Raw genomic sequence first — 52,774 nt, 5'->3', positions numbered from 1 at the left:
GATTTCCCGCAGCGCGATCGGGGCGATTTCACGAACGATCGTGATTTGCTCTCTTACGGTGCGACGGCCCGTCCATGAACTTGATGCATGAGCAGCACTTGGCTCTGGTGTTTTTTGTTCAGTCTGAACGATGATATCCTGAAACAACTGGCGCCATTCGTCGTCTAGCAAGTCGAGGCTTTTTTTGCGGGCAGGGCTGTCTCGGTATTCCAAGAATGCACGTAGGAGCTTGGCTTGATCGGCTCCGGCCAGAGAATGCAAGATACGCCGCAAGCGTTTGGCCTTAGAACTCCCGTCGACTGAATATCTTGGCGCGGTCGCATCAACGCCCACTTCTCTGGCTATAAACTCGTCAAATTCTTGATTGTTGAGGTCCAACACATAGCCGCTTCCCATCATCAATACTCTCTCGACCACCTTCATATCGGCAGCGTTTATGAGGGGCTGTTGCTCAGGTGGTGTTGGCATCCGGTAAAGTGGCTCCTTCTTCCAATTGATTTGGCCAAGCTTGATTTAAGCGGGATCCCGGGTCAAGCCCGGGGTGACGTCGTTGAATGACCATCTTCTCTCGTCACCCCGGGCTTGACCCGGGGTCCCGCTATTTATCCGGCCAAGCTGTCGAACAAGTCCTGCCAATCCGGATTGCTGCGCTCGATCAGCTCGAACTTCCATTGGCGATGCCAGCGTTTGACGCGCTTTTCGTGGGCGATGCAGGCGGCGATGTCGTCGCTGCGTTCGGCCCACACGAGGCGGGTGAGACTGTATCTGGCACAGAAGTCCGAGCCGTCGCCGGTGCGGTGCTGGTGGATGCGGGCGGGGAGGTCAGCGGTGACGCCGACGTATAGGGTGCCGCGATAGCGGTCGGCCATGATGTAGACCCAGCCGCCTTTTGTTTCTCGGTCCATGGGGTGGAGCTTCGATTGAGCGGGACCCCGGGTCAAGCCCGGGGTGACGAGCACAGGAGCGTTGGCGCGGACGATGCTATGGCGGCTTGGTCGCTCGCCGATTTGACCCCGCCGCCGCTTTCCAAATAAATTGGGATGGACCTGTTCGCGGGGCTATGGTGAGCAACAGCCTATGTCTGCCACCGACCCTATCCCCGGCTTGTCCGCCTGCCTGACCGACCGGGAACTGGAGATCCTGCGCCTGCTCGCCGCCGGGCATACGGTGAAGACGATCGCCGCGCGTCTGGAGAATTCGGAAACCGCGATCAACGAGCGGTTGCGCAGCGCTCGCCGCAAGACGGGGGTCGGCAGCAGCCGCGAACTGGCGCGCCTGCTGGATGCCCCAGAAAATTGTGACAAAAATATCGATCTTTCGAACGCGCGCTCGGTCGGGAAGGACCGGGAGCACACCGCGGCCATAGGGGCGCGCGGTTCGAAAGGAATGATCGTCATGCTCATCACGATACCTCTGGCCGCCGCCGGCCTGATGCTCGCCGCCGCTCCGTCGGCGGAACAGGCCGCCGCGCCGACCGCCGTTGCCAGCGCCGCGTCGGCGCCGCTGCCGCTCGCGGGGAGCTGGTCGCTCGACACCTCGCAGATGCCCGCGAACGAGCGGCCGCAGCGGGTGACCATCGCTTTCGATGCCGCGCCGGACGGCAAATGGAAAACGCGCGTCGAAATCGTCGCGCCCGACGGATCGCGCCGCTATTCGGAATCGACCGCGGCGCTCGACGGCGTCGCGGTGCCGATCACGGGCAATATGGATTTCATCGACAGCGTGGCGCTGCGCCAGCCGGCGCCGGACACGTTGGTGATGACCTTGGGCAAGGCCGGCGCGCGGGTGTCGACGCGGGTCTACACCGTTGCCAAGGATCGCCAGTCGATGACCGAAACGATCGTCTGGTCGGGCAACAGTCGCGAGAAGCTGGAAACGACGCATTTCAATCGCATGGATTGATCGCGCGTTGGCGTCGGTTGCAGCGGTGGGCCGCGGTGGCTTATTCCCCGGTTTTCAGGGTTTCGAGCCACCGCAGAACCTCCGCCTGCAACCGTATCCGCGCGTCCGACCAGCTATGGTCGGTCGCGACGTGGAGCGTCTTCACCTTCGTCCCGCCGCCATCCTGGATCGCCTTGGCTAGTGCATCAGTGCCCGGAGCGAGGCCATCGTCGGAGGAGAGGATGAAGAGGTTGGTGGTGGCGAGCGCGGGAGCGGCCTTGAGCCAGTCGAAGGCGTCGCCCTTGGCGATCAGCTCGTCGGCCATGATTTCGGGCGAGGTGCCGGCGAGGGCCTCCTGGCCGTTTTCCTTCATGCCCGCGGCGAGCTGGTCGCGTGGGGCCTTGCCGAAGGCGCCGAGGTTGGCGGCAGAGATCATCGCGGCGCCGATGAGTTGCTTGTCCTTCGCGGCGGTGAGCGCGGTGACCCAGCCGCCCATGCTGTGGCCGATGACGACGAGGCGTTTGGGGTCGATGCGCAGCTTGGCGGCGTTGGCGGGGTCGCGCGCGAAGGCGAGGACGGCGTTCGCATCCTCGAGGTTCTGCGCGAAGCGATACTCGCCGGGGCTGCCCCACGAGCCGCGATAGTTGAAGGCGATCACGGTCCAGCCGGCGCGGCGCATCGCCTGTGCGAGGTCGAGGCTCTTTTCGTTGCCGGGCAGGCCGTGGCAGAGGATGACCGTCGGGTGCGGGCCGGGGCCGGCGGCGACATAGACGATGCCGTTGATCTCGACCCCGCCGCTGGAGATGTGGACGACCTCCATCGCGGCGGGAAACGCCTTGTCGGCGGGCGGGTCGGTGTAGATCGCGGCGGGGATGCTGGCGGGCTGCGCGAGGGCGGGGAGGGGTAGGGCGAGCAGCGCGGCGGCGATGGCGAGTTTCAGCGTCATGTCATTCTCCCTTGAAAGCCGCGAAGCTGCCGCTGCGGCCTTCGCCTTCGGTGAAACGTCTGGCGCCCGCGGCCGCGCCTTCGCGCAGCGGGGCGACGCCGGCGTGGGCCTCGTGGGCAAGCGCGGCTTCGATGTCATGGTCCCATTGGCGATAGGCGCTCAGGCGGTCGCTGGTCATGCAAAGCTGCGGGAAGGCGGCGATCTGCTTCGCGAGCGCGATCGTTGCGTCGAGCGCGGTGCCGTCGGGGACGATCCGGTCGGCGAGGCCGATGCGATGCGCTTCCTCGGCGCCCACCGGGCGGCCGGTGAGGATCATGTCGAGCGCGCGGCCCTGGCCGACGATGCGCGGCAGGCGGACGGTGCCGCCGTCGATCAGCGGCACACCCCAGCGGCGGCAATAGACGCCGAACACCGCGCTCTCCGCCGCGACGCGCAGGTCGCACCACAAAGCGAGTTCGAGCCCGCCGGCGACGGCATGGCCCTCGACTGCGGCGATCACCGGCTTTTCGAGCAGCATCCTTGTCGGACCCATCGGGCCGGGGCCGTCGGGGGCGTAGCGGGTCTGGCCGACCGCCGTGAGGTCGAAGCCCGCGCAGAAATGGCCGCCGCTGCCGGTGAGGATCGCGACGCTTGCCGTGTCGTCGTCGGAGAAGTCGGCGAACGCGTCGCGAAGCGCGGCGGCGGTCGCGGGATCGACGGCGCCCCGCTTCGCCGGGCGGTCGATGGTGACGATGAAAACCGGACCGTCGCGGTCGACAAGGACGGACATGAAAAGACTCCCCCGGCGCCGGGACGAGGCCGGCTTGCGCCAGCATGACGCGGTGGCCCCTTGAAAGCCAGCCCCCGCGTCTCTAGATGGGAGTCGTGCGGGCCGGGCCCCTCTGGCGTCGGCGGGATATTTCCCGCCACGTGATGTCGGACCGCATCGGGTGACACCGATGCTTGCGGCCCATCTCCCCCCTGACAAGGGTTCGGGCGTCGGCGTCACCTGTCTTTTGAGTTCGCTCAATCAGGAGGCCTGTATGACGTCATATTCGCGATTTTATAAACTGACCGCGCTGTACCGCCGGCTCGACGACGCCGTGCGCAGCGAGGGACGGCGCCGCGGCGCCGATGCGTTCCGCCTGCTGCGGCTGAAAGCGGCGAAGCTCGCGGTCAAGCGCCGGCTCGCCGCGCAGATGCAGCCCGCGCTGGCGCGCTGATCCAACAACAAGAATGACGGGCGCGCGGCTTTCCCCTCCCTGAGGGGCGGGCGGCGCGTTCGACCTGTACCAGGGACAATATAATGGAATTTCTGACCGCGGACTGGCTGGGCACCCCGGCCTGGTTCTGGCTGGCCTTTATCGGGCTGGTCGTGCTGCTCACCGCCTTCGACCTTGGCTTCCTGAACAAGGAGAACAAGGAAATGGGGATCGGCGAGAGCCTTAAGCTCTCGGCCTTTTACATCAGCATAGCCTTGGCGTTCGGCGCCTGGATCTGGGCCGCGAAGGGCGGCGAGGCGGGGCTGCAATATTATACCGGCTTCTTCATCGAGAAGGCATTGTCGATCGACAATATCTTCGTGATCTCGCTGATCTTCGCGACCTTCGCGATCCCGCCGCGCTTTCAGTATCGTGCGCTGCTCTGGGGCATTGTCGCGGTAATCGTGCTGCGGGGCATCATGATCGCGGGCGGCGCGGCGCTGGTCACCGAATATGGCTGGGTGCTGTATATCTTTGCCGCTTTCCTGATCTTCACCGGGGTGAAGATGTTGTTCGCGACCGACACGCCGATGGACGTCAAGGGCAATCCGGTGGTGAAGTGGCTGTCGCGCCACATCCCGATCACCGACGATCTGCACGGCGAGAAATTCTTCGTGAAGGTGGCGGACAGCAAGACCGGCAAGCTCGCACTGGCGGCGACGCCGTTGTTCCTCGCGCTGGTGGTGATCAACCTCGCCGACCTGGTGTTCGCGGTCGACAGCGTGCCGGCGATCTTCGCGATCACGACCGACACCTTCATCGTCTATACGTCGAACATCATGGCGATCCTCGGCCTGCGCGCGCTGTACTTCGCGCTGTCGGCGATGGTCCACCGCTTCCACTATCTGAAATATGCGCTGGCGCTGGTGCTGGTGTTCATCGGGTCGAAGATCTTCGTCGCCGATTTCATCCTCGGCGGCGACAAATTCCCCCCTTTGGTCAGCCTGGGCGTCACCGTCGCGCTGATCGCGGGCGGGGTGATCTGGTCGCTGGTCAAGACGCGCGACGAGCCGCTGGTGGTGGAGAGGTAAAGGGAAGGGGGCGGGCGGCGATGCCCGCCCTTTTTCGTTCGCGATCGGGCTTTTGCAAACGCGCGATGGATTTCGGTTTGGGGTAGCTAGCGGACATAAAGCCCTCTCCCCTTCAGGGGAGAGGGTTGGGAGAGGGGGAAACGTCCAAGCCCCTCTCAACTCCGGCTAGCCAGCAAGCTGGCAAGCCTGTGTATCTCTCCCCTGAAGGGGAGAGAGCAATTCGACGCCACGTCCGCTACCGTCTCAGACCGCGAGCAGCAGCGTGTCGTCCTCATGCGGCGCGGCGGCCTCGAACGAGGGCAAAGGTTCGAATTCCTCGTCCTGCAATTCGGTCACGGCGAGGCCGTCGAGCTTGAAATGGCCGAGCTTCCAGTCGTCGGGCGAGCGCCAGTTCTTGCTGAGGTTGAGCGCGCTGACGAACAGGTCGCCGCGGCGTTCGAACATCTGGTGCGGGGCGAGGATCATCTGGTTGCCGTTATAGTGCGCGGTGACGCGGCGCCGGCGCGCGATGGCTTCCATCAGTTTCAGGCGGGTATCGTTCATCGCTCGATCGATCGCAGGGAGAAGGGATTCTGATTGTGCATTGCACCATAATGCACGTCGTTTGTTAAGGTTCAAGGTCGGAATCGACAAAAAAGTTGATGAATAGCTTTGGGACGACGGGCTGTCGGGCGCGGTGAATTGAAAGAACGTCAGTTTTTCGCGCGATTTTCGTTAGCCAAGGCCAGCCAATATCGCCGCCGCCGCCAGCCGCCCGGTCTGCGCCCCGCCGTTCATATAGCCGGGGAAGGCGTCGGACAGATGCTCGCCGGCAAAGACGATCGGTCCGGCGACCGCCTGCCGCGTCGCCTTGCCATCCTCTTCGACCCAGAAATGCGGGGCGAAGCGGGTGAGTTGGCCGGGTTTGAAGGTCGAGTAAGCGCCGCGCGCGAACGGGTCCTTGCCCCAGGCCGTGCGGCGCATCGTGCGGGCCTTGAGGCCCGGAACGGCCGGCGCGATCGCCGCTTCGGCGCGGCGCAGGGTCGTTTCGGGTTTGGCGGCCGTCAGCGCATCGACCTGATCGCCGCCGAAGAACCAGGTGAGCACCCCGGCTTCGCCCGGTTGGCCCGAACTCGCGTCCCAGAATTCGGAGAAGATGCCGGGTCCGCCGGTGTCGACCGCCCAGGCGGACCCCGCGGGGCCGGTCGCCGGCTCCCAGACGCGCGATGCATAGCCGGCGTTGATCTTTTCATTGCGGCCGCAGTCGATCTCGCTGACCAGCTCCGCCCAGGCTTTGGGAAGCAGGCCACCATAGTCGATCGTGCGCATCAGCGGCGCGGGCACGGTGACGATCACGCGGTCGACGCGGTCGCGCTTTCCATTGGCGAAGCGCAGGTCGAGCCCGTCCTTGCCCGGGGCGATCGACCGCAGCGCATGGCCGGTCGAGATGCGCGACATCAACGGTTCGGACAAGGCCCTGACGACGCTCGACGAGCCGCCGGTCAGGATGAAGCGCTCGTCGCTGAGCGAGATCAGTTCGGCCTGTTCGCCGTCGACCACGGGCAGGTTGAACAGCAGTTCCAACGCCGAGGCCTGATCGGGTTCGGCGCCGAATTCGGTGCGGATCGTCGCCTCGATCAGCGCGCGGACGTGCGGCTTCATCAACCCGGCATTCGCGTCGAGATAGGTGGCGACCGAAATCGAGTCGAGCCCGAGCGCGGCAACCTGGTAATCGGCGTCGAGGATCTCCGCATCCCGGCCGATATGCGCGGCGATCGGGCGCAGGTCCTCGATCAGTTCGGCGTCGCCGAGCAGGCGCCCGTCGGCGACATAGCGGGTGTGCGCGACCATCGGCTGGCGGTCGATCAGCGCGATGCCGAAGCGTTTCGCCAGCGCGAGCATGTCGTCATGGTCGGTGTTGATGAGGTTGCCGCCATCCTCGATGTTCAGCCCCGGTTCGGGCGCATTGTTTGCGGTGAGCACGCGCCCGCCGAGCCGGCCGCGCGCTTCGTAAAGATGCGCCTCGACCCCGGCGGCATTCAGCGCATCGAGCGCGGTCAGTCCCGCGAGGCCGCCGCCGATGATGGCGACACGCAGGCCGGAGGCGGCGCGCGACGGGGTGGGCCAGCCGACCAAGGGAAGCGCCGAGGCGGCGCCCAGCGCCGCGAGCATCCGGCGGCGGGTGATCCCCTGCGCAGCGGCGATCGGCGGCGGCGCGCCCTGTTCGGCCAGATTGGCACGGCGGGCCTGATTGAGCAGCCCCCACAACGGCCCGGAACCCCGCATCGGTTTTCTCCCCTGATGGTGCGCCCGAGGGACGTGTAGCATGGTTGGGGGTTGGGCGCGACTATGCGGCGGCAGTTGTGGGTATCGTCAGACGAACGCGGGCGGGCCGACCCCGGTCGGGACAGGGCCGATCAGCGGCTGACTCAACGCGGTCGTGCTGAACTGCGCGGCCGTCTTCGTGACGCGCTCAAAGCGGATTGCGGGTTTGCGCCGATCTATCTCGAGCTGCTTCACGCTATCGGGCTTTCAAGCCACGGTTTTGATATCGATCTTCAGTTGGCTACGCCCAACACTTCGGTCTTGAGCCCATCACCGACCAAAAGCTCCTTCAAGATTGATCGCCACGCAGCATGCGTGCGGTGAGGCGGAATATGGCGTCGGGCGACACGCGCGTTTCTTCATAGAGCATCTCGTCGGCGGCGAAGCCCAGTTCGACCGTCAGGCGCAGTTCCTGCCACAGCTCGTCGCGGTCGGCGTCGGGCAGATTGCGGGCATAGGCTTCGACCAGCCGGTCGGTGACATAGCGGTGCGATTCGAGGCGGATATGCGCAAGTTGGGGCGTTGCGTGGAGCGCGCGCAGAATCCACACGGCGCCGGGTTCGGGGCGCGTCACCGCCGCCGTTTCGCGCATCAGCTCCTCGATATTGTCGCGCAGCGCATCGACGCCCTGATCGACATGACGCGCGATCCACGCTTCCAGAACGTCGTTCTGCTTGGTCATCAGGCGCTGCCCCAGCGCCTCGAGCACGGCATATTTATCCTTGAAATAACGATAGAGCGCTGGCGGCGTCAAACCGGCGCGCGCGCAGATCATGTTGGTCGAGATGCGTTCGATGCCGACTTCGCCCAAAAGTTCGCCGGCGACGTCGAGCAGCAAGTCGTAAGTCGCCTGCGCGCGCTCCTGCTTGGGCGGCGAGCGGGGATTGATTTTGGCGCGGGCGTTCACATCGACCTTTCCATGATCATGGGCGGGTTGAATCCGGTACCCCACGCGTTTGATGACCTGATGGCTACCATATCGGCCCAGCGCCTGCGCGTCATCTTCGATGTCGCGAATGACGCGTCATCGAATGGCTTTGGTGCCGTCCGCGGCGTCGTTTGCGGCCGACAGATACTCACCGCGCCGCACGATTCTTTTGGATCAGTGCGCGATACCAATGGAAGGAATCCTTGGGTGTGCGCTGCAATGTTTCATAGTCGACATGGATCAATCCAAAGCGCTGATCGTAACCTGCCGCCCATTCGAAATTGTCCATCAGCGACCATGCGAAATAGCCGCGCACATCGATTCCCCGCCCCATCGCGGCCTGTAGCGCGGCAAGATGAGAGCGAACATATTCGACGCGCCGGGCATCGCGAACACGGCCGTCGGCGCCCGGCCCGTCGCTGTACGAACAGCCGTTCTCGGTGATGTAGATCGGCGGCAACTTCGCGCCGTAGCGCGCCCGCAATTGCGCTAGAATTTCTTCCAGCCCGGCGGGAATGACCGGCCATCCGAAGTCGGTTTGGGGATAGCCCGCGATGTCCTGAATCGAAAAGAGCGGTTGCGCCGCTATGGCTGCACCATCGATAATCGCGGCGCGTCCGTCGGGAGCGCCGACGCGGGTCGGATTGTAATAATTTACGCCGTACCAGTCGAGCGGCGCCGCGATGATCTTCAGATCGTCCGCTTGCACCGGCATCAGTTCCGCCACGCCTGCCGGATAGGTGCCGGCCAACAGGGGATCGGCGAAGGTCCAGTTGACCAGATCGTCGTATATTTTCGCCGCGTCTACGTCTGCGGATGCGGCGCTGGCAGGCCATGTGGGAGCGTGGACGTTGGCGATTCCGATCGCGCTCGCCCCGGCAGCGCGCAGCGCGCCGACGCCCAGGCCATGGGCCAGTAGCTGATGGTGCGCCGCCGCCAGCGCGGCCATGCCCAGCTGCTTGCCGGGGGCGTGGAGGCCCAGCATATATCCCATCGACGTCAGCGATAGCGGTTCGTTGAGCGGCATCCACATCGCCACGCGGTCGGCGTATCGTTCTCCAACCAGCGCGGCATACTCGGCAAAGCGGAGCGCGGTATCGCGGACCATCCAGCCCCCCGCATCCTCGAGCGGCGCCGGGGTGTCCCAATGGAACAAGGTCGCGACCGGCTTGATTCCCGCGGCGAGCAAGGCATCGATCAGCCGGTCGTAGAAATCGAACCCTTTGGGATTGGAGGCACCCGACCCCGCCGGTACGATCCGCGGCCAGGCGATCGAAAAGCGGTAGTGGGTCAGCCCGAGCGCTTTCATCAACGCCACATCGTCACCGAAACGATGATAATGGTCGTCGGCGACCGCACCGCTGGCGCCACCTTTCACGCGCCCTGGTTCGGCGCAGAAACGATCCCACGACGATGCGCCGCGGCCATCCTCATCGACCGCCCCTTCGATCTGATAGGCCGAGGTCGCGGCGCCGAAGGCGAAATTCGCGGGGAAGGGCGCCAACACATTGTCCAGCTGAGCCAGTTTGCGCGCGGTCGCACTGGATCCCAGTCCAGCCGATGCAATGCCGGCGGCGATCAAATGACGACGTGAAAGCATGTCTCGACCTTTCAAACAGTCCGTGTCGGCAAGGAAAATCGCGAAAAAGTCATATCCAGCGATCCGCCATCATGCTGGCCGCGGGGCGGCCGCCGATCGGCCCACCCGCGCACCGACCAATGCGATGGTACCTGCCGCGGCGCAGGCCGCACCGAACCAGAGCACGGGTCCGACGTCGCGGTCGCTGACGAGAAACGCTGCGATGAACGGCCCGAGGCTCGACCCGATCAATTGTGCACCGCCGATCAGCATCGCGGCGCGGCGGCTGGGGTCGGCCGCGATCAGGATCGGGACCTGAAACGGCATCGCGAACAGCCAGAGAAAGCCGAACAACGCGGTGGCGATCACAAAGGCGGAAGCCGACGGCGGGGCGGCCATGACCGCCAGCAGGACGAGGTTGGCCATCGCAATGGCGGTGACGACCGCGCGCGCGGGCAGGCGCCCGGCCAGCATCGCCGCCACAGCGGCGCCCGCCACCTGCATCGCCAGCGACAGCGGCGCGACCAGCCGGACGGTGGCGGCATCGATGCCACGTTGCAGCCCGAGCGGCTCGATATAGACCCACACCGAGACGATGAACGCGAGATAGAGCGTCACCCCGGCGAGCGCGATGATGCCGCGCGCGGGCAGGGCGGATCCCGCCGCATCGCCATGATCGAGATCGGCATAGGCACGGGGAAGCAATGGCAGCGCGGCAAGGCCGAGCGCCGTTACCAGCGCAAGCAGGGTGAAGCCCCCGGCCGATCCGAACCGCGGGATGACCGCCAGACCCATCGCCGTCGCGAGCGCGAGCTGCGCGACCGTCTGCAGTGCCAGATAGATGCCCGACCAGCGCTCGGGTCGGCGCGCGCGGACGATCAGGCCGATGGCGATCCAAATCAGCACGCCTTCGGCAAGGCCTGCCGCGATGCGAGCAGCGAACAATCCACCGCCCGACACAAAAGGCGTGCAAAGGTCGAGGGCGGCTGTCGCCATCAGGGCCGCCGCGGCAATCAGGCGCAGCCGACCGACCGAGAGCAGTAATCCGGCGGTTCCCGCGGCGATCCCCATCGCGAGCAATTCCGCCGTCGCCAGCAGGCCGAGCGCATTCGTCGATAGCTTGGCTTCGGCGAGCAGCGCACCCAGCAATTGCGGCTGTAGTCCCGGGATCAGCACCCCGATGACGCCGACGACCATCACCGCGGCGGTCTGGCGGGCGGTGAAGGCGGCCGGCGCGGTCAACGCGCGCGGCCGCGTGCGCTTACCGGCCAGATCGCGACGAGCGTGTCGCCTTGCACGACATGATAATGATCATAGAGGTTCACCGTCGGGTCGCAGTGCGGCACCGTCAGGCTCACAGGGTCGCCGGGCCGAAGGCGCGACCCGATGTCGGGGCCGATCAGCGCGGCATGTTCGTCGCCCATGAAAACGAACATCGTCTCGGCCGGCGCGCCGCGTGTCACCACCGCAACCCCACCGTCGGTCGACAGCGATTTGAACCCGGCGTCGATCGTCACCAGCGCGTCGTGATTGGCGCTGACGACGCGGGCATCGACCCCGAGCGACGGCGCGAAGGGGATTGTCGCATCGCCGGTCAGATCGCAGTCGAGATATTGCTTGTCCATCAGCGCATAGGAACCGGTCTGCAATTCCGTGAAGACCCCGAGATCGAGGTCGATGCGGTGCGTACCGGTGCCCGATCCGCTAACGATTTCGGGCGCATGGCCCGCCTCGGTCAGTGCGGCGATCACGCTTTGGAGGTAATCGGTGCGCTCGACGATCGCGGCGCGGCGTTCGGCATAATCCTCGACATGCTGCTGCATCCCGCAATAATATTGCACCCCGCGCAGGCGGAGATTCCCGGCGGCGGCAATCGCCTCAGCCAGCTCGACCGCGGCTTCGGGCGAGGCGACGCCGGTGCGGCGAATGCCAGGATCGATGTCGATCATCACGTCGAGCGATGCGTCCGCGTCGGTCAGCGCCCGCGCGATCCGCGCGACGACGGCGGGGTTGTCGACGGTCGCGATGAGGCCGGCGCTCCTTTTCGCGAGCGATGCCAGCCGCACGATCGCGGCGGGGGCGCTGACCGGCGACGTGATCAGCAGTCCCGTGATCTCGCCGTCGGCGAGCACCTCGGCCTCGCCGATTTTGGCGCAGCACAGTCCGACCGCGCCCGCCGCGAGCTGGCGCTTGGCGATGTCGACGCTCTTGTGTGTCTTGGCGTGCGGGCGCAGCGTCACGCCATGCGCTTTCGCCAGTGCCGCCATCGCGGCGATGTTGCGGTCGAGAATATCGAGATCGAGGACCAGCACCGGCGTGTTGAGTGCGGCGCGCGAGCCCTGCTGGCCGATCAGGGCACCATGAAGTTCGATATCGTCCATCAGCTGAACAGCTCCGCCATATGGGCATTTAGGAATTTGCCGCCGGGATCGACGGCGCGGCGCACCTCGCGATAGCGTTCGGCCATCGGATAGAGTGTATCGACATCGCCGCGCGACAGCGTGTGGCGCTTTGCCCAGTGCGGTCGCCCGCCATGGTCGCGGAAAATTGCCTCGGCATCGGCGAACAGGCTGCGCCAAGGCATAAGCGCATATTGGTGCATCGAGATTGCGGCGACGGGTCCCCGGTTCATCGGGCTCATCCAGATATCGTCGCCGGCGACGGTGCGATATTCGAACGGGAAGGACACCGGCAGGCGTTTCTTGCGGATCCAGTCGACGACCGCGGACAAGGCTTCGAGGCCGACCGCGTGCGGCATCTCATATTCCATCTCTTCGAAGCGGATCGTCCGATCGGACGGAAAAATCGCATGCGCGGGACCGCGCCGGCCACCCTCGAAGCCCGTCTTCATCATCATCCGCTGCAGGCTGGGAATCAGAAAAGGCAGCTTCGCGCCGATCCCCAGCACGCGGCGAAAGGGCGCCTCGTCGATGTCGCTCGTGCTTGGTGGCGCCTCGCAGGGGTCGATCAGCGACAGGGTCTTCAGGATGACGTGATCGGCGTGGGGAAAGAACCAGAATTCGACATGGCGATGTTCACCGGTCAGCGTATCGAAGCGTTCGCGCGCTTCATCCCAGCGCATCTTCCGGACCCGCTCGGCAAGATAATAGGCCGGAACGATATCGCATTCGATTTCGGTCGCGATCCCGAACAGTCCCAGCGACAGGCGCTGCGCCTCGAACAGTTCGCGATTGGTCTGCGCGTCGCACCATCGGGCCTTGCCGTCGGCGCCGACCAGCCGAAAACCACGCGCGAAGGTTGCGAGATTGCCGAGATCGAGACCGGTCCCGTGCGTTCCCGTCGCCATCGCGCCGGCAAGGCTCTGCGGGTTCACGTCGCCCTGATTGGCGAGCGCGAGCCCTTCGTCGGCCAGTGCGGCCGTCAGCCGCTTGATGCTCCATCCCGCCGGAATGCGCGCGGTCTTGCGGTCGGGCGCGATCGTCATCACCCCCGCCATATCCTCGAGGCAGACGATCAGCCCGTCGGACGCGCACAGCGGCATGAAGCTGTGCCCCGCACCCGTCGCGCGCACCGCGCGGGCATCGCGAACCCCGGCACCGAGTTCGACCTCGGTGCGCGGACGCAGCACCGAACCCGCCGCGCTGACGCTGCCCGACCAGTTTGACCAGCTCATCTATTCTGTCCCGCCCGTTGATCGTCAGAATTTGAAGCCAAGCTCGACCCCATAGAAAGCGGGTCGGTCGCGGCGCACATAAGGCGTCTGGAACACATCGGCCGAAATCGTGTTGAGCGTCCGCAGATATTTCTTGTTGAGCAGGTTTTCCGCATAGGCCGCGATCGAGAAGCGACGGTCTTCGCCAAAGCGATAACCGATCTTGGCGTTCACGATATTGCGCGCCGAACGGAGCCGGCCAAGCTGCGAAAAATCGACGAAGGGGGCGATCGCGGCATCTGTGAAGCGCACCGCGTCGTTGATCCGCTGACGCGTGGTGTAGCTGTAGCTGACATCGGCGAACAGCGCGCCGCTGCCCGTGTCGTGCAGATAATGGGCGCCCAATATGCCGCGGAAGCTCGGTTCGCCCGTCGGCTGACCCGAAATGTCGATGCCCTGTTCGACCCGCGACGACCATTTACTGTCGATATAGCCTGCCGTCGCCGAGATCGAGAAATCGTCCGACACGACGAACTGGGCATCGAGATCGATGCCATAGGCGCGCGAGTCCCCCGAGCGGGTGAGATATTGGGGCAGGCACACGGTGCCTGCCGGTGGGGGTGATATCTGACAGGCGGGATTGGTGCTGGGTTCGAGGCTGATCGACTGGCGATTGCGGTATTTGAAATAATAGGCCGAGGCGTTGAAGCGCACGCGGCGATCGAACAACTCCGATTTGAAGCCGCCTTCAAAATTCCAGACATTTTCGGGCGAGAAGAAGGAGTTGATCTGGACCGAATTGAATCCGCCTGCCTTGTACCCGCGCGAGGCCGACGCATAGAGATGGACATTGTCGGTCGCGTCATATTGGACGACAAAGCGCGGGCTGACGTCGCTGAATTTCGCGCGTCGGGTGAAAGGCACGCCTTCGAGCGTGCCCTCATCGAAAATCAACCCGTTGGGGCCAACCGTCGCGCGATAGAAATCGGCAACGCTGATCTGGGCATCGTCGGGAAAGGCAGGGACGCCAAGGATCGCGTTGTACAGCGCGCCCGGAGCGGTCGTCGTCTCGAGGCCATGGCCGTCGAATCCGCCGTTGAGCCAGGTGAAGTCCTTTTTATCGTGGGTGTAGCGAATGCCCGCAGTCAGCTTCAGGCGCGGGGTCACTTCGAACGTCGCGTCGGCAAAGGCGGCGAAGCTGTTGTTCGCGACGCGGTTGTTCATGTCCTCGCGCATCTGCTCGCCGAATACCGGAAGCCCGACGCTGTCGAGGATGGTGAAGATCGGGAAGCCTGCAAGCTCGCCGAGCAGCCGGTCCGCCGAATCGCTGAGCAGCGTCACCGCGCTCGTCTGACGCCCACGCTCGTGAAAATAGCTGACCCCCGCGATCGCGTTCAGCGGGCCGTCGTCGTATCCAAGCCGCAGTTCCTGATAGAAGCTCTTGTTCTTCTCGATATTCTCCGTGTCGAGATAGCGCGTCGGGTCGCCGGTGCCATCCTCGTCCTCGCGATTGTGCGTCTCGAACTTCTTGAACGAACTGATGCTGGTGACGGTCAGCGGCCCGGCATTATGCGTCGCGGTCAACGATACCGCGTTCAGTATCCGCGTTTCCCTGTCGTCGATGACGTCGTTGGTGAACGGGCCGAAGGGACTGCGGCTCAGCGCGAAATTGCTGATCCCGACCGACGCCGGGCCGTCCTTGTCGGTATCATCATGATCGTAGGTCAGGATGAAGTCGGTGTCGGCATTCGGCGCCCAGCGCAGCGCCGCACGCGCCGACACATTGTTCTCGCGCTCGCGGTCCTCGCCGGTCACCGCGTCCTTCAAATAGCCGTTGCGATGATTGACGACTCCGTTGGCGCGAAAATAGAGCGTGTCGGTCAGTGGGATATTGACGGTGGCGTCGGCGCGGACGGTGTCGAAATTGCCATATTGCAGCCTGGCCGAACCCCCGAATTCATCGACGGGCTTCTTGGTGATGATCGAGATCGCGCCGGCCGAGGTGTTACGTCCGAACAAGGTGCCCTGCGGCCCTTTCAGGATTTCGACGCGGTCGATGTCGTTGAAAAAGATCAGCGATGCGCCCGAACGGCCCGAATAGATGCCGTCGATGAAGATGCCAACCGACGGATCGGTGCCGATCCCAAAATCGTCGGTCGCGACGCCGCGGATCGTATAGCTCGGCTGCGTCACCGACGTGTCGTTGATCGTCAGTCCGGGGGTGAAGGTGTCGAGATCGCCGATCGACTGGGCATTGAGCGCCTCCAGGCCGGCGGTGTTAAAGGCTGTGACGCTGATCGGCACTTCCTGCAACGACTGTTCGCGCCGCTGCGCGGTGACGACGATCTCCGATACCCGTCCGGCGTCGCTGCCTGAATCGGTCGCCGGCGAAGCGCTGCTGTCCTGTGCCATCGTCACCGTTGGCGCCACGCCGATCGCCACGGTCGCTGCGAGCCATGCAAGCCTGCTTGTCGTCATCATGTCGGCCTCCCATTTTCAACAATGGGTATCTATCGCTATCTAATAGTCAAGACTATATTATGGTCACGCGCCGCCCTGTCGCTCGCAGTCAGACGTGATCCGCCGTGGCCGGACTCGGGTATCCGCCGCCATTGCGCCGCGCATTGGTCCGTCAGAAAATTTGGCAACGCACGCATTGAAGGAGGGAGTCTGTCCTCCCCCCAAAAAATGCCCGCCGGAAGCCCGGAGGCTTCCGACGGACAGGCTTTCCTCCCCAGGAAAGCTCGGTGAGCGCGGGCCGGGGAACGCCCCGCGCCGAACTGGTGACGCGATTTACGCGGCGAACTGGTTCATGGTATTGTCCTTGCCCGCGGCCTTGAGCGCCGCTTCGCCGGCGAAATATTCCTTATGGTCGTCGCCGATGTCGCTACCGCTCATATTCTGGTGCTTGACGCAGGCGATGCCCTGGCGGATTTCGGCGCGCTGGACGCCCTTCACGTAACCCAGCATCGCTTCGTCGCCGAAATATTCCTTGGCGAGATTGTCCGTGGACAAAGCGGCCGTGTGATAGGTCGGCAGGGTGATCAGGTGGTGGAAGATGCCCGCGCGCTTCGCCGAATCGCGCTGGAAGGTGCGGATCTGGTTGTCGGCTTCGTCGCCGAGTTCCGTGCCGTCATAATCGACGCTCATCAGCCGGGCGCGGTCATAGGCGCCGACGTCCTTGCCGTCCTTCTCCCACGCGTCGAACACCTGCTGGCGGAAGTTCAGCGTCCAGTTGAAGCTGGGCGAATTATTGTACGCGAGCTTCGCATTGGGGACGACTTCGCGGATGCGGTCGACCATGGAGGCGATCTGCTCGATATGCGGCTTTTCGGTCTCGATCCACAGCAGGTCGGCACCGTTCTGAAGGCTGGCTATGCAGTCCATCACGCAGCGGTCCTCGCCGGTTCCGGGACGGAACTGGTAAAGGTTCGAGGGCAGGCGCTTCGGGCGCATCAGCTTGCCGTCGCGGTTGATCAGCACGTCGCCGGGATTGCCCGCGCCGTCGACCTCTTCGCAATCGAGGAAGCTGTTATATTGGTCGCCGAGGTCGCCGGCTTCCTTCGAGAAGGCGATCTGCTTGGTGAGGCCCGCGCCGAGGCTGTCGGTGCGGGTGACGATGATGCCGTCCTCGACGCCCAGTTCCATGAAGGCATAGCGGCAGGCGCGGATCTTCGCGATGAAATCCTCGTGCGGAACGGTGACCTTGCCGTCCTGGTGGCCGCACTGCTTTTCGTCCGAGACCTGGTTTTCGATCTGGAGCGCGCAGGCGCCGGCCTCGATCATCTTCTTGGCGAGCAGATAGGTCGCCTCGGCGTTGCCGAAGCCCGCATCGATGTCGGCGATGATCGGGACGACGTGCGTTTCGTGATTGTCGATCGCGGCCTGAACCTGCTTCGCCTTGAGCTCGTCGCCCTCGGCGCGCGCGGCGTCGAGGTCGCGGAACAAGCCGCCGAGTTCGCGGGCGTCGGCCTGACGCAGGAAGGTGTAGATTTCCTCGATCAGCGCCGGGACGCTGGTCTTTTCGTGCATCGACTGGTCGGGCAGCGGACCGAACTCGCTGCGCAGCGCCGCGATCATCCAACCCGAGAGATAGATGTAACGGCCCTTGACGGTCCCGAAATGCTTCTTGATCGAGATCATCTTCTGCTGCGCGATGAAGCCGTGCCAGCAGCCGAGCGACTGGGTGTAGTTCGCGGGATCGGCGTCATAGGCGGCCATGTCGGCGCGCATGATGCGCGCGGTGTAGCGGGCGACGTCGAGGCCGGTCTTGAACTTGTTCTGGGCGCGCATGCGGGCGATGCTCTCGCCGCTGATGCCGTCCCAGGTGCCGTCATAATCGCGGATGAGGCGGCCTGCCTGCGCCATGTCTTCCTGATAGCCCATGATATCGTCCTTTCGGTGCGGCCAGTCGGGGAGAGCGGCCGGGTGATGGGCAAGATGTGCCGCCACGGGCGCCAAAAGTGAAAAGCTTTGTCAATAGGTTTTGTGAAATATGGCGGTTTGGTGGTAGTGTGCGTGTAAATCAGTAAAGAAAGTTACATTCATGGCCGAGCGGCGGGTGTTTGCAGGGGCGGCGGTGCGGCGGGCGCGGCGCGACGCGGGGATGACGCAGGCGGCGATGGCCGAGGCGCTCGACATTTCGCCGAGCTATCTCAACCTGATCGAGCATGGCCAGCGGCCGCTGAGCGCGACCGTGATCGTGCGGCTGGCCGAGCGTTTCGATTTCGACGCGGCGAAGCTGGGCGGCGAGGAGGTGCCCGGCGGGCTGGCGGGGCTGCGGCGGCGGCTGTCCGATCCGCGGTTCGCCGACCTGGGGATTGCGGCGCAGGAGGTCGAGGAATGGTTGCAGGCGGCGCCCGCGACGGCGGCGGCCTTTGCGCGGCTGTTCGATGCGGCGCCCGAGCCGCGCGGCGAGGCGCAAGAGGAGGCGCCCGAGGTCGCGGCGGTGCGGCGCGCGATCGAGAAATGGCGCAACCATTTCGCCGACCTCGATGCGAAGGCCGAGGAACTGGCCGACGAGCTGCGGCTGGCGGGCGGCGACCTCTATGGCACGATATCGGAACGGCTGCGCACGCGACACCAGCTTGGCATCCGCATCCTGCCGAGCGACGTGATGCCCGACCGGCTGCGCTGGCTCGACTGGCACGCGCGGCAATTGATGCTGAGCGAGCTGCTGCGCCCGGCGTCTCGGACCTTTCAGGCGGCGGCGACGCTGGCGCAGGTCGAGGCGAAGGGCGAGATCGCTGGGCTGGTCGCGGGAGCGGAGTTCGCCGAGCCCGCGGCGGCGCGACTGTTCGAGCGGCATCTGGTGCATTATTTCGCGGCGGCGCTGATGATGCCGTACAGCCGGTTTTTACGCGCGTGCGATGCGACGGGATACGACCTGCTGCTGCTCCAGCGGCGTTTCGGGGCGGGCTATGAGCAGGTCGCGCACCGGCTCACGACCTTGCAGCGCGTCGGCGCGCGCGGGCTGCCCTTCTTCATGCTGCGCGTCGACCGCGCGGGGCAGGGGAGCAAGCGCTATGCCGGGGCGAGCCAGTCGCCGCTGGTCGACGGCGACGCGCGCTGCCCCTTGTGGGGCGTGCACGAGGCGTTTGCGCGGCCGGGCGAAGTGATCGCCGATCTGGTCGAACTGGAGGATGGGTCGCGCTGGTTCACGCAATCGCGATCGGTGGCGGCGCCGGGGGCGAGCGGGAGCGGGACGCCGGCGCGCTTCGCGGTGTGCGTCGGGGTCGATGCGAAGGTCGCCGCGCCGTTGATCGCGGCGCGCGGCATCGACCTGATGCGCGGGCGGGCGACGCCGATCGGTCTCGGGTGCCGCCGCTGCATCCGCACCGGCTGCGTGCAACGCTCGATGCCGCCGCTGGGGCGGCCGCTGCGGTTCAGGGATGGCGAACGCGGGGTGTCGGCGTTCGATTTTGCGGGGGATTAGAGGGAGGCTAGGCGCGAGGAAAGCGACGTACCAGGCCGGTCAGAGTGACGATGCTAAGCGAGGATATGACCCACCCGGAAAACATGATCGCGCTGTCGAAGAAGGCCCCGAGCTGAGAATAGGGCGCTTCCGCCTTGATCGCGAAGCCGCATTCGCGGTGCAAGTCGATGAGCGGAACGAAAGAATCGAACGCATAGAGGAACAGGCCCGAGGCGTTGTCGCCTGAATAGCGGCATCCTTCGGCTATGGCGGACTCGAGTAAATTACGGTCTAGCGGTACCAGAATTCCCGCCCAAGCGTTGACCGCTGTAATGATCCAGCAGGCTGCCAGACCCATGACGAGCGTCGCAAGTGCGCGTCTTGATGAATGACCGTAGCCGAAACGGTTTCCATAGAAATCGCCGATCCACTGTACCAGCTTGCCCTCGATCCGGCGGAAGGTGCGGGCGATCCACCCCGACTCGTCGGGCGTATTGCGTGGCGCGGCGCGCCTCCGCCATTCGATCGTCTGCGAAATCTTGAGGATACGGCTGGCGGCGCGACGGTCGCCGTTGATGAAATAGGCGTGGGCGAAAGTTTCGAGCGGCTGCGGGGAAAAGCTGGGGTGCATTTCGGCATGGCGGAGCAAGGGGACAAGCGCGCCGAGCGGAAATGTCTTCGCCTTTTCCATCCGGTCCTTATCCAGGCCCGAATAGGTGTCGGTGACGTGCCGCGCGAAGGGACGAGCATGTGCACCGATGTCGCAGAAGGAGAGCAGCATTGCCGTGCGCCGCTGCAATTCGAGTACCCGCTCGGCGGTGGTCGACCCATGGCCCGGTTCCGATGTGCCGAGGATTTCGAAATCGATCCCGTCGAGTAGCAGCCGCCATTGATGTTGCGGACCCAGCCCCTTGTCGGTCGTATTCCATGCACTGCCCGCCATGTCATCAAAGGCGCGGCACTTGAGTCCGCGGAAATCGATGTGGCTGGGGCGGAACTCGCGCGGGATCCCGTCCGCCGGGCGGAAGTAGCGAGTGAAAGCCACGTCGATAGCCGATTGCTCGCTCTCCGCTACCGTAACAATTTTGGTTTCCTCGTTACCGACGGGTCCTATGCGCAGAGGGCCGAGATAATATGGTGCGTTGGGGTATGGATTCTCCATTGGGATTGTCGCGTCGCCGAACGGGATCACGCGCGGCGGGCTTTGTGACACGTCGATGATGATGTCGCTGCGGTAGCAGGCATTGCCGGAGCACATGGTCGCTTCGGTGAAGCGCCAATATTTTTTATTGACGCGAGACACCGCGCCAAAATCGACAATCGCAGCGGTCCCCTGTTGCCCGCGGACATGCTCGGAATAAAGTCTCAGGAAATCGCAGGCACTGTGCGGACCGTCGGGTGTCGGGCGGCTTGCGGCCAGCGGAAGGAAGCTTTGCAGACTGCCGTCGATGATGTGGACCGACCCGTTAGCGAACAACGCGTCGAACTCCCAAATTTCCATCCTTTGGGGATGAGATATCCGGTAGGTAACGAGATCTCCGCCGCGTTCGATCTTGCGATGCACATGCTGGCCGAGACGTGTGCGCGGCAGGTCCCGCATCCATTGTTGAGGTCCGCGGCGCCATTCGATGCGGATCTTTTCCAGATGGACGCCGCCCGACACTACGAGTTCGCCGAAATCGAGCAGCGTGGCATGACCCGAGTCGCGGTCGCGGACACGATCGCCGAGCGACAGGACGCCCGCTGCGATTGTCAGGTCGCGGAGATGGACTCCGCCTTCGACACGCGAGCGGCGCAACGAGATCACACCTCCGATCCGCCCGTCGAGGCGAACCAATCCCTGAATTCGCGCGTCGGTGAGGTCGAGTCCCTCCGGATAACGCTGGATTGTCGCGCCCGACAGGTCGAATTCTATGGACCCCGCAAAAGCAAAGCCGTTGCCGATGATGCTGTTGCCGAAAAACAGCGGACCGAAGAAACGGCAATCGGGGGCAATGCGCACACCGTTGCCGACATCGATTTTCCACGCGTCGACCGACGGGCCAAACAGCCGGCGGTCGACGTTGTCGTACTGTTTGCGTTTCGGAACATCGCCGCGCCGCATGATATGGCAGCCGTCGAGAAATTCGAGCTGGCCGCCGACGCGTGCGAGGCGAAGGTCGATCCATCCCATGATGTGATTGACCGGGCCTCCTTCGTCGCGCAGGGATACGGCGCCGACGTCGGCCCATCGGCACCCAGCAAAAACCAGGTCTCCGGCGATGCGCGCTCGCTTCAGGATGACGGAGCCGGCGACGTGCCAGTCCGACGGCCTCTTCCCGTTGCCGCGCTCGAACGGGCGCCAGAGCAGGGTCCCCTCCACCCGCAGCTCTTCGGCGTCGATTGCGGGTACGTGCGGGTTTACGCTTTCGAACTGGGCCTCTTTGATCAGGATCGATCCCGCAACGACCGCTTGATACAGGCTGACACCCCCAACCGCGCTGAAGCCCTTGTCGAAGATCAGACGGCCGCCAATCTGTGCCGAGGAGAGTGAGAGCGCATAGCGGTTCGCCCAATTACCCGATGGCCTGTCTTCGGCGATATCCGGCCAGTCGGGCAGCGGCTGCGCCGACGTGGTCAGTGCCGACGCTATGAGGCGCGATCCCCGCAGATCGACAGGACCAGCGACCCGCGCACCCACAAGCCGGATTTGGGCCCGCGCGCCCGGCGCTGTCGACGCGGCGCGCAGATATTTGAGCTGGAAACTGTTGTCGACGACAACATGGTCCGCGTCGATCTGTTCGATCAGGCAGTTGTCGATCGTGAGACGGGCAAAGTGGCTGCCGCGCAGCACCAGCGGCGCCTTGATCCAGCAGCCTATCAGTGAGAGCGCCGGCAGCGGGTTGGCGTCGGCACTGGCAAGGTCGCCGAGATCGATCACGTCGGTGCCTGCGTCGGGAACGATTGACACGCGGGGACGGGAGGAGCCTGCGATCGTACCGACAATATGAATACCGGCATAGGTCAACGCGCCGCGGCCTGCGGCCTTTTGCAGCAGCATATTGCGAAGCACGCCGGCGGGAACTTCAAGATCGTCGGTCAGAGAAGCCGCAAGAAAGGGCCGGCCCGCAGCGACCGCCTCTTTGAACCGTTTGAGACCCCCGTCCGCTCTCATCGCCACAGAGATTGCCGCGATTGCCCGAAAGTCAAATGACGAAGTCTCGGAGACACCAATATTGTTTCGATATGATACGCTTTTTGCGCTGCTCATGGCAATTCGGTGCCGGGGGCGGCGGGGGCCATGGATGTTTAATGAATCGGTCGGAATGGACGTAAAGCAGGGAAGTCGCTCGCATCAAGGACCAGGGACCGCATGTTGTTTCGCGTCAATCCGGGGGAAGTCCAGATCGGGATGTTCGTCCACGCCTTTGAAGGGCGGTGGATCGATCACCCGTTCTGGCGCAGCCGGTTTCTGGTCGAGACCGCCGAACAGCTCGAGCGGATCCGGGCGTCGGGGGTCGATGCGCTGGTGATCGATCGCAGCCGGAGCCGCATGGCGGCGGACGGCACGCCCGATGCCGCGCTTCCCGAGCGGCGCGTGCGTGACATTCCGCTGCTCGGTCCCGAGCGGCGCAGCGTCTGGCCGGCGGCGCGGGCGATCGCGGCGGCATCGCAGCACATCCGCCAGACGCGCCCCGCCAGCTATGCGCAGGAACGGCGCCGCGCCGAGCGGGTGATCGGCAAGTCGAAGCAGGCGGTCGTCGACATGTTCGAGAGCGCGCGGCTGGGGCGCGCGGTCGAGGTCGCGAAGCTGGCGCCGCTGGCGCGATCGATCGGCGATTCGATCGAGCGCCATTCGCGCGCGCTGCTCGGCCTCGTGCGGCTGAAGCAGAAGGACGAATATACCTATCTCCACTCGGTCGCGGTGTGCGCGCTGATGATCAATTTCGCGCGCCACCTGAAACTCGACGAGGAGGAGGTGCAGCAGCTGGGGGTCGCGGGGCTGCTCCACGATGTCGGCAAGGTCGCGGTTTCGGACGCGGTGCTGCTCAAGCCCGGCTCACTCGACGCCCGCGAGCGCGCGATGGTCGAGCATCATCCGGTCGCCGGACACGCGCTATTGGCGCAGTCGGCGGATATCCCGGCGGCGGCGCTGGAGGTCGCGCTGCACCATCATGAGAAGATCGACGGCACCGGCTATCCCGACCGGCTGGGCGGCGACGCGCTGTCGCTCCACGCGCGGATGGGGGCGATCTGCGACGTTTACGACGCGGTGACGTCGGACCGGCCGTACAAGGCGGCGTGGACGCCGTGCGAGGCGCTGACCGCGATGCGGTCGTGGCCGGGGCATTTCGACGCCGAGCTGCTCGACCGCTTCGCCGACAGCCTGGGCATCTGGCCGGTCGGCACGCTGGTGCGGGTGTCCGACGGGCACCTCGGCATCGTCATGGGCAGCGGCGGCGCGAGCGGCGAGGCGATGATCGTTCGCATCTTCTTCGATTGCGACACGCTGACCGAGGTCGAACCCGCCGATCGCAGCTTTGCCCCATCGGCGCGCGAGCCGCATGTCGTCGGGCGCGACAGCCCCGGGTTCTGGCGCTTCGACGATTGGGATGCCGTGCGCCACCGCGTCGTCGGCGCGATCCTGTCCTAAGGCGCGGCTAAAACCCCGATTTGTCGAAGACATGCCCCTCGGGGTCGAGATCGCGCAGGTCGGCACCGCGCGTCTCGCGGCCGAAGCGCCAGACCAGCAGGAACGACAGCGCCATCGGCACCGCGATCATCAGCGCGCTGGCGGCGAGGGTGGGCACGATCGCGAGGATCGCGAGCGCCTGTGCCAGCACGCCGCCCGCCTTGCTGCACGCCGCGACCCAGCCCGTGGTGCGGCCGCGGATACGCAGCGGGAAGCTTTCGGCGGCATAGGGCAGCAGCATCGCGATGATGCCGTTGCTGCCGATGATCAGCAGTGCGACGGGAAGCACGGGCGAGGCATGGTCGCTGAGCGCCAGCCACAGCACCCCGGCGAGGCCGAGCAGCGAGACGGCGATCGCGGCGAGCAGCGATTTCTTCGCGCTCCACGCGCTGTAGATCCACGCGACGAGGAAGACGGTCGGCAGCGCGATCAGCGCCGAGGCGGCGAGCAGCCGGCTCGACACCTCCATGCTGTAGCCGCGCGCGATCAGTTCGACGGGGAGCCAGAGCAGCAGTCCGAAATTGACGAGGCCCCAGCCGATCGCGGTGAGGCTTAATGCCGCGAGCTTGCCGACGAAGGCGCGGCCGATCGGTGCCGAGGTCGGCCCGCGCGGCGCGGCGGGCTCGTCGGGGGCGATACGGTGCATCGTCGACCCGAATTGCTTCATCACCTTTTGCGCTTCGGCGCGGCGGCCGCGCGCCATCAGGAATTTCGCCGATTCGGGGATGAAGGTGCCGAGAAGCACAAGCATCAACCCGCTCGGCAGGTTGGCGAGCCACAGTATGCGCCAGCTGTAGATCGGTTCGAGCCAGGCGGCGATCAGGCTGGCCGCGGCATAGCCGCCGACCGCGCCCAATCCGCCGACGAGGACCAGGCTCCAGCCGCGGTGGCGGCTCGGCATCATTTCGGCGAGCAGCGCATAGGTGACGGGCAGCATGCCGCCCGCCGCGGCGCCCATCATGAAGCACATGCCGATATTCCACGCGAGCGAGGGCATCGCGCCGCAGATCGAGGTGCCGACGAACATCACTGCCGACAGCAAGATCGACGCCTTGCGGCCATAGATGTCGGCGACCCAGCCCCAGACGAACGAGCCGAGCACGGTGCCGACCAGCGCGACGAACGGCACCAGCGACACCGTCGCGCGCGGCACGCCATATTCGTCGATCATGCCGGGAATGGTGAAGCCGAGGCTGGCGGGTTTCATGATGTCGATGACGAGCGCGATGACGAGCACCCCCATCAACCGCCAATGCGCCCACGACAGCGGCGCGTCCTCGGGCGCCGAGACCGCAATCCGGCTCGACGCCGCGATCTGTTGCGACAGGTTTCGCGGCAGCAGGCCATAGGCGGCGACGGCGATCCCGGCGACGATCAGATACATGCCCGCGATCATGTCGCTGTCCATCGGCATGCCGACCATGCGGAATCCCATGTCGCGGCCCATCCAGAACATCGGCAGGTGGAGAAGGACGCCGATGGTGACGGCGACGACGCCGAGGACAAAGGCCCAGAGGCGCCGGTCGCCGCCGGTCGTGCTGATGGTTTCGCTCAATGAAGGGCTCCCTCTCCCGAAGGGACTTCATTTCACACGAGCGCGAGTCCGGCAATCGGCTTTCGCCGCGTCGACAATCGGCCTTCGCCGCCGCGGCGAACGGGTCAGAAGCGCGCGTTGACGCTGATCCAATAGCTGCGCGCCTTGTCCTTGTTGTTGTAATGATCGATGTAGGTTGGAGTGTAGGCGCCGCCGACCGGATCGCCGAAATCGACGTCATAGGCGCGGAAGTCGCGGTCGAGCAGGTTGTTGACCCGGCCGCTGATCGTCAGATGATCGTTCAGGCGATATTGCGCGCCGAAGTTCAGCACGGTGTAGCTGCTGTAATAGAGATGATCGCCGTTGGTCGCGACGCCGCGATAGCGGCGCGAGCGATGCTCGGTCGACAGCTGCGCCGACAGGCCGTCGAGCGGCTGCCAGTCCAGTGTCGCATTGACCATATGCTTCGCCGACTGGGTCAGCGGCTGGCCCGCCGATGCGCCGGTCTGCTGCTTGCTGTCGGTGTAGGTGTAATTGGCGCGGATCGACAGGCCGGTGAAGACTTCGTAGCGGCCCGCGACCTCGGCCCCCTTGATCCGCGCCTTGTCGACGTTGAACGGAATGCTGATCGTGCGGCCAAGCCCGAGCACCTCCCAATAATCGCCGAGATTGGCGCAGGGGCGCACGAAATTGGTGAGCGCGCACGGTTCGACGATCGTCGTGTCGATCTTGTCCTTGAACTTGTTGTGGAACAGCGTGACGTTGATGCCGCTGCTCGCCGACGGGTTCCAGTAGAGCGCGATCTCGCTGTTGACGCTGGTTTCGGGCTTGAGGTCGGGGTTGCCGATGAAGGGGCTGGTGCCCTGGCCGCCAAAACCGCGGATGCCGTCGTAAAGGTCGGTGGTCTTGGGGGTCTTGTAGCCGGTGCTCACCCCGCCCTTGACCGTCAGCGTCGGGCTGATCGTGTAATTGGCGTAGAGGCGCGGGCTGAAGCGGCCGCCGAACAGATTGTGATTGTCATAGCGGACGCCGCCGGTGATGCTGAAGCCTTCGAACGGGGTCCAGTTGTCCTCGGCGAACAGCGACCAGATGCGGTGGTCCTGCACCGCCTCGACCCCGCCGACCGCGGCCTCGAGGCCGAAGACGCCGTCGTCGAGCGTGCCGTCGATATATTGGCCGCCGACCACGAAATTATGCCGCCCGGCGAGATTTTCGACCGGGATGTCGATGCGGCCGTCGACGGTATATTGCGCGCTTTCCAGGGTGCGGATCGGGCGCGGCAGGAAGGTGCGTTCGGCGAGCGCGCGGCGTTCGGCGGTGGGCATGCCCGCATAGGGACCGGTGCCGCTGAACATCTGTTGCAACAGCAGCCGTTCGGCGACCGAGAAGGGCATGGTGCGGCCCTTGTTGTTCGTCTCGATATAGGCGAACGACAGGAAGGCACGCGCGAAGCCGAAGTCGCCATTATAGGTGCCGGCCCATGACAGGCGGTCGAACACCTGTTCCTGGGTATAGCCGACGCGCGGCTGGACGACGCCGCCGGTGGCGCGCCAGATGCTCTCGATGCCGTCGAGGGTGCCGAGCGGATAGGTGATCACCCCGGTGTCGGGATCGACGATCGGCGTGTTGTCATAGACCTGTTTCGAATAGTCGATGTCGAAGATGAAGCTGTGGTCGGGCGAGGGGGTGAAGGTGAGCGAGCCGCCATAGGCGCGGTTGGTGTTCGCCACCGTCTTGCCGCCGCCACCGAAGCCGAGGCCGCGGACGTGCGAGACGCCGGCGGGATCGACGACGGGCGCGAAATCGGGCTCCGACGGGTAGCGCTTGTAATAGGAACCGCGCAATTTCATCCCGATGATGCCGGGAACGATCGGGCCGCTGAGCGCGGCGTCGAAGGTCATGTCGTCGCCGAAGTCGGTGTCTTCCTGGATGCTGCGGCCAAAGGTCGCCGAGCCGGTCCAGCGGTCGAGCACCTTCTTGGTGATGATGTTGATGACGCCGCCGAGCGCGTCGGCGCCGTAGAGCGTCGAGGCGGGGCCGCGGATGACCTCGATCCGCTCGATCGTGTCGAGCGGTGGGATGTGGTTGAACTGGTTGCCGCCGAAGCTGTTGGGATAGATGTCGCCATGGTTGTTCTGGCGGCGGCCGTCGATCAGGATCAGCGTATAGTCCGACCCCATGCCCCGGATGCTGATCGTGCGCTGGCCGGTCTTGTCGGAGGTTTCGCCGACGTCGACGCCCTCGATATCGCGGACCGCGTCGATCAGGGTGATATAGGGGCGCTGGCGCAGTTCGTCCGCGGTCACCACGGTGATGCTGGCCGGCGCGTCGGTGATCTTCTGCTCATAGCCCGCGGCGGTGACGACGATGTCGCCGCCCGGTGCTTCGCCCTCTTCGGCGAACGCCGCGGCGGGCATGGCGAGAAGCGCGGCGATCGCGACGAGGCTGGCGCTGGACGAAGGAGAGACGAAAGGCGTGTTCATGGTTACCCCCGATAATGCGAATTATTATCATTGACATTCGGAGGGCGAACTGGTGCGGACGGCGTCCTGGGTCAATCGCGAAGACGCCCGCCGGGCGCAGGAGCAACACTTTGTCACAATCGGCCATCATCGACCGGTCTGGGACCCTGCAGGCACCGCAGGCGCCGGCGATACCGCAGCATATCGTCGTCGTCGACGACGATGCCGGGGTGCGGACGCTGTTGTCGCGGATCTTGCGCGAATGCGGTTATGACGTCACCGGCGCCGCCGACGGGGCCGAACTGGAAACCGCGCTCGCCGAGCGGCAGGTCGACCTGGTGCTGCTCGACATCATGCTGCCGGGGGTGAGCGGGCTCGATCTGTGCCGGACGATCCGCGCGCGCAGCGGGGTGCCGATCATCATGATCAGCGCGCGCGGTCAGGAAAGCGACCGGGTGACCGGGCTCGACCTCGGCGCCGACGATTATATCGCCAAGCCGTTCGGGCGGCCCGAGGTGCTGGCGCGGGTGCGCGCGGTGTTGCGGCGCGCGGCGGACACGCATGTCCCGCTCGACATTCCGGCGCCCGAGCGTTTCGATTTCGCCGGCTGGTCCTATCATGGGCGCCGTCGCGAACTGATCGCGCCGTCGGGGGCCGAGGTCGACCTGACCGCCGCCGAGCATGAACTGCTGCTCGCGCTGCTGCGCTATCCGCAGCGGATGATCGGGCGCGAGCGGTTGCTCGAACTGGCGCGCAGCCGGATCGCGACCCCGACCGACCGCAGCATCGACGTGCTGATCAGCCGGCTGCGCCGCAAGCTGGGCGACGGGCGCAAGACGCGCCCGCTGATCCGCACGATCCGCGGCGTCGGTTACATGTTCGCCGCCGACGTCAGCGTCGCTTGACCATGGGCCGCCGTCCGCTGGGCATGGTCGCGCGCATCGCGCTGGTGCTCATCTGCGCGGTCGTTCTCGAGCTCGTCGGCAATGTCGCGCTGCATCGCTGGCAGGAACGCGAACTGCTTCCGGTCGAACAGGTCGAGCGGATCGCGGCGCAGCTGGTCGAGGCCGAACGAACGGCGCTGGCGAATCCGGTGGACCGGCGCGAGCGTGCGATGCACCGTCTCGCCACCAGGGGCCTGTCGCTGAACTGGGTGCCGCGCAGCGTCATCACCGATTACAGCGCGTCCTTCGAGCAGCTCGGCACGATGCGCGCGCGGCTCGTCCGCGCGGCGCCGGTCCTCGCGGGGCGCGAGCTCAGGCTGACGCTGATCCCGTCGGAAGCGGCGGGCGAGCGCGACCTGATCGGGGCGCTGCAACTCGCCGACCAGAGTTATATCACCTTTCGCATCAGCCCCTATCTGGGGGCGCCGCCGTCGCCGGGGGCGGTGATCGCGATGCACCTGTTGCTGATCGCGACGGTGCTCGGTCTGGCGCTGATCATGGTGCATGCGCTGGTGCGCCCCTTGCGCAACCTTGCCGAAGCCGCCGACGCGACGGGGCAGGGCCAAGTCGGCGTGCTGGCGGTCGAGGGGCCGCCCGAGGTGCGACGCGTCGCCACCGCCTTTGCCGCGATGCAGCGCCGGCTGCTCGATGCGATGGAGGACCATACGCATGCGCTGGTCGCGGTGTCGCACGATTTGCGCACCCCGATCCAGCGGCTTCGGTTGCGCGCCTCGCTGCTCGATGACGACGAGGCACGCGACGCGATCGCCGCCGATCTCGTCGAGATGGAGCATTTCATCGAATCGACGCTCGCCTATGTCCGCAGCGGCGAGGACGAGGCGGTGCGGTTGATCGACGTCGCGGCGCTGGTGTCGACCGCCGCCGACAGCGCCGCCGACATGGGGGCCGCGATCGCCTATCGCGGCCCCGACGAACTGCTCGTCACCGGACGGCCGCTGGCGATCAAGCGGATCATCGCGAACCTGATCGACAATGCACGTCGCCATGGCGAGCGGATCGAGCTGATCCTCGCCGAGGCGGCTTCCGACCGGTTCGTCGTCGCGGTCGAGGACGACGGACCGGGCATCGCGCCAGACCAGCGCGCCGAAGCGCTGTTGCCGTTCCGGCGCCTCGACGATGCGCGGGCGCGCGACGCCGGGGGCGCCGGGCTGGGGCTGGCGTCGGCGGCTAAGGCGGCGCAGGCGATGGGCGGCGCGCTCGAACTGGGCGAGAGCGGGCTGGGCGGGCTGGCGGCGCGACTGGTGTTGCCGAAAAACCCGCCCGTGATCACTGCCTGAGGCGGAACTCCGGGCCGGCATAGGTCCGCACCGGATTGCCGCGTTCGAGACCCTGATTGCGGTCCCATGCGTCGCGCCGGGCATCGCCCGCGGCGGCTTCGCGCCGTTCGGCGAGCAGCAACACGAGCTTCAGCCGCGCGACCTTGCGGTTGGCGTGCTGCGACCTTTGCTCCTGAGATACGGCGACCAAGCCGGTCGGGCGGTGGGTCGCGCGCACCGCGCTGTCGGTCTTGTTGACATGCTGGCCGCCCGGACCGCTCGCGCGCATTGCCTGATAGTCGATGTCGGCATCGCGGATTTCGTCGGTCTCTTCGGCCAGCCCGACGGGCGCGACGCCGACGAACCAGTTCTTGCGTTTGTGCGTTGGCCGGAAGGGGCTTTGCCCGGTCCACAGGATCGTCCCCGTCCGTTGCTGCGCAAAGGATTCGGCGCCGGACCCCGACACGCGCAGCAGCAGCGAGGCCGGATCGTCGTCGGGCACCTCCAGCAGTTCGCATTCGACATCGCAGCCCCGCGCCTCGCGGATAAAGGCGCGGGCGAGGCGGACGACGACCCAGCGGCATTCGGCGGGGCGGCTTCCCGACGACAGGTGGAGGATGATCTCGGTCATGCGCGCCTCACCTTGTAGCTGATGAGCGGGCGGAGCCGCGCGACGACGCGGACGAGGCCCGCCTGTTCGAGGTCGGCGATCACGCGCGCGATATCCTTATAAGCCTGCGGCGCTTCCTCGAAGATCAATTGCCGGTCCTCGCAGATCACCCGGCTGCCGAGCGCGGTGCGTTCGAGTTCGGCGACCTTGAAGCGATCCGACAGCCGCGCGCGGGCATCGCTCCGGCTCCATTTGCGGCCCGCGCCATGCGCGATCGAGTGCAGCGCTTCGTTCGCGCGCGTGGCGAGCGGCTCAACGAGATAGCTGAAGTCGCCGCGCGAGCCGGGGATCGCGACCAGCCCGCGATCGGCGGGAGCCGCCCCCTTGCGGTGGAGCCAGCCGCCGCTCAGCGGCGTGACGCTGTTGTGGCAGATGTCGAGCCGCCGCCGCCCGCCGAGACCGAGCGCCGCGAGAAAGCGCGCGGCGATCACGTCGCGGTTGACAACCGCCCAACCCATCGCGCGATCATGTTCGGCCAGATAGGCGCGGCCATCGTCGCTGTCAGCGGCGAGGCCTGCCGTGGCCCCGCGCGCGGTCCAGGTGTCGAGGACCGCCTGACCCAGCCCGCGCGAGCCGCTGTGCACCATCATCCAGACGCGGTCGGGATGAAGGGCGAGCGCCGCCAAGCGTTCGGCATCGACCACCTCCTCGACCCGCTGCAACTCGACGAAATGATTGCCGCCGCCGATCGTGCCGAGCGAGGCGTCGGCGAGGTTGGCGGGAAGGCCCGCAGCCGCAAGCATCGCCGCCGCATCGCCATCCCACGGACCGTCGAGGCCGTGGAGCTTGCGCTCGGCGGCATCGAAGCGGAATTTGCGCAAGGTTCCGTCGGTTTGCCACAAGGCCATGCCGCAGCCGATGTCGCCGCCGACGAGGTGCGGATAGAGATGCGTCGGTGACCAATAGGCCGCGCCAACCGCAATGCCGCGTCCGGCGTGGAGGTCGGGAAGCCCGACAACCCGCGCGATGCCGGGCAGCGCGGCGGTGCGTTCGAGCTGGTCGAGCGCGACCGGGTCGAACAGGCGCGGGTCGGCGCCGACGAGGTGGATCGGGGTATCGCTCATCGTCCACCGCCTTTCGCCGCGCGGTTGCCGGGCGGCAGGCGGCGTTCCAGTTCGGCGGCGTCGCGCAGGATGCCGTCGGTCGGATCGACGAAGAAGTGCCAGTGGCGCCAGGCCCAGGTTGTCTTGCGGCCCAGGACCTGCCCGTCCGTCATCCATTCGCCGTCGCGTCCGATCGAGATGCGCGAGGCGACAAAATCGTCGAGATGTGCGCGGACGTGCATCTTCACCGTGCTGCCGGTGTCGAGCCCGGCGCAGATTTCGCTGAACACATCGTCCCAGCGGCGACCGCGCCGGCTCCGCAGGAAGCGGATCAGCGGGGCGAGATTTTCGTTGAGGTCCTTGTAGTAACGGGCCTCGGTTTTGACCTGGCGCTTGTGGCCGATGAAATGGATGCCCGGATCGCTCCTCTTGAGTTTTACGGACGGCGCATAGCGTGACGCCCGGCGCGGGCGTTCGACGATGACCTTGAACATATCAGCGCGCATGACGAAGCTCCCCCGCGAGGGAGGCAGCCGATGCGGCGCCTTCGGTAATGAAATAGTGGCTCGTGCCGGTACGGCGCGAAAGGGTCAGGCGAGCGGTGCCGCCTGCAAGCAAAGTGCCCATGTCACAGAATCCTGATGACGGTGGAAAGTTAGGATGCGGTGTGTGTGAACAGCGGTTCGCATGAGCTCTCCTTTCCGTTTCAGACTGTGGCCGGGATTTGGCTGGCGCGGCCTTTAGCTGCGCCGACGCGATTTTGCAAGGCGGCGCGAGGTCAGGCGCTACCCCTTCTGCGCCGCGGTCCAGCGCTCGATCAGTCCCGCGAGCACCTCGATCGGCATCGCCCCCGCCGACAGCGCGGTGTCGTGGAAGGCGCGAAGGTCGAATTTGGCGCCGAGCGCGGCCTTCGCCTTTTCGCGGATCGCCACCCAGCGGGTCTGGCCGACCATGTAGCTCGTCGCCTGACCGGGCCAGACGCAATAGCGCTCGATCTCGGTGATGTTCGACGGTTCGGGGGTGCCGAGCGTCTCGTTATAATATTGAATGCCCTTCTCGCGGGTCCAGCGATAATGGTGGAGCCCGGTGTCGACGACGAGCCGCGCGGCGCGGAACATGTAACTTTGCAGATATCCGAGCCGGCCCCATGGGTCGTTTTCATAGACCCCCATTTCGTCGGCGAGCTGTTCGGCATAGAGGCCCCAGCCTTCGGTATAGACCGAGTAAGCGGGCAGGCGGCGGAGGCGGGGGATGCCGGTCGCTTCCTGCGCCAGCGCGATCTGGTGGTGATGGCCCGGCGAGGCCTCGTGATAGGTCAGCGTGGGCAGCGTCCAGCTCGGGTTTTCGGCGGTATCGCGCAGGTTGATATAATAGGCCCCGGGGCGCGAGCCGTCGAGCGCGGGGACCTGATAATAGCCGCCGGTCGCGCCATCCTCGATATCGGCGGGGACGCGGCGGATCTCGGCCTTCGCCTTGGGCAGGCGGCCGAAAGCTTCGGGCAGGCGGGCCTGCATCGCCTGCATCTGGTTGTTGAGCTCGGCGATCAGCTTCGCCTTGCCTTCGTCGGTGTTGGGATAGAGGAAGCGCGGGTCCTTGCCGAGCGCGCGCATCCGTTCGGCGACGCTGCCCTTGGTCATGCCCTGCGCCTTGAAGATCGCGTCGGCCTGCGCCGACAGATCGGCGACGCGGTCGAGCCCGAGCTTGTGCACCTCCTCGGCCGACATGCCCGTCGTCGTCGCGAAACGCAGCGCATAGGCGTAATAATCCTCGCCCTGCGGCAGGCGCCAGACGCCGGCATCGTGCGTCGCCTTGGGCCGCACCGCGCGAAGTTCGGCGGCCTGACGCTGCATCGCTGGGTATATCTTGTCCTCGATCAGCGCCGCGCAGCGCGCCGCCCAGTCGCCGGGGATGTCCTTGGTCTTTGCCGCGATATTGGTGGTCAGGCCGTTGGCGTCGGGCGCGGGGGCCCAGATGCGGTCGAACTGGCCGAGGGTGCGGTCGATGACGAAGTCGGGCGGGATGATGCCATTGGCATGATCGATCTTGATCCGCCCGGTTTCGTTGTCGAGCTGGACCGCGAAGTCGGCGCAGCGCGACAAATAGGCTTCGGCGTCCGCCGCACCCGCGATGGCGTGCTGGTTGATCAGGAAGTCGGGGACGGCGCGATAGCTGCCCGAAAGCTGGGTCACCGGATGCGGTTCGGGCCAGCTGTGGAGGCCGTAGGAGAATGTGTCATAGGCCTTCACATAGCCCTCCCACGGGCCGCGGAAGGTTTCGTAATTGACGAGGTCCATGCCCGAAAGCTTTGATGCGTCGATCTTTTTGAGGTCGGCGAGGCCGTCGCGATAGAGCTGATGGTTCTTCTTGATCCCCGCAGGCGAACGGTCGTCGAGTTTGGCCTTGAGCGCCGCGCGGTCGCCCTTGTCGAGCCCGAGCGCGGCGGCGAATTCGGGACTTTCGTCGATCAGCCGGTCGTAAATGCGTTCGTAGAGCGCGGTCAGCCGGTCGCCTTCGCTGGCGGGTTCGGCGAGCATCGCGTGCGCGCGGGTCCCGGCGAGCGCCGAGGTCGCGGCGAGGGCGGCAAGGAGCGTGCGGCGGTCGAGCATGGGGAGGTCTCCGGACTAGGTGTGTTGCCCCAATCCTACACGATCGGATCAGGCGGGTCTTGTAGCCAATTGACCTCGCCGCCAGAAACCCGGGGTGGCGCCGGTGAGCCGCGCGACGGCGTGGGTCATATGCGCCTGGTCGGTGAAGTGGAGCCGATAGGCGATCGCGGTCAGCGCGTCGGGGGTGGTGCGGATCGCCGCGAGCGCGGCGCGGGCGCGGACGTCGGCGCGATACGCCTTGGGGGTGCAGCCATAGGCGGCGCGGAAGCCGCGGCTGAGGGTTTCGGCGCGCACGCCTTTGCTCTCGGCCCAGGCGGACAGGGCGAAGGGGTCGAGGCGGCGGAGGTCGCCGGCGAGCAGGTCGGGCCAGTCGAGCGCCGACGGCGGCGCGGCGACGAAATCCTCGCCGAGCGCGGCGGTGGCGGCGTCGCGGTCGCGCGCGGCGAGGCGGACGAGGCGGTCGGGGTCGCGGACATGGCCGCGGACATGCGCGGTGGCGGCAAGCGCGGGCGGCAGGTCGAGCACGAGGACGCGGGCACCGCGCGCCGCGATGCGGCCCAGATGCGATTCAAAGGCGTGATGGATCAGGACGTCGCCGGGGCCGACGTCGAAGCGGCCTTCGTCCCCCGCCTCCTGATAGCCGCCCTCGAGCACCACCGCGACGAAGGCGCGGTTGTGGCAATGGCGCATCCGCAGTTCGTGCGGGCGATGGTCGAGCAGCCCGAGCGGCGCATCGGCAAAGCGGTGCGACCCGGTCATGCGGCTATTCGCGCGCCTTCGCGGCGGCGCGGACGTCCTGGCAGCGTGTGAGCGGCATGACCAGGATGTCGTCGCCGTCGACGATCACCGCGACCCCCTCCATGCCGACGACCGAGACGCGCTTGCCGCCGGCGCGGATCAGGTTGCCGAGGCTGTCGTGGAGAAAGACGTCGCCGACGGTCGCATTGTCGGCCTCGTCGCACGCGGCGAGGGCATGGACCGCCTGCCAGCTGCCGAGGTCGGACCAGCCCATCGCGACAGGGACGACGGCGACGCGGTCGTCCTTTTCCATCACCGCATAGTCGATCGAATCCGACGGGGCGCTTTCGAACAGCAGCGCGTCGGCGTAGAGCGCGTCGCCATCGCGCATCCCGGCGGCCGCGGCCTTGTCGGCGGCCTCGAAGATCGCGCGGCAATGGGTGAGCATCGCATCGCGCATCCGCCCGGCGCGGAACAGGAAGATACCCGCGTTCCAGCTGTAGCCGCCTTCGGCGAGCATCGCCTCGGCGGTTGCGAGCGGCGGCTTCTCGACGAAGCGGTCGACCGCGAAACCATCCTCGCCGATCGGGGCGCCGCTGGCGATATAGCCGAAGCCGGTGTCGGGGCGCTCGGGGGTGATGCCGAAGGTGACGAGCCAGTCCGCCTGCGCGAGCCGTGCCGCCTTGGCGATCGCGGCGTGGAAGGCGGGGACGTCGGCGATGACATGGTCGCTGGGCATCACCAGCAGCAAGGTGTCGGCATCGGCCTGCGCGACGGCGAGGGCGATCGCGGCGGCGGTGTTGCGCGGCATCGGTTCGACGAGCAGCCTGGCCTCATGCGCCCCCATCTGGTCGCGCACCGTCGCGACATGGCCGTCGCCGCACAGGATGACCGGCGGCAGGAAATGCTCGCCGGCGGGCGTACGCGCGACGGTTTGCTGAAACAGGCTGTCGGCGCCGGTGAGCGGCAGGAACTGCTTGGCGCGATCCCCGCGCGATTCGGGCCACAGCCGCGTGCCGGCACCGCCGCACAGGATAACGGGTTGGATTTGCAGGGTCATGGAGACGGTCTAAGCCTTTCGGACGGAATGGTCATCCCTTGAATGGGTTAATGGTGCAAGGCTGGCCTTGAACCGCTTTGGATTGCCGCGTCGCTTCGCTCCTCGCAATGACGGAGCATTTGGAGGCTCGTCATTGCGAGCGAAGCGAAGCAATCCAGAGCGGTCGGCGCCAACCTGTGTGTAAAGTTAACCGACACAAAACCACAAGCGTTATCCACGGCGCGGATCAGCGGTGCTTTTTCCATGTTTTCCATTTTCCTCATTTGTTCGCTTCCCATTTTCCTCATTTGTTCGCTTCCCATTTGAGGACGGCAGCGCTCGCCAGTTTGCCTTGGTCGCGCAGCTTCGCGTAGTGTTCGACCATCTGGAATGTCTGCCCTGATATGGACGCGGTTTCAGCAATCGAGCATCCTGCTTCCAGCAGTGCGATGACGGCATTCTTGCGCAGCCCATGGGGGACCAGATCGAGGCCGAACGCGGCGCAGTGCTTCTTGAGGGCAATGCGAATGGGCTGCGGGCCGATGCTATGCCCCTCGACGGTCGTCAGGATCGTCAGTGCGCGCTTGGGGGTGTTCTCCAGTTCCGCCGCCAGTGCGCTGTGCAGCGGTATCGTCAATTCCCTGCCGGTCTTTTGCTGGCGCATATGCAGCACGCCATCGCGAATGTCTGACCAGCGCAGTTTCACGACATCGCCGATCCGCTGCGCCGTGTAGTAGAGTAAGTGGGTTGCCAGTCGCACGCGGTCAGTCTCGCTCGCGAGCGCGCCGGACAGGACGGCAGCGGGCCAAGGGCTGTGCTCCCCCATCTCCATAGCTTCAACGTCGCGCGTCGGGTCGATAGTCACCGGAACGTGGTGGCGCTGGCGTCCCCAGCGATAGACGGCGCCGACCACCGACAGGACGAGATTGGCCGCGCCGGGGCGGTCTGACATCTTGTCGAGCATCTGCGTTAAGTCACGCGGCTCGACCCTCGCAGCGGGCGCATCGCCCATTTCGTGCTCGACTTTTCGCAGGTGAATGGAGTATGTTTTGCGCGTGCTGTCGGCCAGTTTTTGGAACACCTGGCTCTTTTCGTACAGGCCGATCAACTGGCGAACCGTCATGATGGTGTTGGCGCTTTTCCGGCGCGTGCGGTGGCCTAGGAGGGCGGCGTAGACCCCGCCAAACTCGCGCGACGACGGATCGGGCAGGCGCTTGTGAACGGGCTTCCCGTCCTTTTCGGCGCCCGTGTCGAAATAGTAGTAGAAGCGCCCGCGCGCCTTGACCCGCTTCACGTAGAGGATGGTCTTATGCCGCATAGAGATTGCTCGTTGCGCGCCAGTCGCCAGCGCCAGAAAGGTCGGCCAGCATGGCGTCGATTTGCTCACGGTGCCAGTGCGGCTTGCCCCCAAGGATGACGGGCAAGGGCAGGGTGCCGCCGGAAACCTCGCGCTCGAATGCCGCCTCCGACAGCTCGCAATATGCGGCAGCCGTCTTTCGGAGCATCATTGCAGGCCAGTAGGGTGCCGTCACCTCCCCATCACCCAATCCCACAGCCGCTTGCGGGGCTGGTCCATGGGCAAGAGGGGGCCGGACGCGCGTTCCCGCTGCCATGCCGTTGACGTGCGGGGCGTCCAGTTGTTCGACCCCTTGGTTATGGCGCCTATGCCGAGCTTGCGGGTCATGCTGCACCGCCCATTTCAGCCATCGCGGCTTCATACTTGCGGCGTTGCACATTCTCGGGCTTGGCCGCTTCTGCGTCCATGCGGGCTTGCTTTCGGGTGGCGCAGAACCATTCGCGTGACCGAGCGTCACCAACTGTGGTGCGCAACACGTCGTAGCCCTCAGCGACCATTTTGCCGATCTCGCGCTGCTCCGCGCTGCTCAGTTCCCCGGCGTTCGCATAGACAACCCGCCCGCATCCGCATTTGCAGATGGCGATGACGCAGGGAAGCTTTTCACTCTCATCCATCATACTTCTCCTATTCCTTGCCGCCCCGTTTTCACCTCGGAGGGGCTGGCGTTGCGCCGAGGACGCGGTAAAACTGTGTCGGGGAGCGGGTGGGCAATCGCTGCGAGAAAGTTCGCCTTGCTGACCATGACGCACTGGGTCGCCTTCGTCGGGTCAGAGCAGCAGCGTGCCTTAAGGCGTTCCCATGCTTCCTCCCCGCGTAGGGATGAGAGTTCGGCGCGGAGGCGGGTCGCGGTGGCGAGATTCGCGGCCGCTACGTCCAGTGCTGCTCGGTGCAATTCGCGGAGGCGGGTGATTTCGTCGGCGGCTTCGTTGCACAGAATGTCAGGGACCGTTACTGTCCGCCCACCCGACATACGGCACAACGTTTGCCGCTCCCGCAGCCGCTCGATCAGCTCGCCGCTCATTGACCTGCGCCCCGCATCATGCGGCAGTTCGTGCGAACGTCCTCCGCTGCGGCGTTATCGCCATAGTCGCAGTCGCCACATTTCGCGCAAACATTGACCGTGACGCTGCAACCGCAGTCGTCATCCCGGTCGCAGCCAGCGTTGCAGCCGCCGCTTGATTGCCAATCGTGACCATACTCCGCGCACGCCCCCTGTCGGATCGCGCGTTTGAGCGTTTCGACGCGAGCTTCCGCATCGGCGAGTTCGGCAACGAGGCTCATTGACCTGCGCCCTTCTCTTTGTCGGCCCGACTACGGTATGACCAGTCTCGCGGGGGTTTGCCCTCCTCCCACCCGCAGCAATCGCATTCGAGCGAGTAGATGCGACCAGCGGCACAGTTGGGGCAGTCGATGTAGTCCTGCCCCGGATCGTCAGGATGACAGCTATCGTTCTTGACGCTCACTTCCCCTCTCCATCATCGGGAGAGAGGGCGGCGTTGCGTTGACCGCGCAGAAACTGGATGAATTTGACGAACTCGTCGCTTTCATCGGGGGTAAGAAGATCGCGGAGAATTCCGCTGCCAACTGCCCGTGTGAGGCGTTCGTTCTCAACCTTAAGTCGCTCGATTTCCTCCCTCAACGCCCCCGTATCGTTGGCGGCATCGAACTCCTGCCCGAGGCGCTGTAGCTGATCCATCGGGGCCTCGTTGGCGAGGGGGCTGATATCCGATAGGGCGGCGCGGATGGCTTCGCCCACGGCGGCAACGTCGTCATCGCTCACAAGGGCCACAGCGTCCGCTAGGTCACTGTTCACGGCGGCGATTGCCTCCCGCACCGTGTCAGCCTTTAGCAGTTCAAGCGCCCACTCGCGGAACTCCCGGTGGTAGCGAGCGGCATACCCAGTAAAGATAAGTTCCTCGTCGGTCGCGTCGCCCTTGAGTTTGTACGGATAGTCGCGCTCCTGTTCGAACCGCTCCCGCATAGCGGGGTCGCGCCACAACCGGTCAACAGCGACTGTGCGGCTGATCCGAACCGTTACAGTTCCCGGCGCGCTCAGCGTCTCTTTGACCAGCGCCTCCCGCAATCCATCCTGCTTCACCATCCTCATTCTCCTATTCCTTGCACAGCGCCGGCCATTTGCGCATCGGCATGTTCGTCATCATGCTCTGGCGTCCAGCCTTCGACGCTGACCTGTCGGGCGCGTTCGGCAGCAATGTCCCTCAACGCCCCCGTATCGTTGGCGGCATCGAACTCCTGCCCGAGGCGCTGTAGCTGATCCATCGGGGCCTCGTTGGCGAGGGGGCTGATATCCGATAGGGCGGCGCGGCGCTTAAGTTCAGCGCGAACCCCGGCCCACATGCGTTTGAAGCCATCGCGGAACGTCCAGTTGACGTCGTTCGCGGTCAGGTCCAAGCCGTCAATGCCGGTCGTACCCTTGCCGTAATGCGCCACCAGTGCAGCTTCGATCAGCCCATCGTCGAGACGGGGCAGCGCCTCCCGCAATCCATCCTGACGAGCTGTCTCGTTGGTGGTGCGGTGGCGGGCGAAGGCTGTGGCAAGTCGCTCGACGTCGCGGTGCTGAGAAACGTTGCCCCAATAGAGCAAATCCTTCTCGTCGTCGTAGCCGTAATACTTGCAAGCGGCTTCGCGATCCGCCTGCGTCACCTCGATCGGCGCTGTCTCGGGGGTGGTCATGATATTTCTCCTGAAATCGTTTGGGCGGATCGCTTCGCGACCGGGCCACTATCCTTCGGACCAAGCCCCGCTGGGTCTTGGCGCTTCGCGTCAGTGTCCACTTGCGCGGTCATGCGGCTTGCTCGGCTTCTTGGCGAAGGGTCGCCCCGTCCACGCCAAGGCGGCGCGACAGCGTTTCCGTCACCCAGTCGATGAATTGCGAGCGCTCGTTTTCCGGCATCGCGGCGAAGCTGATGCTGTCATAATCCCAGTCGATCACCTCGCCGGTCTTGTGGCTGCGGATCGGTACGGCGAGGCCGTACTCGCGCTTGAGCCAGCGGTGCAGCGCCTTGGTCGTCATCGGGCCGTCAAAGGCATCAGCCAGGTTGTCCAGCGTCAGCTGCAACATGACCCAATACCACGCCATGCGCCTTGTGTTGCCAACTGTGCGCTTAATCTCGACGCGGACAGTGCTGTTCGCCGGGATGGCCTTGAGTGCGTCCGTAGCCGCCCCGGTGATGGGGCGCAGCGTGCCGAGCGTGGCGCGGAAAAGGAGGGGCTCGGTCTCAGCCATCACGCGGGCCCCACATAGGCAAGGCCGAATTGCGCCATCACCTTCACGCCCTCGTCGAATTGCTCGCGTGTGAAGTACGGACCGCCGCAGCAATCGGGATCGCCGCACGAATTGTCGGTCTCAAAGCCGACAACATCGTCAATGGCAAACGCCAGCCTTTGGAGTTCGGACAGATTGATGTTCATGGCAAAATCCCCAAGGCGACGCTTTCTTCTTCCTCGGCCAACCCGACCGCCAGAAGGTCCACGCCCCATTCCTGATAGAAACCGCGGTGACCAAGGCGCTCGACTGAAAACTCGCCGTGGTCGTGAAAATGCAGGTGCGGTGCCAGCCCGACGACGACGCGGTGCGAGCGGGCTACGCGGCCCATGCGATCAGCATATCCCGTAGGATGATGGATGGTGGCCGGTCCGCCAGTCACGACGCATCCCTTGGCGGCAACGCGGTCCCAGTGGCGACGCTCTGCCGCCGTGGGGTCCGCGCCAGCCTTGGGGCGCATCCGCTTGTGGTTGACCGGCGCGCCCATCTTACCAAGGCACGTCGTCGTTGAGGTCGTGGTCGGTGCCGACGCCATTCTGATTGGCCTGGCGGTTGTCGCTTCCGCCGGTCTGGCGCGAGCCTTGCAGCCTGATCCGGTCGGCGCGGATTTGCAGATAAGTCTTGCCGTCATGCTCGCGGGTCGAAAGCTCGCCAGTCACGGCGAGAGGTGTTCCCTTGAGGATATGACGGGCGAGACTGTCCGAACCCTTGCCCCATTTGGTCACGTCGAACCAAACGGTCTGTTCGCGCTCGCCGAAGCCAGCGGTTCCGGCGATGGAGAAGGCGCAGAAGCTGTCGCCGCCTTGCGTTGTTTTGGCCTCGGCATCCTTGCCCGCGTTACCCGCGACGGTCACTGTAATCATGCTGCTTTTTTCCTTTCGTGGTAGGTGACACCGGGAACGGGCGCGCGGGTGCCGCGAGCGTCGCGATCGGCGAGCGTCTGGATCAGGTCCGCAAACTCGTCTGGCTGCGCTTTCAGGTAGTGGCGAAGCGCCGCTCCCCGGTCGGTGATTTCGGCCTCCCAATGGGTGCGCAGGCCGGTGGGAGCGCGGTCGATGCGATTGGCGACCGCTGTCAGCTTTTTCGCCTGCTCCAGTTCCTGTTCGGCCTGAAACTTGGCCTCAAGGTCTTCGGACTGGCGTAGAGCCTCTTGCGCAGCCTTCTGCTTGGCCTCCGCTTCCTCTCGGGCCTTGCGTGCCGCCTCGTCGGCGATGCGCTGCTTTTCGATCCTGTAGGGCGTCAGGGCCTCTTTGCAGGCGTCGGCGCCCCGGTCGGCCTTGGCGACAATCGGCTTCCACTTTTCCTGCACGGCCTTGCCTGCGTCGTCGTGCGGCTTCTTTTCGGCGGCGCGCGCTTTGTCGGCGTCTTTCGCGGCCTTGCGGAAGTCGTCGAGCAGGGCGTCTATGGCCGCTTCCTTCTCGTCGCTATCCACCGCGCCCCCTGAGAGCGTGTCGGACAGCAGAGCGAACAGGTCGTCGATGTGCAGCCCGAAGAACGCGTCCGGCGGCGGCGCGTTGTGGCCGATCTCAATAGGGGATTTCGTCATCGAGAAGCTCCTTCCCAAAGTCCTTGGCCTGCTCGTTGGTGGAGGCCTTCGCCTTGTCAGCGATGGTCAGGTCGAGCCGCTTGATCGCTGCGGCATATTGGGCTTGATCGAGGTCGCGCAGGTCGGCGACTTTATACGCCTCTTGCAGCTTTTCAGCGGTGACGCCTGCGGCCTTCATCTTGCCGGTGAGGCGGTTGTATTCATCGTCTGGCATCCCTTTGGGCGCAGCATTGGTGGCCGAACCCTGAGGCGCATGGTCGATGAAGCCGCCGTCCGGCACTTCCTCTGCGGGCGTCGTCGAAAGGTCGGCGTCGATCATCACGACAACGTGGGCGAAGGCCGAGCGGCAAGCTCGACTGATCGCGCGGGTCTGCGCCATCGCGCGGATCGCGTAGTCAGCCCGCTTCGGCAGCACCTTCTTCTTGCCGTAGGAGACGGTTTCCCCGCCATACCAAGTCGGCTCATCCTCGCCGACAAAGCCCTCTGCCGTGGAGATGATCCGACCATCATCCATCCGGCGGACCTCGCCGATAGCGCGCACTCCGCCGTCGATCTTCTCGACATCCCGCGCGCCAGCCGCGCAGCCGTGGGCAATGGCGATGGCCTGCCACCCCTCTACAGAAACGAACTTGCGCCCCTGGATGGGTTTGGCCGTCTGCATGACGATGTCGCGGCAAAGGCCAGCGGCATCGGTTGACTGGCGATATTCAGCGCCATTGTTGGAGATGGGAACGAGAGCGTTCATTGGGAAATTCCTTCCGCTAGTGGATTGATGCGCGAAGCGGCGAGACGGCGAAGCTGGCTCGACCCGAAGGGCGAAAGCCACGGTCCGCGAAGCGGAAGCGCCGTCACGACAGTGTCCAAACAAGACCGAACCCCAACCCAAAGGCAGCAACAACCAAAGCCCCGACCTCAGCGATGGGGAGCCCATCGAAGGGAATGTGCGGCCAGTTCTTCAAGGGCTGCGTCATGCGGCGGGTGAAGGCGCGGATCATTGGGCTGCCTCCGGTTCAGCCGGGACGACGAACGAGCATTGGTCTGCCGCCACCGAAGCCACGGCGCGTACGCTGGCCATAATCTCCACGCCGCCGCGATGCGCCTTCCACTCTCCATTGACCTCGTTGCCCCAAGGGCGGGCGATCATCTGGGGCGCGATGGCAATCATCATGCGCTGGATGAAGTCCTCGCGCATTGCTGCACGTTTCTCCAACTGCCCGTTGTGGGTCGTGCGGCGCTGCCCAGCGGCGTACCCCTTCGAGTAGCCGCGCTTTTCGTCAGGCGTCATTTTGCTTCTCCTTCACCCACAGGACAGGAAGCCTCCCAAAGGCTGTCGATCTCGAACAGTTCGTAACCAGCGGCCCAAATCTCGCGGGCCTGCCACTCGCGCCCGCGATAGCCCGACGCGATGCGGGTCAACTCGGTGGCGCAGGCGTCGATGCGCGGGCGGTCCCAGTCGGCAATCGAGTGGTTGAGCGTCGCCTCGAACAGCATGTCGCTGGCCTGCTGGCTTTCCGCCGGGGTGAACCCGAACAGCTCGTCCAGATGGCCCATGACGACCTCTTGATGGCCGTGGGTGATCGGGCCTTTGCAGGCAGCGAGGCCGAACAGGGCGGCTGCGGCGAGGCCAAGCTCGTTGAGGCGGCGGCGCACGAGAAAGTCCTTCGTGATCCGGGGCCGCTCATTGATGCGGTAAGCCTCGCGGGTGGCATCGTCGATCTTGGTGGGCGCGTTCATTGGCCAAGCGCCTTGGTGATGGCGGCGCGGGCCTGACGAAGTTCGCCGTAGTAAAAATCGACGGGCACAATTGCGTTGTCAGGAACGTTCGGATTGTCAGAGCACAGGTTGTCCGGCATCATCCGTTGCAGCGCCGCCAGAAGTTCTGGCGCGGCTGCGGCGAGGACAGCATCCTCCCAGCGGTCAAAGTCGTAACCGCACGGCGCGCAGTTCATAATGATCCAGACCTTGCCGGTCTCGAAGCCGTTCTCGTCAACGGCGCGCTCTGCCGACCAAGGCCCCGGCGTATGCGAAGTGCCATGATTGTCGTGCTGTGCGGGGGAGGTCATGCCGACTGCTCCTCGATAGCAGCGTCGATCTCAGCGCAGAGCGCGTCATGGGTCGCGGCATGGACCTGCTGACCCGAGCAGACCCAGCAGCTTTCGCTGTCGCAATCGACGTCATAGTCCGGCGAGGTTGCCGACCAGTCCATCGAGCGCAGTGGGATCGGCGGGTTGTCGTAGTGGACGCTCCAGCCGCGATAGGTGCTGTCTGCGATGACGGCGGCGCGCTCGGCCATGTGGCGGGTGCTGCGCTCGGCGTCTGTTTCCTCGGTGGCCATCTCATCCTCCTCAGTCCGGGCGTTCCCGGGTGTCTGAGGAAGGTATACCGTTTCGGTATTATGCTGTCAAATGGAAAATACCGTTATGGTATCAGCGGCCATATCTGCCGCTTTCGCGCGCTCGCCGGACATTCTCGGCGATCATCATTTTTGTCTCGTCGGCCACCGCGCGAACGCTGGCATCGACGGCTTCGAGGTTTTGTATTTTGAGGAACGGGTACATCGAAGCCAGCACGGTCAGCCTGTTCAAAGCCATGTTAGCGACCTCCCAATGGGACTCGCGAAATGAAATGGCCTTGGTCTCATTCGCCAGCTTGAGATTGTCGTTTACTGCCGCGACCAGTTCAAAGGCATGTTCGATTAGCTGCTCGCGCTGCTGAGGCGTAAGCGGATCGACCACGCGGGGCTATTCTGGGCGAACCGAAGCGACGACAACGGCGGCGATGCGCGTCTCGACAATATCACCCGATGGGCCGTTGAGCTTGAATGGCGCATGGGCGGGGTTCCGCGACCGAGGGACTAGCCAAAGCTCACCCTCGCGCTCTACCAGTTCTTTCACGGTGGCCTCGCAAAGCCCCTGATCGTTGGTTCGCACGACCACGACGCGCTTGCCTGGTATCGCCTCGGCGCGGCCAAAAAGAGACACGCATTCGACGATGGTCCCGTCTGGATATATCTCGTCCATGCTGTCGCCGATTACGCGCAGGCCAAAGCGATGCTCAATGTTCGCGGTGACGTCGGGGCGCCCATAGAACGTCTCCCATTCGTCTTGCGGATCTTCGACGGCGGCGCGCCATACGCCAGCGGCGATGCGCCCCTTGACGAACAGACGCGGGCCGACAGGGGCGGCCATGTCGCGTTCCAGCAATTCGCCGGCTGTCACGCCCAGCGCGCTGGCGAGCGCGTGAAGCTGCGAAAAGTCCGGTTCCCGCTTGCCCTTTTCCCAGCGCTGCACCGTCGCCTGAGCGACGTCGATCCGCTCGGCGAGTTGCGCCTGAGTTAGCCCACGCTTCGCGCGCAGCTCGGCAAGCTTATCGAGATACCCCATTGGAATATCTTGCCCGTTCCCGAAAAGCAGCGGAATGGCCAGAATGGTATTGCCTTTACATACCGTTTCGGTATACTGGCAGGCCATGAGCACCTATGCAAACTCCCTAGCGGCATATCTGAGCGGTGAGGAGACCCACGCGGGGCTTGCCCGCCAGATCGGCAAAAAGCAGGTTTCGGTGACGCGGTACGCCAATGGCCAGCGCTTCCCCGACGCAGACACCGCGCGCATGATCGAGACCGCGACCAATGGCCGCGTCCCGTTCGCCGTTTGGCGCTCCGAGTTCGAGCAGCGCTCGGGGTTGGCCGCATGAGCAAGTGGACCTTCCGCGACGTGCTGGCTGGTCCGCACTATGTCGAGCGCGTCCCCGACGATGGGGAGCCGCTTTTCATCGCCGTCCCGCTCAAGTTCATCCCGATCAAACGGGTTCACGGTCGCCTGATGGCGGGCCGTGCCAAACAACGCACGCTCGGGCGCTAGCCGATGTCCGGGGGGAACCAACCACACACCGACAGGGAGCGCGTCCTCATCGCTTGCGAATATTCGGCGACCGTCCGCGATGCTTTCCGCGCGCGGGGCTTCGATGCCTGGTCCTGCGACCTCTTGCCGACCGAGGGCGATCCGGCGTTCCATATCGTCGGTGACGTGCTGCCTCTGCTCGGCATGGGGTGGGACCTGTTGATCGCGCACCCGCCCTGTACCGACCTCGCGGTCAGCGGCGCTCGGCATTTTGCTGCCAAGATAGCAGACGGACGCCAGGCCCGCGCGCTTGAGTTCGTCCAGCGCCTTCTGGATGCGCCCATTCCGCATATCGCCCTGGAAAACCCTGTCAGCGTCATCTCCAGCCACATCCGCAAGCCCGATCAGGTCATTCAACCCTGGCAGTACGGGCATGGCGAGACGAAGGCGACCTGCCTTTGGCTCAAGGGTCTTCCGAAGCTGGCACCGACCAACATTGTCGAGGGCCGCGAGGCGCGCATCCACAAGATGCCGCCTGGACCGAACCGCTGGAAAGAGCGCAGCCGCACGTTCCAGGGCATCGCCGGCGCCATGGCTTCCCAATGGGGCGATCACTTGCGCGCCTCTCGCTTTGGCCGCGCCGCATGAAGCTCGAACGGCCTTCCATACAGGATGACGGGCAGGGTCTCACCGATGGGCTTTGCATCCGCAGGCTCGCGGCCCGGTTCCTGTGTCTCTCTTTCCATGACCGACTGAATAGCCAACTCGGGAGCGAAAATAATGCCGCGTGATATTGATTTTTCCGCCCGCCAAAAGCGCGTGCAGCAGGACGTGTTCCGCATCGCCGAGGACCGGGGCATCACCCGCAAGGCGGTCCATCACGACACCGGCTTAAGCACTGACACGCTCGGCTCATGGGCGCGGGGCGAGGCCGTCATGTCCATCGCCGGGCTGTTCCAGTTGGTCGGCGTTATCCCCGACGATCTGCTCTCGATGCTGCTCCCCGAGGGGCGGCAAATCGTGCAGCTTCCCGACGATCTGGACCACGACGAAATCGCCGATCTGGCTGCGGATTACATAGCAGCAAAGCAGGCCGCGCACAAGGAAAACAGCCCCGCCGGCCCCCTGATTGCCCCCTGTGAAAAGAAGGTGCTCGACGCGAAAGTCGTCGCGCTGCGTGCGGCATGAGCGCCTCTACCGAGCAGCGCGAACATGCAGTCGAACGGGCTTCCCGCATCTTCGCTGTGATCCGTGACGCCGCCGAACGTGGCGAGCGATGCCCCTCGAATGCCATTCTCGCAGAGCGCTTCCGCTGCGGCACGACCGTCATCGTCAACGCGCTGCACTTTCTGGAATCGGTCGGAATGATCGAGGTGTCCCGCTCCGCCAGCACGCGCGTCGTAACGATCCGCGCCACCGGCAAGCAGACATGCGGCGGCATCGGCAAGCCCCACTGGACGCAAAGGATGGCAGCATGATCTACAACCTCATTGGTAGCGGCATATTGGACAATGTCAGCGTGGCGATTGGGCTTGGCGGCATGGTCATCGGCAGCCTTGGCATGTGGACCGTCTACCTTCGCCGCTTCGACGACGATCGCGCCACCATCGCTCGCCAGACTGACCTCATCGGTCAGCTCCAGTATAAGAGGGATAAGACCCTTGAATACTGCAAGCAGTTTCGGGTTCGTGGGGCTGTGGTGGCTGAGATGCTGCGGGGTGACCAGTGATGGGCAAGCGTTCGTCGTTCGAGCGCATCCCGCGCGACTTCTATCCCACTCCCCGAGAGGCCGTGCGGCCTTTGCTCCCGCACCTGCCGACAACGGCGTCCTTTGCGGAGCCTTGCGCTGGCGACGGCGCCCTTGTGCGCCATTTGGAGTCGTTCGGCCACCGCTGCGGCCACGCCTCAGACATTGAGCCTATGGCCGAAGGGATCGAGCGGCGCGATGCCCTGACGCATGATCGGCAATCGCTCGGTCTGTCGTGGCAGCTTATCATCACCAACCCGCCATGGGCGCGCACGGCCCTGCATCCGCTGATCCTGCACCTGTCTGCTCTGGGGCCGACGTGGCTCCTTTTCGACGCCGATTGGGTGCACACTCGCCAGTCCGCGCCGTTCCTTCCACTGCTCCGCAAGGTCGTGAGCGTCGGTCGGATCAAGTGGATTCCTAATAGCAAAATGACCGGAAAAGACAACTGCGCATGGTATCTTTTTGACGCCCGCGCATCCGGCTCGACGTTGTTTTTCGGGCGCGAGGAAAGGGCCGCAGCATGAACTGGCGCACCCTATTCCACCGCAAACCGGTGGTCGTCGAACACGTCCGCTACGTCAAGAAGGACGCCATATCCCCCCGTACCAAGGCTCACGCCATGGCTATGGATATGAAGCGGTACGACCTCGCTGCTAAGCTGGAGGGCGAACTGTGAAGCCGGGGGACAAGCCATGGTCCGATGCTGAGACCGACTATCTCGCGCAGGTCATTAGCGAGGGCTACACGCTCTCCGATGCGGCTCGCGGGCTGGAGCGCACCCGCGATAGCGTCAAGCGTCGCTGGCTGCACATCTGCCGGAAGCTGGGGGCGCAGGCCGTATGAGCTACACCCCACGCGATTTCGTGCCCCAAATGACCGCCATGCGTGCGCTAGGGCGATTGAAGGCCGGCACTCAAAACAAGACAGAGAAGCTTTACGAGGACCGGGTGTTGAAGCCCGCGCTGCTCTCGGGGGAGATCGCCTGGTATGTGTTCGAGGGCATCAAGCTGCGCCTCGCTGCCAACACCTTCTACACGCCGGACTATGCGGTCATGCGCCGCAACGGGGAGTTTGAGATCCACGAGGTCAAGGGTTTCTGGACCGATGACGCGCGGGTCAAAATCAAGGTCGCCGCCGCTCAATTTCCTTTCCAGTTCATAGCCGTTCAGCGCGCCAAGGGCGAGTGGAAAGAGGAGCGCTTCTGATGCACTGCTCGTCTTGCGGCAAGACCCTGTCGGACAAAAACGTCTCAGGCTTTTGCCGTCTGCACGTCAACGTTCTTGCGCGCAGGCCTGATGTGAAGGCCCGCGCAGCCGCTTCGTTGTCGGCCTATCTGCGCGCCAATCCCGATGTTGCGGTCCAGCGAGCCACTCGGGCTAGCCGAGCGCGCCTTGCATGGTGCCCGCCTGAATATCGCGACGAGTATCGCACCCTGACGCGCTCGAAGATGGTGCCCGCCGCCGTAGCGCGGGGGATGATCGACGGCCTCATGGCTGCTCATTTCCAGCGCTTCATGCGTACCGGCGCCTTGCAACAGGCCACGCACGAGTGAGCTACTCGGACCTCATCCGCAGTATGATCGCCGAAGGGGCCACGCCGCAGCTTATCCTGCTTGCGGTGGAAGCTGTGGAGGCGCGCGACCAAGCCGCCGCTGAGGGTAGGGCGAAGACTGCCGAACGCAAACGCCGCCAGCGCGCCAAGGACCGTGACGAGGACGTGACAGTCACGGGACAGTCACAGGACAGTCCCGACCCAACCCCCTTTCCCGCCCCCCCCAATGAAAATAATCTAACCCCCCCCACCCATACCCCCGTGAATAACACCCCGCGCGTGAAGGCCGATCCGTTTCCGTGTCCGGTTGGTGTCGATGAAACCGACTGGTCGGCCCTGAAAGCCAACCGGAAAGCCAAGAAAGCTGCGCTCACCGAGGGCGCCCACCGGCAAATCGTCCGCAAACTCGACCAGTGGGCGAGGGATGGCTGGCCACCCGGCCCGATTGTCGCCGCCGCTGCCGAGCGCGGCTGGACCACCGTTTTCGAGACCGACGAAATGAAAGCCCCACGAAATGGACAATCCCGACCACAGCCCCATGGAAGGCCAGCAAATCGCGGGCCAGACCCTATCGTGGATGCACTCGCCCGCGCCACCCGAGAGGCCGCAGACCTTGAGCGTGCATCCGCTGATCCGGCAGGCGGTTTTGGAACTGGCTACGCGCTACCGGCCCCATAACGCGGCGGAGAACGAGCCGTTTCAGGCCAAGGTGGCGCTGCTCACCAAGGACCTCGCCACCGTCAACCCGCACGCCCTGAAAGCCGCTGCCGACGAATGGGCGCAACGGGAACGCTGGTTGCCCAAGGCGAGCGAGCTGATCGCGCTGATGAAGGAATCGCGCGGTCCGAACGGCAAGGAGATCGACCTGGCTGCCCGATACAACGCCCGCATGGCGAGCGAGGGCAAGACCGGGATGCGGTGGGTCTACACCAAGTCGGGCGAGCTGAAATTGGAAAGCACCGCCGCGCTCGTCGATCACCATGCATGAACTGGACGCCCACCAAATGGCGCCGCCCCCGCACTGGCGAGACCCTGCTGAGGGTCAAGTTCCGCAACGGGCTGGTGAGCAAGGAGGCGCTTCCTGCCTCGAAATGGAACTGGGAGGATCGGGACTATGAGTTCGATATCGTCGAAGTGCGACGGGAATCTTGAGGCGGCAATCAATGCGGGGAGAGTGAAATGAGCATTCGAAAGGTCATTGGTTACGCGCTGCTGGCTCCGGCGGCCTGCGCCATTCTGGTCTATCTGGCGTTATTGGTGTTCCTCGCGGTTGCAGAGGGCGGGAAGTACGCGGCCTCTGTTCTTATCGTCGCGAGCGCCTTCGCTGGCTTTGCTCTGATCGGTCGCGCCGATGACTGACACCCTCATCCAAACAATCGCGCGGGCGCTTTGGATCGCCCAAGCCAAAGGGATCGACGACCCCGCCACGATCTGGGATGCGCCTGAAAGCACCGAGCATCCGCTCTACTGGACGCAACGGATGGACGACAATCGTCCGCTCTATTGCGCCGCCGCCCAAGCGGCCCTCACCGCCATCAATGAGGCGGGGTATTGCATCGTCCCCATGCTCGATGAAGACGCGACGCAGGCCCTTCTTGCCCGACAAGTCGTTGAAATTCAAGGCGCAATCACCACAGGGGAACGTAATGGGTAAGGGGCTGACCGTCACCGCTGATCCGATTGATAGGTACATCGAGCGCGTGGAGGATGTGCGCCCCGAGGTGGCAATCGAGCGCCTGTCCTCGCCCGCGATCATGCTCGCCGCGACGCTCGGCCATTGCAACGTCAAGCTTGGCTCGGGCCACCGGGTTATCGTCCAGGATGGTGCGGTCATCACGGTCTATGCAAAGTGGAGGGGGCATTGAAGCGAGGCCGTCCGCCTTTGACCCGCAATCGCGTCCTAACCTATTGGCACAAGCACGGCCCCTGCACGATGATGCAGATCGTCCGCGCGACGGGAGCCGACCGTCGCCATGTGCAGCGTATCATCCGTGCCGCAGAAAAAAGTGGGGCGATGATTTTTGCCGCATAGGCAGCGCGATTCATGGCGTCTAGTTGGCTACGCCAATGGCGGGCGACCTCACCAAAAAGCAGCAATGTTTCGTCGATGAATATCTTATCGACCTGAACGCCACTCAGGCGGCCATTCGTGCTGGCTATAGCGAAAAGACGGCTCGCCAGATCGGTGATGAGAACTTGTCAAAACCTGACATAGCCGCCGCGATCCAAAAGGCGATGGACGAACGGGCCGAGCGCGTTGAGATCACCGCAGATTACGTGTTGCAATCCATCGTCTCCACAATGGAGCGGTGCAAGCAGGTCGAGCCTGTCATTGATCGCAAGGGCGAGCATGTCCTTGTCGAGACGCCAGATGGTGGCGAGGCCAAGGCCTACGTGTTCAATGCTGCCGGTGTCCTCAAGGGCGCCGAACTGCTCGGCAAGCACCTCAAGCTGTTCACCGACAAGCTCGACGTGAACCTGCCCGCGTCGCCTATCGCGATCACCTTCCTGCGCAAAGGCGACAAGCCCGATGCAGGTTAGCTTGACCGGCCCTCAATTCGACTTCGTGGAAGCGCCAGAGCAATTCCCGGCGTTCGTCGGCGGCTTTGGCTCGGGCAAGACCCATGCCGGCATCTGGCGCGCGCTAAGCCGCAAGCTGGCGTACCCAAAGCAGAGCGTCGCCTATTACCTGCCGACCTATGACCTTGTGTCGCGCATGGCCTTCCCGCGCTTTGAGGAAACGCTGACCGAGGCGGGCTTGCCCTATCGGGTGAACAAGAACGAAGCCGTGATCGACGTGGAAAATCGCGGCTCGATCATCATGCGGACGATGGACAACCCGGCGCGCATCGTTGCCTATGAGGTTGCTGATAGCATCGCGGATGAGCTGGACACGCTGACCGTCGATAAGGCGCGCGAAGTCTGGAACAAGATCATCTCGCGCAATCGGCAGAAGAAGCCTGATGGTGCGCTCAACACCGTAGGCGTCGCCACGACACCCGAGGGTTTCCGCTTCGTCT

The 52,774-nt window shown here is 64.9% G+C and carries 67 protein-coding genes and 1 pseudogene (2 of these 68 cut by a window edge); 26 read left to right on the top strand and 42 right to left on the bottom strand.

The genetic code is table 11. The features are described from left to right. Positions 1-468 carry the 5' portion of a hypothetical protein gene (locus AC3WS4_RS15610; protein ID WP_492739335.1) on the bottom strand. Its footprint begins 366 nt before the window's first position, so the window shows 468 of its 834 coding nt (coding positions 1-468); it begins with the start codon at positions 466-468; its stop codon lies off the left edge, out of view. Between the two features lie 134 nt (positions 469-602). Next, on the bottom strand, positions 603-905 hold the full coding sequence (locus AC3WS4_RS15605; protein ID WP_492739336.1) for a GIY-YIG nuclease family protein: 303 nt from the start codon (positions 903-905) through the stop codon (positions 603-605). A gap of 172 nt (positions 906-1,077) precedes the next feature. Here AC3WS4_RS15605 and AC3WS4_RS15600 point away from each other — a divergent pair, with 172 nt between their 5' ends. Continuing rightward, positions 1,078-1,902, top strand: coding sequence for a response regulator transcription factor (locus AC3WS4_RS15600; RefSeq protein ID WP_492739337.1), 825 nt, complete (start codon positions 1,078-1,080; stop codon positions 1,900-1,902). A gap of 40 nt (positions 1,903-1,942) precedes the next feature. Here the strand turns inward: AC3WS4_RS15600 and AC3WS4_RS15595 are convergent, their stop codons facing one another. Then, positions 1,943-2,827, bottom strand: coding sequence for an alpha/beta hydrolase family protein (locus AC3WS4_RS15595; RefSeq protein WP_492739338.1), 885 nt, complete (start codon positions 2,825-2,827; stop codon positions 1,943-1,945). A gap of 1 nt (position 2,828) precedes the next feature. Next, positions 2,829-3,596 (bottom strand): crotonase/enoyl-CoA hydratase family protein, encoded by a 768-nt coding sequence (locus tag AC3WS4_RS15590; protein ID WP_492739339.1) that lies wholly within the window; start codon positions 3,594-3,596, stop codon positions 2,829-2,831. Between the two features lie 253 nt (positions 3,597-3,849). Here AC3WS4_RS15590 and AC3WS4_RS15585 point away from each other — a divergent pair, with 253 nt between their 5' ends. Beyond that, entirely contained in the window at positions 3,850-4,029 is a 180-nt protein-coding gene (locus AC3WS4_RS15585) for a DUF465 domain-containing protein (RefSeq protein ID WP_187139693.1), read from the top strand. Positions 4,030-4,112: 83 nt separating this feature from the next. Beyond that, positions 4,113-5,099, top strand: a complete 987-nt coding sequence (locus tag AC3WS4_RS15580) for a TerC family protein (protein WP_492739340.1) — start codon at positions 4,113-4,115, stop codon at positions 5,097-5,099. A gap of 243 nt (positions 5,100-5,342) precedes the next feature. On the opposite strand, the gene AC3WS4_RS15575 is transcribed toward AC3WS4_RS15580, so the two are convergent. The 10 genes from AC3WS4_RS15575 to AC3WS4_RS15530 form a co-directional block, all read right to left on the bottom strand. Beyond that, on the bottom strand, positions 5,343-5,642 hold the full coding sequence (locus AC3WS4_RS15575; RefSeq protein WP_492739342.1) for a WYL domain-containing protein: 300 nt from the start codon (positions 5,640-5,642) through the stop codon (positions 5,343-5,345). A 171-nt stretch (positions 5,643-5,813) separates the two neighbouring features. Next, positions 5,814-7,364, bottom strand: coding sequence for a flavin monoamine oxidase family protein (locus tag AC3WS4_RS15570; RefSeq protein ID WP_492739343.1), 1,551 nt, complete (start codon positions 7,362-7,364; stop codon positions 5,814-5,816). A gap of 87 nt (positions 7,365-7,451) precedes the next feature. Next, the gene (locus AC3WS4_RS15565; protein WP_187139697.1) at positions 7,452-7,598 is read right to left on the bottom strand and encodes a hypothetical protein; all 147 of its coding nucleotides are present in this window, start codon (positions 7,596-7,598) and stop codon (positions 7,452-7,454) included. A gap of 94 nt (positions 7,599-7,692) precedes the next feature. Continuing rightward, positions 7,693-8,310: a TetR/AcrR family transcriptional regulator gene (locus AC3WS4_RS15560; protein ID WP_492739345.1), complete on the bottom strand. Its 618-nt coding sequence runs from the start codon at positions 8,308-8,310 to the stop codon at positions 7,693-7,695. Positions 8,311-8,479: 169 nt separating this feature from the next. Continuing rightward, positions 8,480-9,931, bottom strand: a complete 1,452-nt coding sequence (locus AC3WS4_RS15555; RefSeq protein WP_492739346.1) for a GH1 family beta-glucosidase — start codon at positions 9,929-9,931, stop codon at positions 8,480-8,482. Between the two features lie 69 nt (positions 9,932-10,000). Beyond that, positions 10,001-11,152, bottom strand: a complete 1,152-nt coding sequence (locus tag AC3WS4_RS15550; protein ID WP_492739347.1) for an MFS transporter — start codon at positions 11,150-11,152, stop codon at positions 10,001-10,003. Continuing rightward, positions 11,149-12,291: a DSD1 family PLP-dependent enzyme gene (locus tag AC3WS4_RS15545; RefSeq protein ID WP_492739349.1), complete on the bottom strand. Its 1,143-nt coding sequence runs from the start codon at positions 12,289-12,291 to the stop codon at positions 11,149-11,151. The genes AC3WS4_RS15550 and AC3WS4_RS15545 overlap by 4 nt, the downstream gene beginning before the upstream one ends. Further along, positions 12,291-13,544 carry a D-arabinono-1,4-lactone oxidase gene (locus AC3WS4_RS15540; RefSeq protein ID WP_492739350.1) on the bottom strand — a complete coding sequence of 418 codons (1,254 nt, stop codon included), beginning with the start codon at positions 13,542-13,544 and terminating at the stop codon, positions 12,291-12,293. The genes AC3WS4_RS15545 and AC3WS4_RS15540 overlap by 1 nt, the downstream gene beginning before the upstream one ends. A gap of 24 nt (positions 13,545-13,568) precedes the next feature. Next, positions 13,569-16,004 (bottom strand): TonB-dependent receptor, encoded by a 2,436-nt coding sequence (locus tag AC3WS4_RS15535; RefSeq protein WP_492739352.1) that lies wholly within the window; start codon positions 16,002-16,004, stop codon positions 13,569-13,571. Positions 16,005-16,316: 312 nt separating this feature from the next. Next, positions 16,317-17,909, bottom strand: coding sequence for an isocitrate lyase (locus AC3WS4_RS15530; RefSeq protein WP_492739353.1), 1,593 nt, complete (start codon positions 17,907-17,909; stop codon positions 16,317-16,319). 160 nt (positions 17,910-18,069) lie between these two features. Between AC3WS4_RS15530 and AC3WS4_RS15525 the strand changes: the two genes are divergently transcribed. Next, on the top strand, positions 18,070-19,458 hold the full coding sequence (locus tag AC3WS4_RS15525; protein WP_492739354.1) for a helix-turn-helix domain-containing protein: 1,389 nt from the start codon (positions 18,070-18,072) through the stop codon (positions 19,456-19,458). 7 nt (positions 19,459-19,465) lie between these two features. Here AC3WS4_RS15525 and AC3WS4_RS15520 read toward each other — a convergent pair whose 3' ends face one another. Then, on the bottom strand, positions 19,466-22,687 hold the full coding sequence (locus AC3WS4_RS15520; protein WP_492739355.1) for a hypothetical protein: 3,222 nt from the start codon (positions 22,685-22,687) through the stop codon (positions 19,466-19,468). Positions 22,688-22,789: 102 nt separating this feature from the next. Between AC3WS4_RS15520 and AC3WS4_RS15515 the strand changes: the two genes are divergently transcribed. Further along, a complete protein-coding gene (locus AC3WS4_RS15515; RefSeq protein WP_492739357.1) occupies positions 22,790-24,070 on the top strand; it encodes an HD-GYP domain-containing protein in 1,281 nt (426 codons plus the stop codon). A gap of 7 nt (positions 24,071-24,077) precedes the next feature. Here the strand turns inward: AC3WS4_RS15515 and AC3WS4_RS15510 are convergent, their stop codons facing one another. Continuing rightward, the gene (locus AC3WS4_RS15510; protein ID WP_492739358.1) at positions 24,078-25,664 is read right to left on the bottom strand and encodes an MFS transporter; all 1,587 of its coding nucleotides are present in this window, start codon (positions 25,662-25,664) and stop codon (positions 24,078-24,080) included. A 104-nt stretch (positions 25,665-25,768) separates the two neighbouring features. Next, a complete protein-coding gene (locus tag AC3WS4_RS15505; RefSeq protein ID WP_492739359.1) occupies positions 25,769-28,126 on the bottom strand; it encodes a TonB-dependent receptor domain-containing protein in 2,358 nt (785 codons plus the stop codon). A gap of 146 nt (positions 28,127-28,272) precedes the next feature. Between AC3WS4_RS15505 and AC3WS4_RS15500 the strand changes: the two genes are divergently transcribed. Together AC3WS4_RS15500 and AC3WS4_RS15495 are read left to right on the top strand one after the other, a co-directional pair. Then, on the top strand, positions 28,273-29,010 hold the full coding sequence (locus tag AC3WS4_RS15500) for a response regulator transcription factor (RefSeq protein ID WP_492739771.1): 738 nt from the start codon (positions 28,273-28,275) through the stop codon (positions 29,008-29,010). 2 nt (positions 29,011-29,012) lie between these two features. Beyond that, entirely contained in the window at positions 29,013-30,347 is a 1,335-nt protein-coding gene (locus tag AC3WS4_RS15495; protein WP_492739772.1) for an ATP-binding protein, read from the top strand. Here AC3WS4_RS15495 and prfH read toward each other — a convergent pair. The 25 genes from prfH to AC3WS4_RS15370 form a co-directional block, all read right to left on the bottom strand. Beyond that, entirely contained in the window at positions 30,337-30,957 is a 621-nt protein-coding gene (gene prfH, locus AC3WS4_RS15490) for a peptide chain release factor H (protein ID WP_492739360.1), read from the bottom strand. The genes AC3WS4_RS15495 and prfH overlap by 11 nt on opposite strands. Further along, on the bottom strand, positions 30,954-32,060 hold the full coding sequence (locus AC3WS4_RS15485) for an RNA ligase RtcB family protein (protein WP_492739362.1): 1,107 nt from the start codon (positions 32,058-32,060) through the stop codon (positions 30,954-30,956). Before AC3WS4_RS15485 ends, prfH begins: the two co-directional genes overlap by 4 nt. After that, entirely contained in the window at positions 32,057-32,545 is a 489-nt protein-coding gene (locus tag AC3WS4_RS15480; RefSeq protein ID WP_492739363.1) for a hypothetical protein, read from the bottom strand. Before AC3WS4_RS15480 ends, AC3WS4_RS15485 begins: the two co-directional genes overlap by 4 nt. 279 nt (positions 32,546-32,824) lie before the next feature. Continuing rightward, positions 32,825-34,645 carry a DUF885 domain-containing protein gene (locus AC3WS4_RS15475; RefSeq protein WP_492739365.1) on the bottom strand — a complete coding sequence of 607 codons (1,821 nt, stop codon included), beginning with the start codon at positions 34,643-34,645 and terminating at the stop codon, positions 32,825-32,827. A 48-nt stretch (positions 34,646-34,693) separates the two neighbouring features. Continuing rightward, complete coding sequence (locus AC3WS4_RS15470) at positions 34,694-35,404, bottom strand: helix-turn-helix domain-containing protein (protein ID WP_492739367.1); 711 nt, start codon at positions 35,402-35,404, stop codon at positions 34,694-34,696. A 4-nt stretch (positions 35,405-35,408) separates the two neighbouring features. Next, positions 35,409-36,443 carry a mannose-1-phosphate guanylyltransferase gene (locus AC3WS4_RS15465; RefSeq protein ID WP_492739369.1) on the bottom strand — a complete coding sequence of 345 codons (1,035 nt, stop codon included), beginning with the start codon at positions 36,441-36,443 and terminating at the stop codon, positions 35,409-35,411. A 283-nt stretch (positions 36,444-36,726) separates the two neighbouring features. Beyond that, positions 36,727-37,740 (bottom strand): site-specific integrase, encoded by a 1,014-nt coding sequence (locus AC3WS4_RS15460; RefSeq protein ID WP_492739370.1) that lies wholly within the window; start codon positions 37,738-37,740, stop codon positions 36,727-36,729. Then, complete coding sequence (locus tag AC3WS4_RS15455; RefSeq protein WP_492742874.1) at positions 37,730-37,969, bottom strand: hypothetical protein; 240 nt, start codon at positions 37,967-37,969, stop codon at positions 37,730-37,732. The genes AC3WS4_RS15460 and AC3WS4_RS15455 overlap by 11 nt, the downstream gene beginning before the upstream one ends. Before the next feature lie 133 nt (positions 37,970-38,102). After that, positions 38,103-38,393, bottom strand: coding sequence for a hypothetical protein (locus AC3WS4_RS15450; RefSeq protein ID WP_492742872.1), 291 nt, complete (start codon positions 38,391-38,393; stop codon positions 38,103-38,105). A 403-nt stretch (positions 38,394-38,796) separates the two neighbouring features. Continuing rightward, entirely contained in the window at positions 38,797-39,060 is a 264-nt protein-coding gene (locus AC3WS4_RS15445) for a hypothetical protein (protein ID WP_492739375.1), read from the bottom strand. 178 nt (positions 39,061-39,238) lie between these two features. Next, positions 39,239-39,886, bottom strand: a complete 648-nt coding sequence (locus tag AC3WS4_RS15440) for a hypothetical protein (RefSeq protein WP_492739377.1) — start codon at positions 39,884-39,886, stop codon at positions 39,239-39,241. After that, positions 39,883-40,473, bottom strand: coding sequence for a hypothetical protein (locus AC3WS4_RS15435; protein WP_492739379.1), 591 nt, complete (start codon positions 40,471-40,473; stop codon positions 39,883-39,885). The genes AC3WS4_RS15440 and AC3WS4_RS15435 overlap by 4 nt, the downstream gene beginning before the upstream one ends. A gap of 109 nt (positions 40,474-40,582) precedes the next feature. Continuing rightward, positions 40,583-41,026: a hypothetical protein gene (locus AC3WS4_RS15430; RefSeq protein WP_492739380.1), complete on the bottom strand. Its 444-nt coding sequence runs from the start codon at positions 41,024-41,026 to the stop codon at positions 40,583-40,585. Beyond that, on the bottom strand, positions 41,026-41,211 hold the full coding sequence (locus tag AC3WS4_RS15425) for a hypothetical protein (RefSeq protein ID WP_492739381.1): 186 nt from the start codon (positions 41,209-41,211) through the stop codon (positions 41,026-41,028). The genes AC3WS4_RS15430 and AC3WS4_RS15425 overlap by 1 nt, the downstream gene beginning before the upstream one ends. Next, on the bottom strand, positions 41,208-41,552 hold the full coding sequence (locus tag AC3WS4_RS15420) for a hypothetical protein (RefSeq protein ID WP_492742870.1): 345 nt from the start codon (positions 41,550-41,552) through the stop codon (positions 41,208-41,210). The genes AC3WS4_RS15425 and AC3WS4_RS15420 overlap by 4 nt, the downstream gene beginning before the upstream one ends. 1 nt (position 41,553) lies before the next feature. After that, on the bottom strand, positions 41,554-41,928 hold the full coding sequence (locus AC3WS4_RS15415; protein WP_492739384.1) for a single-stranded DNA-binding protein: 375 nt from the start codon (positions 41,926-41,928) through the stop codon (positions 41,554-41,556). Beyond that, positions 41,925-42,611 carry a hypothetical protein gene (locus AC3WS4_RS15410; RefSeq protein ID WP_492739385.1) on the bottom strand — a complete coding sequence of 229 codons (687 nt, stop codon included), beginning with the start codon at positions 42,609-42,611 and terminating at the stop codon, positions 41,925-41,927. The genes AC3WS4_RS15415 and AC3WS4_RS15410 overlap by 4 nt, the downstream gene beginning before the upstream one ends. Further along, complete coding sequence (locus AC3WS4_RS15405) at positions 42,592-43,356, bottom strand: hypothetical protein (RefSeq protein WP_492739387.1); 765 nt, start codon at positions 43,354-43,356, stop codon at positions 42,592-42,594. Before AC3WS4_RS15405 ends, AC3WS4_RS15410 begins: the two co-directional genes overlap by 20 nt. 103 nt (positions 43,357-43,459) lie before the next feature. Further along, entirely contained in the window at positions 43,460-43,606 is a 147-nt protein-coding gene (locus tag AC3WS4_RS15400) for a hypothetical protein (protein ID WP_492739388.1), read from the bottom strand. Then, positions 43,603-43,896, bottom strand: a complete 294-nt coding sequence (locus tag AC3WS4_RS15395) for a hypothetical protein (protein WP_492739389.1) — start codon at positions 43,894-43,896, stop codon at positions 43,603-43,605. Before AC3WS4_RS15395 ends, AC3WS4_RS15400 begins: the two co-directional genes overlap by 4 nt. Continuing rightward, positions 43,893-44,345 carry a hypothetical protein gene (locus tag AC3WS4_RS15390; RefSeq protein ID WP_492739390.1) on the bottom strand — a complete coding sequence of 151 codons (453 nt, stop codon included), beginning with the start codon at positions 44,343-44,345 and terminating at the stop codon, positions 43,893-43,895. Before AC3WS4_RS15390 ends, AC3WS4_RS15395 begins: the two co-directional genes overlap by 4 nt. Beyond that, on the bottom strand, positions 44,342-44,674 hold the full coding sequence (locus AC3WS4_RS15385) for an XkdD/Y8K6 family phage-associated protein (RefSeq protein WP_492739392.1): 333 nt from the start codon (positions 44,672-44,674) through the stop codon (positions 44,342-44,344). Before AC3WS4_RS15385 ends, AC3WS4_RS15390 begins: the two co-directional genes overlap by 4 nt. Next, positions 44,671-44,946, bottom strand: coding sequence for a hypothetical protein (locus tag AC3WS4_RS15380; RefSeq protein WP_492739394.1), 276 nt, complete (start codon positions 44,944-44,946; stop codon positions 44,671-44,673). Before AC3WS4_RS15380 ends, AC3WS4_RS15385 begins: the two co-directional genes overlap by 4 nt. A gap of 91 nt (positions 44,947-45,037) precedes the next feature. Next, entirely contained in the window at positions 45,038-45,346 is a 309-nt protein-coding gene (locus AC3WS4_RS15375) for a hypothetical protein (protein ID WP_492739395.1), read from the bottom strand. Positions 45,347-45,352: 6 nt separating this feature from the next. Continuing rightward, a complete protein-coding gene (locus AC3WS4_RS15370; protein ID WP_492739773.1) occupies positions 45,353-46,081 on the bottom strand; it encodes a LexA family protein in 729 nt (242 codons plus the stop codon). On the opposite strand from AC3WS4_RS15370, the gene AC3WS4_RS15365 reads away from it, so the two are divergent. The 19 genes and pseudogenes from AC3WS4_RS15365 to AC3WS4_RS15275 form a co-directional block, all read left to right on the top strand. Further along, a complete protein-coding gene (locus AC3WS4_RS15365; RefSeq protein WP_492739397.1) occupies positions 46,080-46,307 on the top strand; it encodes a helix-turn-helix domain-containing protein in 228 nt (75 codons plus the stop codon). The genes AC3WS4_RS15370 and AC3WS4_RS15365 overlap by 2 nt on opposite strands. Next, entirely contained in the window at positions 46,304-46,474 is a 171-nt protein-coding gene (locus AC3WS4_RS15360) for a hypothetical protein (RefSeq protein WP_492739398.1), read from the top strand. The genes AC3WS4_RS15365 and AC3WS4_RS15360 overlap by 4 nt, the downstream gene beginning before the upstream one ends. A gap of 3 nt (positions 46,475-46,477) precedes the next feature. Next, a complete protein-coding gene (locus tag AC3WS4_RS15355; protein ID WP_492739400.1) occupies positions 46,478-47,101 on the top strand; it encodes a hypothetical protein in 624 nt (207 codons plus the stop codon). 132 nt (positions 47,102-47,233) lie between these two features. Then, a complete protein-coding gene (locus AC3WS4_RS15350) occupies positions 47,234-47,641 on the top strand; it encodes a hypothetical protein (protein WP_492739402.1) in 408 nt (135 codons plus the stop codon). Beyond that, entirely contained in the window at positions 47,638-47,931 is a 294-nt protein-coding gene (locus AC3WS4_RS15345; RefSeq protein ID WP_492739405.1) for a hypothetical protein, read from the top strand. Before AC3WS4_RS15350 ends, AC3WS4_RS15345 begins: the two co-directional genes overlap by 4 nt. Then, the gene (locus AC3WS4_RS15340) at positions 47,928-48,182 is read left to right on the top strand and encodes a hypothetical protein (RefSeq protein ID WP_492739408.1); all 255 of its coding nucleotides are present in this window, start codon (positions 47,928-47,930) and stop codon (positions 48,180-48,182) included. Before AC3WS4_RS15345 ends, AC3WS4_RS15340 begins: the two co-directional genes overlap by 4 nt. After that, complete coding sequence (locus AC3WS4_RS15335; RefSeq protein WP_492739411.1) at positions 48,182-48,727, top strand: hypothetical protein; 546 nt, start codon at positions 48,182-48,184, stop codon at positions 48,725-48,727. The genes AC3WS4_RS15340 and AC3WS4_RS15335 overlap by 1 nt, the downstream gene beginning before the upstream one ends. Next, positions 48,724-48,879, top strand: coding sequence for a hypothetical protein (locus AC3WS4_RS15330; RefSeq protein WP_492739412.1), 156 nt, complete (start codon positions 48,724-48,726; stop codon positions 48,877-48,879). Before AC3WS4_RS15335 ends, AC3WS4_RS15330 begins: the two co-directional genes overlap by 4 nt. Then, positions 48,876-49,046: a hypothetical protein gene (locus AC3WS4_RS15325; protein ID WP_492742868.1), complete on the top strand. Its 171-nt coding sequence runs from the start codon at positions 48,876-48,878 to the stop codon at positions 49,044-49,046. The genes AC3WS4_RS15330 and AC3WS4_RS15325 overlap by 4 nt, the downstream gene beginning before the upstream one ends. Further along, positions 49,043-49,408 (top strand): hypothetical protein, encoded by a 366-nt coding sequence (locus tag AC3WS4_RS15320; RefSeq protein WP_492739413.1) that lies wholly within the window; start codon positions 49,043-49,045, stop codon positions 49,406-49,408. The genes AC3WS4_RS15325 and AC3WS4_RS15320 overlap by 4 nt, the downstream gene beginning before the upstream one ends. Next, the gene (locus AC3WS4_RS15315) at positions 49,408-49,755 is read left to right on the top strand and encodes a hypothetical protein (RefSeq protein ID WP_492739414.1); all 348 of its coding nucleotides are present in this window, start codon (positions 49,408-49,410) and stop codon (positions 49,753-49,755) included. Before AC3WS4_RS15320 ends, AC3WS4_RS15315 begins: the two co-directional genes overlap by 1 nt. 23 nt (positions 49,756-49,778) lie before the next feature. After that, positions 49,779-50,222: pseudogene (locus AC3WS4_RS15310) on the top strand (hypothetical protein); the annotation flags it as partial. A gap of 46 nt (positions 50,223-50,268) precedes the next feature. Next, entirely contained in the window at positions 50,269-50,742 is a 474-nt protein-coding gene (locus tag AC3WS4_RS15305; RefSeq protein ID WP_492739797.1) for a hypothetical protein, read from the top strand. Beyond that, the gene (locus AC3WS4_RS15300) at positions 50,739-50,906 is read left to right on the top strand and encodes a hypothetical protein (protein ID WP_492739415.1); all 168 of its coding nucleotides are present in this window, start codon (positions 50,739-50,741) and stop codon (positions 50,904-50,906) included. The genes AC3WS4_RS15305 and AC3WS4_RS15300 overlap by 4 nt, the downstream gene beginning before the upstream one ends. Before the next feature lie 27 nt (positions 50,907-50,933). Then, positions 50,934-51,113: a hypothetical protein gene (locus tag AC3WS4_RS15295; RefSeq protein ID WP_492739416.1), complete on the top strand. Its 180-nt coding sequence runs from the start codon at positions 50,934-50,936 to the stop codon at positions 51,111-51,113. Beyond that, on the top strand, positions 51,106-51,408 hold the full coding sequence (locus AC3WS4_RS15290; protein ID WP_492739417.1) for a hypothetical protein: 303 nt from the start codon (positions 51,106-51,108) through the stop codon (positions 51,406-51,408). The genes AC3WS4_RS15295 and AC3WS4_RS15290 overlap by 8 nt, the downstream gene beginning before the upstream one ends. Next, positions 51,401-51,619, top strand: coding sequence for a hypothetical protein (locus tag AC3WS4_RS15285; protein ID WP_492739418.1), 219 nt, complete (start codon positions 51,401-51,403; stop codon positions 51,617-51,619). The genes AC3WS4_RS15290 and AC3WS4_RS15285 overlap by 8 nt, the downstream gene beginning before the upstream one ends. A gap of 202 nt (positions 51,620-51,821) precedes the next feature. Beyond that, complete coding sequence (locus AC3WS4_RS15280; RefSeq protein WP_492739419.1) at positions 51,822-52,295, top strand: terminase small subunit; 474 nt, start codon at positions 51,822-51,824, stop codon at positions 52,293-52,295. Then, on the top strand, positions 52,285-52,774 hold the beginning of the coding sequence (locus AC3WS4_RS15275; protein ID WP_492742866.1) for a phage terminase large subunit family protein. It continues 755 nt past the right edge of the window; the window shows 490 of its 1,245 coding nt (coding positions 1-490); it begins with the start codon at positions 52,285-52,287; its stop codon lies off the right edge, out of view. Before AC3WS4_RS15280 ends, AC3WS4_RS15275 begins: the two co-directional genes overlap by 11 nt.

It is taken from the genome of Sphingopyxis sp. EU05-FHT14B03, from assembly GCF_058790875.1.
The sequence above is the reverse complement of the archived record's forward strand: the minus strand, read 5'-3'. Positions and strand labels throughout refer to the sequence as shown.

Coding starts and splice junctions, on each gene's coding strand:
- AC3WS4_RS15380 (WP_492739394.1), bottom strand. CDS start 44,946: ATGGCCACCGAGGAAACAGACGCCGAGCGCAGCACCCGCCACATGGCC.
- AC3WS4_RS15365 (WP_492739397.1), top strand. CDS start 46,080: ATGAGCACCTATGCAAACTCCCTAGCGGCATATCTGAGCGGTGAGGAG.
- AC3WS4_RS15410 (WP_492739385.1), bottom strand. CDS start 42,611: ATGACGAAATCCCCTATTGAGATCGGCCACAACGCGCCGCCGCCGGAC.
- AC3WS4_RS15435 (WP_492739379.1), bottom strand. CDS start 40,473: ATGACCACCCCCGAGACAGCGCCGATCGAGGTGACGCAGGCGGATCGC.
- AC3WS4_RS15300 (WP_492739415.1), top strand. CDS start 50,739: ATGAACTGGACGCCCACCAAATGGCGCCGCCCCCGCACTGGCGAGACC.
- AC3WS4_RS15360 (WP_492739398.1), top strand. CDS start 46,304: ATGAGCAAGTGGACCTTCCGCGACGTGCTGGCTGGTCCGCACTATGTC.
- AC3WS4_RS15495 (WP_492739772.1), top strand. CDS start 29,013: ATGGGCCGCCGTCCGCTGGGCATGGTCGCGCGCATCGCGCTGGTGCTC.
- AC3WS4_RS15535 (WP_492739352.1), bottom strand. CDS start 16,004: ATGATGACGACAAGCAGGCTTGCATGGCTCGCAGCGACCGTGGCGATC.
- AC3WS4_RS15280 (WP_492739419.1), top strand. CDS start 51,822: ATGGCGGGCGACCTCACCAAAAAGCAGCAATGTTTCGTCGATGAATAT.
- AC3WS4_RS15355 (WP_492739400.1), top strand. CDS start 46,478: ATGTCCGGGGGGAACCAACCACACACCGACAGGGAGCGCGTCCTCATC.
- AC3WS4_RS15545 (WP_492739349.1), bottom strand. CDS start 12,291: ATGGACGATATCGAACTTCATGGTGCCCTGATCGGCCAGCAGGGCTCG.
- AC3WS4_RS15440 (WP_492739377.1), bottom strand. CDS start 39,886: ATGAGGATGGTGAAGCAGGATGGATTGCGGGAGGCGCTGGTCAAAGAG.
- AC3WS4_RS15405 (WP_492739387.1), bottom strand. CDS start 43,356: ATGAACGCTCTCGTTCCCATCTCCAACAATGGCGCTGAATATCGCCAG.
- AC3WS4_RS15485 (WP_492739362.1), bottom strand. CDS start 32,060: ATGAGCGATACCCCGATCCACCTCGTCGGCGCCGACCCGCGCCTGTTC.
- AC3WS4_RS15530 (WP_492739353.1), bottom strand. CDS start 17,909: ATGGGCTATCAGGAAGACATGGCGCAGGCAGGCCGCCTCATCCGCGAT.
- AC3WS4_RS15350 (WP_492739402.1), top strand. CDS start 47,234: ATGCCGCGTGATATTGATTTTTCCGCCCGCCAAAAGCGCGTGCAGCAG.
- AC3WS4_RS15605 (WP_492739336.1), bottom strand. CDS start 905: ATGGACCGAGAAACAAAAGGCGGCTGGGTCTACATCATGGCCGACCGC.
- AC3WS4_RS15335 (WP_492739411.1), top strand. CDS start 48,182: ATGGGCAAGCGTTCGTCGTTCGAGCGCATCCCGCGCGACTTCTATCCC.
- AC3WS4_RS15475 (WP_492739365.1), bottom strand. CDS start 34,645: ATGCTCGACCGCCGCACGCTCCTTGCCGCCCTCGCCGCGACCTCGGCG.
- AC3WS4_RS15555 (WP_492739346.1), bottom strand. CDS start 9,931: ATGCTTTCACGTCGTCATTTGATCGCCGCCGGCATTGCATCGGCTGGA.
- AC3WS4_RS15385 (WP_492739392.1), bottom strand. CDS start 44,674: ATGACCTCCCCCGCACAGCACGACAATCATGGCACTTCGCATACGCCG.
- AC3WS4_RS15460 (WP_492739370.1), bottom strand. CDS start 37,740: ATGCGGCATAAGACCATCCTCTACGTGAAGCGGGTCAAGGCGCGCGGG.
- AC3WS4_RS15425 (WP_492739381.1), bottom strand. CDS start 41,211: ATGAACATCAATCTGTCCGAACTCCAAAGGCTGGCGTTTGCCATTGAC.
- AC3WS4_RS15315 (WP_492739414.1), top strand. CDS start 49,408: ATGCACTGCTCGTCTTGCGGCAAGACCCTGTCGGACAAAAACGTCTCA.
- AC3WS4_RS15345 (WP_492739405.1), top strand. CDS start 47,638: ATGAGCGCCTCTACCGAGCAGCGCGAACATGCAGTCGAACGGGCTTCC.
- AC3WS4_RS15395 (WP_492739389.1), bottom strand. CDS start 43,896: ATGACGCCTGACGAAAAGCGCGGCTACTCGAAGGGGTACGCCGCTGGG.
- AC3WS4_RS15470 (WP_492739367.1), bottom strand. CDS start 35,404: ATGACCGGGTCGCACCGCTTTGCCGATGCGCCGCTCGGGCTGCTCGAC.
- AC3WS4_RS15595 (WP_492739338.1), bottom strand. CDS start 2,827: ATGACGCTGAAACTCGCCATCGCCGCCGCGCTGCTCGCCCTACCCCTC.
- AC3WS4_RS15420 (WP_492742870.1), bottom strand. CDS start 41,552: ATGGGCGCGCCGGTCAACCACAAGCGGATGCGCCCCAAGGCTGGCGCG.
- AC3WS4_RS15430 (WP_492739380.1), bottom strand. CDS start 41,026: ATGGCTGAGACCGAGCCCCTCCTTTTCCGCGCCACGCTCGGCACGCTG.
- AC3WS4_RS15515 (WP_492739357.1), top strand. CDS start 22,790: ATGTTGTTTCGCGTCAATCCGGGGGAAGTCCAGATCGGGATGTTCGTC.
- AC3WS4_RS15575 (WP_492739342.1), bottom strand. CDS start 5,642: ATGAACGATACCCGCCTGAAACTGATGGAAGCCATCGCGCGCCGGCGC.
- AC3WS4_RS15600 (WP_492739337.1), top strand. CDS start 1,078: ATGTCTGCCACCGACCCTATCCCCGGCTTGTCCGCCTGCCTGACCGAC.
- AC3WS4_RS15340 (WP_492739408.1), top strand. CDS start 47,928: ATGATCTACAACCTCATTGGTAGCGGCATATTGGACAATGTCAGCGTG.
- AC3WS4_RS15445 (WP_492739375.1), bottom strand. CDS start 39,060: ATGAGCCTCGTTGCCGAACTCGCCGATGCGGAAGCTCGCGTCGAAACG.
- AC3WS4_RS15295 (WP_492739416.1), top strand. CDS start 50,934: ATGAGCATTCGAAAGGTCATTGGTTACGCGCTGCTGGCTCCGGCGGCC.
- AC3WS4_RS15505 (WP_492739359.1), bottom strand. CDS start 28,126: ATGAACACGCCTTTCGTCTCTCCTTCGTCCAGCGCCAGCCTCGTCGCG.
- AC3WS4_RS15590 (WP_492739339.1), bottom strand. CDS start 3,596: ATGTCCGTCCTTGTCGACCGCGACGGTCCGGTTTTCATCGTCACCATC.
- AC3WS4_RS15305 (WP_492739797.1), top strand. CDS start 50,269: ATGGACAATCCCGACCACAGCCCCATGGAAGGCCAGCAAATCGCGGGC.
- AC3WS4_RS15525 (WP_492739354.1), top strand. CDS start 18,070: ATGGCCGAGCGGCGGGTGTTTGCAGGGGCGGCGGTGCGGCGGGCGCGG.
- AC3WS4_RS15450 (WP_492742872.1), bottom strand. CDS start 38,393: ATGGATGAGAGTGAAAAGCTTCCCTGCGTCATCGCCATCTGCAAATGC.
- AC3WS4_RS15540 (WP_492739350.1), bottom strand. CDS start 13,544: ATGAGCTGGTCAAACTGGTCGGGCAGCGTCAGCGCGGCGGGTTCGGTG.
- AC3WS4_RS15480 (WP_492739363.1), bottom strand. CDS start 32,545: ATGCGCGCTGATATGTTCAAGGTCATCGTCGAACGCCCGCGCCGGGCG.
- AC3WS4_RS15370 (WP_492739773.1), bottom strand. CDS start 46,081: ATGGCCTGCCAGTATACCGAAACGGTATGTAAAGGCAATACCATTCTG.
- AC3WS4_RS15520 (WP_492739355.1), bottom strand. CDS start 22,687: ATGAGCAGCGCAAAAAGCGTATCATATCGAAACAATATTGGTGTCTCC.
- AC3WS4_RS15580 (WP_492739340.1), top strand. CDS start 4,113: ATGGAATTTCTGACCGCGGACTGGCTGGGCACCCCGGCCTGGTTCTGG.
- AC3WS4_RS15585 (WP_187139693.1), top strand. CDS start 3,850: ATGACGTCATATTCGCGATTTTATAAACTGACCGCGCTGTACCGCCGG.
- AC3WS4_RS15285 (WP_492739418.1), top strand. CDS start 51,401: ATGGGTAAGGGGCTGACCGTCACCGCTGATCCGATTGATAGGTACATC.
- AC3WS4_RS15415 (WP_492739384.1), bottom strand. CDS start 41,928: ATGATTACAGTGACCGTCGCGGGTAACGCGGGCAAGGATGCCGAGGCC.
- prfH (WP_492739360.1), bottom strand. CDS start 30,957: ATGACCGAGATCATCCTCCACCTGTCGTCGGGAAGCCGCCCCGCCGAA.
- AC3WS4_RS15390 (WP_492739390.1), bottom strand. CDS start 44,345: ATGAACGCGCCCACCAAGATCGACGATGCCACCCGCGAGGCTTACCGC.
- AC3WS4_RS15570 (WP_492739343.1), bottom strand. CDS start 7,364: ATGCGGGGTTCCGGGCCGTTGTGGGGGCTGCTCAATCAGGCCCGCCGT.
- AC3WS4_RS15290 (WP_492739417.1), top strand. CDS start 51,106: ATGACTGACACCCTCATCCAAACAATCGCGCGGGCGCTTTGGATCGCC.
- AC3WS4_RS15465 (WP_492739369.1), bottom strand. CDS start 36,443: ATGACCCTGCAAATCCAACCCGTTATCCTGTGCGGCGGTGCCGGCACG.
- AC3WS4_RS15330 (WP_492739412.1), top strand. CDS start 48,724: ATGAACTGGCGCACCCTATTCCACCGCAAACCGGTGGTCGTCGAACAC.
- AC3WS4_RS15400 (WP_492739388.1), bottom strand. CDS start 43,606: ATGATCCGCGCCTTCACCCGCCGCATGACGCAGCCCTTGAAGAACTGG.
- AC3WS4_RS15320 (WP_492739413.1), top strand. CDS start 49,043: ATGAGCTACACCCCACGCGATTTCGTGCCCCAAATGACCGCCATGCGT.